This is a genomic window from Nostoc sp. PA-18-2419 (assembly GCF_005869855.1).
Taxonomy (GTDB): domain Bacteria; phylum Cyanobacteriota; class Cyanobacteriia; order Cyanobacteriales; family Nostocaceae; genus Nostoc.
In genome coordinates this window covers 1-57,671 of sequence record NZ_SZNH01000028.1, presented here as the reverse complement: position 1 = coordinate 57,671, position 57,671 = coordinate 1, and the positions used below count along the sequence as shown (strand labels likewise).

At 40.9% G+C, this 57,671-nt stretch carries 57 protein-coding genes; 29 read left to right on the top strand and 28 right to left on the bottom strand.

The window, feature by feature from the left end; genetic code table 11:
* Window positions 1-231: 231 nt before the first annotated feature.
* Both FCR06_RS23730 and FCR06_RS23725 read left to right on the top strand, forming a co-directional pair.
* On the top strand, window positions 232-2,076 hold the full coding sequence (locus FCR06_RS23730) for a bifunctional serine/threonine-protein kinase/formylglycine-generating enzyme family protein (protein ID WP_138504120.1): 1,845 nt from the start codon (window positions 232-234) through the stop codon (window positions 2,074-2,076).
* Between the two features lie 201 nt (window positions 2,077-2,277).
* The gene (locus FCR06_RS23725) at window positions 2,278-2,841 is read left to right on the top strand and encodes a Uma2 family endonuclease (RefSeq protein ID WP_138504118.1); all 564 of its coding nucleotides are present in this window, start codon (window positions 2,278-2,280) and stop codon (window positions 2,839-2,841) included.
* 140 nt (window positions 2,842-2,981) lie between these two features.
* Here FCR06_RS23725 and FCR06_RS23720 read toward each other — a convergent pair whose 3' ends face one another.
* From FCR06_RS23720 to FCR06_RS23700, 5 genes are all read right to left on the bottom strand, one after another.
* On the bottom strand, window positions 2,982-3,965 hold the full coding sequence (locus FCR06_RS23720) for a DUF1517 domain-containing protein (protein ID WP_138504116.1): 984 nt from the start codon (window positions 3,963-3,965) through the stop codon (window positions 2,982-2,984).
* 756 nt (window positions 3,966-4,721) lie between these two features.
* Window positions 4,722-5,108: a DUF2358 domain-containing protein gene (locus FCR06_RS23715; protein WP_138504114.1), complete on the bottom strand. Its 387-nt coding sequence runs from the start codon at window positions 5,106-5,108 to the stop codon at window positions 4,722-4,724.
* Between the two features lie 51 nt (window positions 5,109-5,159).
* Window positions 5,160-5,720, bottom strand: coding sequence for a hypothetical protein (locus FCR06_RS23710; protein WP_138504112.1), 561 nt, complete (start codon window positions 5,718-5,720; stop codon window positions 5,160-5,162).
* Window positions 5,721-5,754: 34 nt separating this feature from the next.
* The gene (locus tag FCR06_RS23705) at window positions 5,755-6,681 is read right to left on the bottom strand and encodes a phosphodiester glycosidase family protein (RefSeq protein ID WP_138504110.1); all 927 of its coding nucleotides are present in this window, start codon (window positions 6,679-6,681) and stop codon (window positions 5,755-5,757) included.
* Window positions 6,682-6,765: 84 nt separating this feature from the next.
* Window positions 6,766-8,031, bottom strand: a complete 1,266-nt coding sequence (locus FCR06_RS23700; protein ID WP_138504108.1) for a DUF4912 domain-containing protein — start codon at window positions 8,029-8,031, stop codon at window positions 6,766-6,768.
* Window positions 8,032-9,008: 977 nt separating this feature from the next.
* Here FCR06_RS23700 and FCR06_RS23695 point away from each other — a divergent pair.
* From FCR06_RS23695 to FCR06_RS23680, 4 genes are all read left to right on the top strand, one after another.
* Window positions 9,009-12,359, top strand: coding sequence for a PAS domain-containing protein (locus FCR06_RS23695; protein WP_138504105.1), 3,351 nt, complete (start codon window positions 9,009-9,011; stop codon window positions 12,357-12,359).
* 327 nt (window positions 12,360-12,686) lie between these two features.
* Window positions 12,687-13,184, top strand: coding sequence for a response regulator (locus FCR06_RS23690; protein ID WP_138504104.1), 498 nt, complete (start codon window positions 12,687-12,689; stop codon window positions 13,182-13,184).
* Complete coding sequence (locus tag FCR06_RS23685) at window positions 13,150-15,039, top strand: response regulator (protein ID WP_138504102.1); 1,890 nt, start codon at window positions 13,150-13,152, stop codon at window positions 15,037-15,039. Before FCR06_RS23690 ends, FCR06_RS23685 begins: the two co-directional genes overlap by 35 nt.
* Before the next feature lie 331 nt (window positions 15,040-15,370).
* A complete protein-coding gene (locus FCR06_RS23680; protein ID WP_138504100.1) occupies window positions 15,371-15,754 on the top strand; it encodes a nuclear transport factor 2 family protein in 384 nt (127 codons plus the stop codon).
* Window positions 15,755-15,813: 59 nt separating this feature from the next.
* On the opposite strand, the gene pyrR is transcribed toward FCR06_RS23680, so the two are convergent.
* From pyrR to FCR06_RS23665, 3 genes are all read right to left on the bottom strand, one after another.
* Window positions 15,814-16,350 (bottom strand): bifunctional pyr operon transcriptional regulator/uracil phosphoribosyltransferase PyrR, encoded by a 537-nt coding sequence (pyrR, locus tag FCR06_RS23675; RefSeq protein WP_138504098.1) that lies wholly within the window; start codon window positions 16,348-16,350, stop codon window positions 15,814-15,816.
* A 181-nt stretch (window positions 16,351-16,531) separates the two neighbouring features.
* Window positions 16,532-17,497 (bottom strand): adenosylcobinamide-phosphate synthase CbiB, encoded by a 966-nt coding sequence (cbiB, locus tag FCR06_RS23670; protein WP_138504096.1) that lies wholly within the window; start codon window positions 17,495-17,497, stop codon window positions 16,532-16,534.
* Between the two features lie 59 nt (window positions 17,498-17,556).
* Window positions 17,557-18,000, bottom strand: coding sequence for an Rrf2 family transcriptional regulator (locus FCR06_RS23665; protein ID WP_138504094.1), 444 nt, complete (start codon window positions 17,998-18,000; stop codon window positions 17,557-17,559).
* 498 nt (window positions 18,001-18,498) lie between these two features.
* Here FCR06_RS23665 and FCR06_RS23660 point away from each other — a divergent pair, with 498 nt between their 5' ends.
* Window positions 18,499-18,912, top strand: a complete 414-nt coding sequence (locus FCR06_RS23660; protein ID WP_138504093.1) for an AbrB family transcriptional regulator — start codon at window positions 18,499-18,501, stop codon at window positions 18,910-18,912.
* Between the two features lie 144 nt (window positions 18,913-19,056).
* Here the strand turns inward: FCR06_RS23660 and FCR06_RS23655 are convergent, their stop codons facing one another.
* The gene (locus FCR06_RS23655; RefSeq protein WP_138504091.1) at window positions 19,057-20,931 is read right to left on the bottom strand and encodes a chloride channel protein; all 1,875 of its coding nucleotides are present in this window, start codon (window positions 20,929-20,931) and stop codon (window positions 19,057-19,059) included.
* 458 nt (window positions 20,932-21,389) lie between these two features.
* On the opposite strand from FCR06_RS23655, the gene FCR06_RS23650 reads away from it, so the two are divergent.
* Window positions 21,390-21,773, top strand: a complete 384-nt coding sequence (locus FCR06_RS23650) for a hypothetical protein (RefSeq protein ID WP_138504089.1) — start codon at window positions 21,390-21,392, stop codon at window positions 21,771-21,773.
* Between the two features lie 386 nt (window positions 21,774-22,159).
* Here the strand turns inward: FCR06_RS23650 and FCR06_RS23645 are convergent, their stop codons facing one another.
* From FCR06_RS23645 to FCR06_RS23635, 3 genes are all read right to left on the bottom strand, one after another.
* Window positions 22,160-23,779, bottom strand: coding sequence for an ArnT family glycosyltransferase (locus FCR06_RS23645; RefSeq protein WP_138504087.1), 1,620 nt, complete (start codon window positions 23,777-23,779; stop codon window positions 22,160-22,162).
* Between the two features lie 521 nt (window positions 23,780-24,300).
* Window positions 24,301-25,617, bottom strand: a complete 1,317-nt coding sequence (locus tag FCR06_RS23640; RefSeq protein ID WP_138504085.1) for a recombinase family protein — start codon at window positions 25,615-25,617, stop codon at window positions 24,301-24,303.
* Window positions 25,618-26,095: 478 nt separating this feature from the next.
* Window positions 26,096-26,455 (bottom strand): VOC family protein, encoded by a 360-nt coding sequence (locus tag FCR06_RS23635; RefSeq protein WP_138504083.1) that lies wholly within the window; start codon window positions 26,453-26,455, stop codon window positions 26,096-26,098.
* 135 nt (window positions 26,456-26,590) lie between these two features.
* Here FCR06_RS23635 and FCR06_RS23630 point away from each other — a divergent pair, with 135 nt between their 5' ends.
* Window positions 26,591-27,046 carry a hypothetical protein gene (locus FCR06_RS23630; protein WP_138504166.1) on the top strand — a complete coding sequence of 152 codons (456 nt, stop codon included), beginning with the start codon at window positions 26,591-26,593 and terminating at the stop codon, window positions 27,044-27,046.
* Window positions 27,047-27,306: 260 nt separating this feature from the next.
* The gene (locus tag FCR06_RS23625; protein ID WP_138504081.1) at window positions 27,307-28,953 is read left to right on the top strand and encodes a PAS domain S-box protein; all 1,647 of its coding nucleotides are present in this window, start codon (window positions 27,307-27,309) and stop codon (window positions 28,951-28,953) included.
* Here FCR06_RS23625 and FCR06_RS23620 read toward each other — a convergent pair.
* From FCR06_RS23620 to FCR06_RS23580, 9 genes are all read right to left on the bottom strand, one after another.
* Window positions 28,928-29,401 (bottom strand): hypothetical protein, encoded by a 474-nt coding sequence (locus tag FCR06_RS23620; protein WP_138504079.1) that lies wholly within the window; start codon window positions 29,399-29,401, stop codon window positions 28,928-28,930. The two genes, FCR06_RS23625 and FCR06_RS23620, sit on opposite strands and share 26 nt — an antisense overlap.
* Before the next feature lie 113 nt (window positions 29,402-29,514).
* Window positions 29,515-29,967 (bottom strand): hypothetical protein, encoded by a 453-nt coding sequence (locus tag FCR06_RS23615; RefSeq protein ID WP_138504077.1) that lies wholly within the window; start codon window positions 29,965-29,967, stop codon window positions 29,515-29,517.
* Window positions 29,968-29,972: 5 nt separating this feature from the next.
* Window positions 29,973-30,365 carry a hypothetical protein gene (locus FCR06_RS23610; RefSeq protein WP_138504075.1) on the bottom strand — a complete coding sequence of 131 codons (393 nt, stop codon included), beginning with the start codon at window positions 30,363-30,365 and terminating at the stop codon, window positions 29,973-29,975.
* Window positions 30,366-30,423: 58 nt separating this feature from the next.
* Window positions 30,424-30,906 carry a hypothetical protein gene (locus tag FCR06_RS23605; protein ID WP_138504073.1) on the bottom strand — a complete coding sequence of 161 codons (483 nt, stop codon included), beginning with the start codon at window positions 30,904-30,906 and terminating at the stop codon, window positions 30,424-30,426.
* Between the two features lie 111 nt (window positions 30,907-31,017).
* Window positions 31,018-31,233 carry a helix-turn-helix domain-containing protein gene (locus tag FCR06_RS23600; protein ID WP_138504071.1) on the bottom strand — a complete coding sequence of 72 codons (216 nt, stop codon included), beginning with the start codon at window positions 31,231-31,233 and terminating at the stop codon, window positions 31,018-31,020.
* Window positions 31,190-33,076, bottom strand: coding sequence for a hypothetical protein (locus FCR06_RS23595; RefSeq protein ID WP_138504069.1), 1,887 nt, complete (start codon window positions 33,074-33,076; stop codon window positions 31,190-31,192). Before FCR06_RS23595 ends, FCR06_RS23600 begins: the two co-directional genes overlap by 44 nt.
* A gap of 5 nt (window positions 33,077-33,081) precedes the next feature.
* Window positions 33,082-34,074, bottom strand: a complete 993-nt coding sequence (locus FCR06_RS23590; protein ID WP_138504067.1) for a hypothetical protein — start codon at window positions 34,072-34,074, stop codon at window positions 33,082-33,084.
* A 5-nt stretch (window positions 34,075-34,079) separates the two neighbouring features.
* Entirely contained in the window at window positions 34,080-34,622 is a 543-nt protein-coding gene (locus FCR06_RS23585; protein WP_138504065.1) for a hypothetical protein, read from the bottom strand.
* Window positions 34,622-34,972, bottom strand: a complete 351-nt coding sequence (locus tag FCR06_RS23580) for a hypothetical protein (RefSeq protein ID WP_138504063.1) — start codon at window positions 34,970-34,972, stop codon at window positions 34,622-34,624. Before FCR06_RS23580 ends, FCR06_RS23585 begins: the two co-directional genes overlap by 1 nt.
* 216 nt (window positions 34,973-35,188) lie before the next feature.
* On the opposite strand from FCR06_RS23580, the gene FCR06_RS23575 reads away from it, so the two are divergent.
* Both FCR06_RS23575 and FCR06_RS23570 read left to right on the top strand, forming a co-directional pair.
* Window positions 35,189-35,770: a tyrosine-type recombinase/integrase gene (locus tag FCR06_RS23575; RefSeq protein WP_138504061.1), complete on the top strand. Its 582-nt coding sequence runs from the start codon at window positions 35,189-35,191 to the stop codon at window positions 35,768-35,770.
* 160 nt (window positions 35,771-35,930) lie between these two features.
* The gene (locus FCR06_RS23570; protein ID WP_138504059.1) at window positions 35,931-36,296 is read left to right on the top strand and encodes a hypothetical protein; all 366 of its coding nucleotides are present in this window, start codon (window positions 35,931-35,933) and stop codon (window positions 36,294-36,296) included.
* Window positions 36,297-36,298: 2 nt separating this feature from the next.
* On the opposite strand, the gene FCR06_RS23565 is transcribed toward FCR06_RS23570, so the two are convergent.
* From FCR06_RS23565 to FCR06_RS33795, 3 genes are all read right to left on the bottom strand, one after another.
* Window positions 36,299-38,734 carry a DnaB-like helicase N-terminal domain-containing protein gene (locus FCR06_RS23565; protein WP_138504058.1) on the bottom strand — a complete coding sequence of 812 codons (2,436 nt, stop codon included), beginning with the start codon at window positions 38,732-38,734 and terminating at the stop codon, window positions 36,299-36,301.
* Between the two features lie 176 nt (window positions 38,735-38,910).
* A complete protein-coding gene (locus tag FCR06_RS23560; protein WP_138504057.1) occupies window positions 38,911-39,153 on the bottom strand; it encodes a hypothetical protein in 243 nt (80 codons plus the stop codon).
* Between the two features lie 112 nt (window positions 39,154-39,265).
* Complete coding sequence (locus FCR06_RS33795) at window positions 39,266-39,607, bottom strand: hypothetical protein (protein WP_223280259.1); 342 nt, start codon at window positions 39,605-39,607, stop codon at window positions 39,266-39,268.
* 511 nt (window positions 39,608-40,118) lie between these two features.
* On the opposite strand from FCR06_RS33795, the gene FCR06_RS23550 reads away from it, so the two are divergent.
* The 11 genes from FCR06_RS23550 to FCR06_RS23505 all read left to right on the top strand — a co-directional run bounded on the left by FCR06_RS23550 (window position 40,119) and on the right by FCR06_RS23505 (window position 45,063).
* The gene (locus FCR06_RS23550; RefSeq protein WP_138504053.1) at window positions 40,119-40,478 is read left to right on the top strand and encodes a hypothetical protein; all 360 of its coding nucleotides are present in this window, start codon (window positions 40,119-40,121) and stop codon (window positions 40,476-40,478) included.
* 56 nt (window positions 40,479-40,534) lie between these two features.
* Complete coding sequence (locus tag FCR06_RS23545; protein WP_138504051.1) at window positions 40,535-40,756, top strand: hypothetical protein; 222 nt, start codon at window positions 40,535-40,537, stop codon at window positions 40,754-40,756.
* Window positions 40,749-40,961, top strand: a complete 213-nt coding sequence (locus FCR06_RS23540; protein ID WP_138504049.1) for a hypothetical protein — start codon at window positions 40,749-40,751, stop codon at window positions 40,959-40,961. The genes FCR06_RS23545 and FCR06_RS23540 overlap by 8 nt, the downstream gene beginning before the upstream one ends.
* Window positions 40,958-41,080, top strand: a complete 123-nt coding sequence (locus FCR06_RS34390; RefSeq protein WP_262984707.1) for a hypothetical protein — start codon at window positions 40,958-40,960, stop codon at window positions 41,078-41,080. Before FCR06_RS23540 ends, FCR06_RS34390 begins: the two co-directional genes overlap by 4 nt.
* Before the next feature lie 61 nt (window positions 41,081-41,141).
* Window positions 41,142-42,290 carry a hypothetical protein gene (locus FCR06_RS23535; RefSeq protein ID WP_223280258.1) on the top strand — a complete coding sequence of 383 codons (1,149 nt, stop codon included), beginning with the start codon at window positions 41,142-41,144 and terminating at the stop codon, window positions 42,288-42,290.
* Window positions 42,287-42,484 carry a hypothetical protein gene (locus tag FCR06_RS23530; protein WP_138504047.1) on the top strand — a complete coding sequence of 66 codons (198 nt, stop codon included), beginning with the start codon at window positions 42,287-42,289 and terminating at the stop codon, window positions 42,482-42,484. Before FCR06_RS23535 ends, FCR06_RS23530 begins: the two co-directional genes overlap by 4 nt.
* Window positions 42,477-42,662 carry a hypothetical protein gene (locus FCR06_RS23525; RefSeq protein WP_138504045.1) on the top strand — a complete coding sequence of 62 codons (186 nt, stop codon included), beginning with the start codon at window positions 42,477-42,479 and terminating at the stop codon, window positions 42,660-42,662. Before FCR06_RS23530 ends, FCR06_RS23525 begins: the two co-directional genes overlap by 8 nt.
* Before the next feature lie 69 nt (window positions 42,663-42,731).
* Entirely contained in the window at window positions 42,732-43,103 is a 372-nt protein-coding gene (locus FCR06_RS23520; protein WP_138504043.1) for a hypothetical protein, read from the top strand.
* Between the two features lie 8 nt (window positions 43,104-43,111).
* Window positions 43,112-43,339: a hypothetical protein gene (locus tag FCR06_RS23515; protein ID WP_138504041.1), complete on the top strand. Its 228-nt coding sequence runs from the start codon at window positions 43,112-43,114 to the stop codon at window positions 43,337-43,339.
* 300 nt (window positions 43,340-43,639) lie between these two features.
* Window positions 43,640-44,827 carry an IS110 family transposase gene (locus FCR06_RS23510; protein WP_138504039.1) on the top strand — a complete coding sequence of 396 codons (1,188 nt, stop codon included), beginning with the start codon at window positions 43,640-43,642 and terminating at the stop codon, window positions 44,825-44,827.
* Window positions 44,824-45,063, top strand: coding sequence for a hypothetical protein (locus FCR06_RS23505; protein WP_138504037.1), 240 nt, complete (start codon window positions 44,824-44,826; stop codon window positions 45,061-45,063). The genes FCR06_RS23510 and FCR06_RS23505 overlap by 4 nt, the downstream gene beginning before the upstream one ends.
* Window positions 45,064-45,309: 246 nt before the next feature.
* On the opposite strand, the gene FCR06_RS23500 is transcribed toward FCR06_RS23505, so the two are convergent.
* Together FCR06_RS23500 and FCR06_RS23495 are read right to left on the bottom strand one after the other, a co-directional pair.
* Entirely contained in the window at window positions 45,310-46,482 is a 1,173-nt protein-coding gene (locus FCR06_RS23500) for a homospermidine biosynthesis protein (RefSeq protein ID WP_138504035.1), read from the bottom strand.
* Between the two features lie 239 nt (window positions 46,483-46,721).
* Window positions 46,722-48,065: a glutamate-cysteine ligase family protein gene (locus FCR06_RS23495; RefSeq protein ID WP_138504033.1), complete on the bottom strand. Its 1,344-nt coding sequence runs from the start codon at window positions 48,063-48,065 to the stop codon at window positions 46,722-46,724.
* A 469-nt stretch (window positions 48,066-48,534) separates the two neighbouring features.
* Between FCR06_RS23495 and FCR06_RS23490 the strand changes: the two genes are divergently transcribed.
* The 3 genes from FCR06_RS23490 (at window position 48,535) to FCR06_RS23480 (ending at window position 53,013) form a co-directional block, all read left to right on the top strand.
* Entirely contained in the window at window positions 48,535-49,902 is a 1,368-nt protein-coding gene (locus FCR06_RS23490; protein ID WP_138504031.1) for a cytochrome P450, read from the top strand.
* A 517-nt stretch (window positions 49,903-50,419) separates the two neighbouring features.
* Window positions 50,420-52,549, top strand: coding sequence for an FAD/NAD(P)-binding protein (locus tag FCR06_RS23485; RefSeq protein WP_138504029.1), 2,130 nt, complete (start codon window positions 50,420-50,422; stop codon window positions 52,547-52,549).
* A gap of 197 nt (window positions 52,550-52,746) precedes the next feature.
* Entirely contained in the window at window positions 52,747-53,013 is a 267-nt protein-coding gene (locus FCR06_RS23480) for a hypothetical protein (protein WP_138504027.1), read from the top strand.
* A gap of 37 nt (window positions 53,014-53,050) precedes the next feature.
* Here FCR06_RS23480 and sfsA read toward each other — a convergent pair whose 3' ends face one another.
* Window positions 53,051-53,776 (bottom strand): DNA/RNA nuclease SfsA, encoded by a 726-nt coding sequence (sfsA, locus tag FCR06_RS23475; protein WP_138504162.1) that lies wholly within the window; start codon window positions 53,774-53,776, stop codon window positions 53,051-53,053.
* 241 nt (window positions 53,777-54,017) lie between these two features.
* On the opposite strand from sfsA, the gene FCR06_RS23470 reads away from it, so the two are divergent.
* Window positions 54,018-54,686 carry a 2OG-Fe dioxygenase family protein gene (locus FCR06_RS23470; RefSeq protein ID WP_138504025.1) on the top strand — a complete coding sequence of 223 codons (669 nt, stop codon included), beginning with the start codon at window positions 54,018-54,020 and terminating at the stop codon, window positions 54,684-54,686.
* Between the two features lie 312 nt (window positions 54,687-54,998).
* A complete protein-coding gene (locus tag FCR06_RS23465) occupies window positions 54,999-56,366 on the top strand; it encodes a cytochrome P450 (RefSeq protein ID WP_138504023.1) in 1,368 nt (455 codons plus the stop codon).
* 216 nt (window positions 56,367-56,582) lie between these two features.
* Here the strand turns inward: FCR06_RS23465 and FCR06_RS23460 are convergent, their stop codons facing one another.
* A complete protein-coding gene (locus FCR06_RS23460; RefSeq protein WP_138504021.1) occupies window positions 56,583-57,251 on the bottom strand; it encodes an HAD family hydrolase in 669 nt (222 codons plus the stop codon).
* Between the two features lie 176 nt (window positions 57,252-57,427).
* On the opposite strand from FCR06_RS23460, the gene FCR06_RS23455 reads away from it, so the two are divergent.
* Window positions 57,428-57,671 (top strand): helix-turn-helix domain-containing protein (locus tag FCR06_RS23455; RefSeq protein WP_138504019.1); only part of this gene is annotated, 244 nt, incomplete at its 3' end.

Here is a 57,671-nt window from a genome sequence, read left to right as displayed (position 1 = left end):
TATTTTAGAGAATAATTCAGAACTCAGATTCAGAAGTAGGGTGCGTTACGGTGTTAGCCTAACCCACCAGATTACCCAACAGTACTGACTCCTGATTTACGAATTTGGAATTCACCAATTCTGACATATTTAAACACATATAAAAAATTCCGTGTTCGCTTCTCTACATCAGTGTTTTCAATAAGATAATATTGGGGCTAACTTTGGAGAAGATGCTATTTTCACTTCATTATGCAAATCTGCCAAAATCCCAATTGCTCAAATCCATTCAACTCTGATAGCAATAGATTTTGTGTCAGTTGCGGACAAAGCAACTTTGGCAAACTTCTCAGAAATCGTTACCGTGTGCTAAGACTTTTAGGTGAAGGTGGATTTAGCAGAACTTATGCTACAGAAGATGCAGATAGACTAAATGCACCTTGCGTCATCAAGCAATTTTTTCCCCAATTTCAAGGAACTGGACAACGCACTAAAGCAGCCCAATTTTTCAAAGAAGAAGCTTTTCGGTTGTATGAATTGGGAGAAAATCATACCCAAATTCCCAGATTACTTGCTTATTTTGAACAAGGTACTAGTTTGTATCTCGTGCAAGAATTTATTCAAGGAAAAACTCTCTTACAAGAAGTTCAGGAAAAAATATATCGGGAAGAACAAATTTGGCAACTTTTAGCTGATTTGTTACCAGTTCTGCAATTTATTCATACCAGTAATATTATTCATCGGGATATCAAACTAGAAAATATTATCCGCCGTGCAAGCGATGGAAAACCAGTATTAATTGACTTTGGTGGTGCTAAACAGGTAACACAAACCAGTTTAGGAAGACAAGCCACAGTAATTTATACACTTGGTTATGCACCAACGGAACAAATGGCTGGATTTGCTTGTCACGCTAGTGATTTATATGCTTTAGGTGTAACTTGCGTGCGTCTTTTAACTCAATGTTTGCCTTTACAGGATGTTTCTGGACAGATTAACGATCCTATTTATGATGCCATGAATGCTAAATGGTTGTGGCGCGAACGATTACAAAAAAATGGTATTAATATTAGCGACGACTTAGGAAAAATTTTAGACAAATTACTCAAACATTTACCAAGCCAAAGGTATCAAACAGCAGCAGAAGTTATCAAGGATTTGGAATTTCCACCATTGAACATTGAACCTGTTGCCTTAAAAATTGTTTCTATTCCTCAACCGATATTACCGCGACTACAACAAAAAATAATAGTTCCATTACCTCCTTTAACAACTTTTGAATTTGACGTAGTGACAGTAGACACAGCAGGTAGAGAAGTTAGCCGCGTCAGTCGCAATGCAAACTTTTTTACTGAAGAATTGGGTAAATCTGTCACTATACAAATGGTATCAATTCCTGGTGGTACGTATATGATGGGTTCACCGGAGTTTGAAGGAGATGCTGATGAACGTCCTCGACACAAAGTCATTGTAGAACCATTTTTTATAGGAAAATTTGCTGTAACTCAAGCACAGTGGAGAGTAGTATCAGCTTTACCCAAAATTAACCGAACCTTAAATCCCAATCCATCAAAATTTAAAGGTGTAGATAGACCAGTAGAAAATGTATCTTGGCATGAAGCTGTAGAATTTTGTCTGAGGCTATCACAAAAAACTGGACGCGACTATCGTTTACCGAGTGAAGCTGAATGGGAATATGCTTGTCGTGCTGGAACTACGACATCTTTTCACTTTGGCGAAGCCATTACGACTGATTTAGTATGCTGTGCTGACGAACCAAAAAGCAAATTCCGTAAAGAAACAACAAACGTAGGCAGTTTTGAAGTAGCCAACGCCTTTGGATTGTACGATATGCACGGGTTAGTTTGGGAATGGTGCGCCGACCCGTGGCATAACAATTATAATGATGCACCTTCAGATGCAACAGTTTGGGAAGCTGGCGGTGATATACATCGCCGGGCGCTACGCGGTGGTTCTTGGAGTTTCAGCGCAGAACTTTGTCGTAGCGCCAGCCGTAGCTGGAATGAGTCAGATGGAGGGTTGAGGATTTGTGGCTTTCGAGTAGTATTTTCTGGCGAAGGAACATCTGAATATTAAGTTTTGAACTCGTAATGACTTACACAGTAATTGATTACGTATTTTGTGAGCGCATTTATTTTATTCCTATAGTCTGGAACGAGATTAGAGTAATATATAGAGCAAACTGCTTGTAGTTCTATCGTTGAGCTTAATTTTCTACTGCTAAACTTTTAACTCAAGGTAGCTGATATTAGCAAAAAAGGCACGAGGAAAAGTTTAATGAATACTGTTGTCCTCAATCTCAAAGCGATCGCTAATTTAAGCGATGAGCAATTTTATCAATTATGTCTTGCCAATCGTGATTTCAGTCTGGAAATGAATGCAGCAGGAGAATTAATCATTGTGCCACCAGTAGGACGAGAAAGCGGCAATCAAGAAGCAGACCTAATTACAGACTTGAATAATTGGAATCGTCAAGCTAAATTAGGCAAAGTCTTTAGTTCTTCAACAATTTTTATTCTGCCAAATGGTGCAAAACGTTCCCCTGATGCGGCCTGGGTTAAGTTGGAGAGATGGGAAGCTTTAACACAAGAACAGCAAAAAAAATTTCCGCCACTTGTACCCGATTTTGCTATTGAACTGCGTTCTGAAACAGATAGGCTCAAACGTATCCAAGAGAAAATGCAGGAATATATCGAAAATGGTTTGCTTTTGGGATGGCTGATTAATCCTCAAGATGCAAGTGTGGAAATTTACCGAATAGGAAAAGCTGTAGAAGTTATGCAAATACCAGCGATTCTTTCTGGAGAAGATATCTTACCCGGATTTGAGTTGCAACTGTAGTACATTTTCTGCTACAAAAAACTTATCTTTTTGTCTTTATATTATAAATACTCAACAAGCGATTGATCTAGGACTAAATAAAAAGCGTTGTGCTGTAAACACAACGCTTTTTAATAATTATTGTTTGGTCTAGAAACCAATTAAACTAATCTCAAATCAGAATAATTTGCCAATACATCATCAGATGTTAGAGTGTCACCTTGAGCTTGGGGAGTCCAAAGAACTTCAATTGCTAAAAGTTTATCGCTGGGGATACTACCAATTTGTCGCAAAGCTTGACGCAAATCATCACCGCTATTTATTGTAGGGATTTCAAATTTGCCTAGTGTCGCTGCTAGTAACGTAACGATAATGTATTCGCCAGGGCCTTCAGTAATCAGACGGGTAGGATTATCGAGTTCATCACTTGGGGGTAAAGCTTCTTTGGTAAGGGCTGCTTTAAGTTGGTTATTAACGTTAGTCAGAGTTTCTTCGCTAAATTTGCTGCGTTCTGCTAATGACAGACGATTGAATTGAGCTTCAGCTGAATTTAATCTCGCTTGTTGCGTACCACCACCTCCATATACCCAATACTCAGGATGGCGGAGTAAAGCTAGGCTAGCTTCTTGGATAACTTCTGCTCTCCCCTCTGGAGAATTGGTATCAGCAGTTTCAGCTATGTGGTTGAGTTCATTTTGCAAGTCCCGAGCTTGAGCTAACAAACCCACTTGCAAACGAGTTACCGATACTGGGGAATTGGTGGTGTAATCTGCTTCTTCTGTTTGACCGCTAGAAACGCGGCGGAAACTTTGTACTAAGAAATTAGCGATCGCCAAGAAAATTAAAATGGTAAATAGACCACCAAATCCGCCTCCAATACCCCAGAAGGGAATTAAAAACGGAAAGCCAAAACCACCGCCAGGATAGTATCCACCACCACCAGGATAGTATCCGCCTCCACCTGGTGCGTAGGTACGTGGTGTGTAGGTGCGACTAGAAGGTACTCTAAATGAGCCACCGCCAATTCTTCCTCCGCTAGCAGCTAATGCTCCATCAGCGTGACTCAGAGCCAATGTTAACACCAAGCTGAGGGCTAAGAAGGTTTTTAGCAGCGGTTTGATGGTTTGTTGTAGTTTTTTACGCATAATGCAATCGCTTCAAAAATGGAATTTTTTTATGATTTTCCCTATGTTGTTGGGATTCTTGGTGTGTCTGACTAACACTAGCCCCTCATAAACAAGCGAATTTGTAACATTCACTATCGGCTACATATTCAATTTACCGCGTCCGATCTTAGGTAGGTAGCGATCGCAGGGGGGATTTCTCGACAGGGGAACCGTACCTGAAGATATGTTTATCATTCAAGAAATTGGCAATGGGTAATTGTTGGTATCTTTTGGACTAGCATTTTAGTACAGTTCTGAATTATACAAATGATTTTAAATTTTAGTGATTATTTTGACTGATTTTTAATACTTGGGGTAAATTGTTGACTGTTGACGATACCCCTGTTAAGTAATTCGTAATTCGTAATGACGCTCGTTCCGACGCTCCTCCGTCGCTAACGCTTCGCTATCGCTACCGCTTCGCTAACGTAATTCGTAATTCGTAATTTGTAATTCGCTGTTCCAAGGGTTTGAGACATTTAAAATGGTTGGTTTATTTCAGATCTGCTGTACTAGTGTAATAGTATTCAGCTGTTGAATTATTACAATATAACCATCCTAAATCCAGAAAGTTTAAATTTTGTTCTGGTCGTCTTTGGTCATTTGTCCTTGGTGTGTGACTACAAATCTCAAAGTATTAGCAGCGGTTTTTGGCGCTCATAACTTTGTCACAAATGACAAATGACTAATGACAATAAAGAAAAAATATTTCACAAATGATTTATGAGTACAATATCAATTTTTTTCAGAGAAAAAATGCTGCTTCACCACATCCAAGCGTGAGCAGTTCCAATAATCAACATGGGAGACAATTAAACCATCAGGGTTGAGAGTTAATTCACTCCAACCAGGAATAGAAATATGCGGCTTCCAAGGGACAGGAGTATTCCAACTCAGCGTCCACTCAGTTTTAATTGTGTCTCCCAAACGTTGAATGTTATGTAAATCCATCTTGGGATTTAAAAAGAAAGTTTCGATAAAACCAATCATTTTTTTGTAGCGATTCACTCCACGAAATTTATTCAATGGGTCTTGAAAATAAACATCTGGAGCGTAAAGGCTGTAAGTTTGATTAGCTGGGAACCTTTGATAGTCTTCTTTGAGAATTTCAATGATATCCATAATTAAAAGATTGCTGAATTCAGCAATTGACCAATTCTGTATTCTTCAAATTTATATTTCATTCCATAAGCGTTCTAACTGACGCCGCCAAGCAGCTAGGATTTCTTCTCGCACTTCTGGGGTTTGGTCGATTTCACCCATTATTCCTTCTGCGTAAAAGCGTTCCAAGTTTTGCATGGTGGCTTGCAGAGATTGTCCTTGCAGTTTTGCTGCTTGGATAACTTGGCGGATGCGACTTTCAACCAATCGATTGAAGACATTATCTAAACCGACTTCATGTAGAGACACCAGTCGAGCGATCGCTCTTTTAAAGTCCTCTGTTACCAAAGTGCTAGTGTTATGGTGAAACACTGCCCAAATTTGCCCATCATGCAAAGCATACCGTACTTCCTGAGTCTCATCAAAATTAGCTGCTAAAAACTCTGTTAAAAAAGATTTGGCTTCTTGTAATGGTAATATTGGTAACAAAACTCGCAGCCAACTATTATCTTTCGACAGCAGTACCAACAGCCGAAAAGTAGAGGTGTTTACTTCCCAGGAATCAGGAGCGATCGCCCCAACATTTGTGCCAAATAATTCTTTTAGTGTATCCGTAATTTCTTTAGGTGTCATAATGTATTTGTTATATCTAGCCTCTAAATTTATTTTATTTTTTGTAAATTAAAAAAACTGAACCAATCGGCCCTTGATTTTCTAAATAGATTTTTTGGTTGTAATATAATCCTGGAGACATACCTCCATCAAATAAAATTCCTTCTTGAATTTTTCCTAAACAATTATTGCTAGCAATGCCTTCCAAGACATTATCAAACGCATCTGGTAATAACTCTTGATTAATGTCAGATATTTCAATCTGGGAATTAGCTTTCACATCATTAACTAATAATATTACATATCCTCGCTCTGTAATAGCTGCCATAGAGCGATTAGTTGCACCTTTACAGGCAAATTCTCCCAAATCTTGACAAATATTTTTAAATTTTCCCTGACGATAAAATCTGCCATTCCCTCCTACTAAATTGTAATTGAGAACATCGCTGTTTCTTCTACCAGCTTGGATAGTGGCTTGTCGTTGTCTGGGTGAACCTCCTGATATACCAAAGGAAGAACGCTTATTTTTAAATGCTCCGGAGTATTCTACACCACGAGAAATATTTAAACCTTGTGGTTGATTGTCAGTACCTATATAGTCGGCATTAATTGCGGCAATCGGTAGCTGTCCATTTAATTTGGCGTTATCACCAACGATGAGTTCGCGAAACTGTCTTGGTACATATTCTTTGCGTAGTTTTCCCTGAGCATCTTTCGCGTAGAGTTGATGAGATAAACCAAGATTAACTTTAAAATCTAATTCTGCTGATTTAGGATTAAAAATAATTACATGGTTAATACCTTTGGAGTTTTTCTGCCCTTGATTATTCGTTTTAAAAAAATTAATACTGAATTTGGGATCTTTTCCAGGACAAATTTTAGATGCTTTTGGTACTGAATTGGCGACAAGTTTTTGACAACCTGATAACAAGCTAGCGCCAGCTATCGCCATAAATAACAAAAGTAAGCTTTTTCTAGACATAATCGTGCAAAAAACCCGCTACAGAATTACTATAGCGGGGAATAATTTAAAATATCGCTCAGCGGTTAACCTAATGACTAAAACTTAAGAGAACCATTCTAAAACAGCGTCTTCTTTGGTGTTAGTATTCCGGGATGGTGTTTCACGATTAAATTTCATCTGAATTGACCGGGTTTGCTCGCCGTCAGCAGCCACAGCCACAATTGGATAGTCAATTAAACCATCTTGGAAGGACATCTGGAAGCGGAATGTACCATCTGGATTGAGTTTAATTGGACGACCACCAATCGTTACGTTAGCATCGGGTTCGGTTGCACCATAAACAATCAATTCAGCATCGGCTATCAACCAAAACTTGCGCGGACGCACTGGTACGGCGGAAGCCGAGAAGCCAACACCTGACATTCCTACACCAGACATGGTTAAACCTGACGCAGTAGGAACTGCCCACAAACCTACACCAGAGGGGAAAACGTAGGAACTGATGGCTTGTTCGGGACGTACTAAACCTGGTGCTTGCTGCATGGAGCCAAACAGAGAACCAGCAACGCGTTGTGCTTCGGCAGATTCGGCTAGGCCAAAGATTTGGTCGTAGATGGGGTTGCCATTTGCACCATTAACGCCATTGGCAGCATTAGCTGCTGCTGCGGCCTTCTGGGCAGGTGGAACCAGTTCGTACTGAGTCTTTTCATGCAAGTCTTCTTCAAAGTCAACAGTGATGAAGACATCTTCAATCCAGTCAGAAGGATAGACGGGAGGAATACGTACTCTGGCAGAACGAGCGAGTACTAACCAGCGACCATCAGCAGCCCGATAGCCCACATCGATCACATAATCGCGATCGCTGACTGGAACTGGTAAATACCATTCTCTTGCTAGTTCGTCAGCAGGATATTCTTGAATGCTGTGGGGACTTTGAAAATCAATATCAATGTCAGTAACATCATAAATCCGTAGCGCCAGTTGTTGTCCCCCTTGGCGACGCAGTTCTTCTTTATGTTCATTGGCAACATCCCAGTAAGTGTAAGCCCATTGGGGATCGCGGGGTAAGAGTACAATCCGGCTTTCACCATAACCAGAAGGCAGATCTGGGAGTCCTTCATCAACATCAGTAAGAGATCCACCAGTACGATCTTCCTGACCTAATTCAAACTTAGCTGCTTCCACGGTTTCTTGTGCCTCCAATGAACGAGATGGACTGAGCGAAATTTTGCTGCGCTGGACTTCTTGAATTGATGCGAGCAGTTGAGATTTACGCATTCGGCTATAGCGAGAGATGCTATATTCGCTAGCAACTTTACGTAGTTGCCGTAAGGTCATCTCCTCTAGTGGCGGGCGTTCTTTTGCCATTAATTTGGCCTCCAGTAGTTTAAGCGGTAAATGATTTCCCCTGGTTAAAGAATGCAGTATAAAATGTCATCCACTCCAGATGAATTTCTTATTCCTGACTTCTGGTTTTGCCCAGTTTTAAGTTTTTTAGTTTGTTTTTAAATCGAAATCATTTCCGATCAATTCCTTTGGTTATGCCTTTAGCATTTTTTTGGGATCGGAGGAGTTGTAATTTGTTAAGTCAATATTAACCACTAAGCATATGTAGGGATCAAGGGGTCTGAATAGATTTTTTGGCTATTTCACGAATTTATCAGCCCTTATGGGATCGCATTGTCATGGTTTGATAACAAAAAGTAGCAAAGCATCTTATTTATCAGTCAAAATGTCATAATTTAATGACTTTAAGATTAGAGTTAGCCCCAAATCCAATTAGCAAAGGACTTTTGAATATAAAGTGGCGAGTCAAAGGGGCAAGAAGACAACAATACAAAGCTTCCAAAAATCTTTTTCCTCCCCTTGTCCTCTTGCAGGAAGTAAGAAAATTAATAATTGTACTCAGTACAATAAGGTTTAGGGTGTGTTTTCAAACTATTAGCTCTCCCCAAACTGCCTGACAAAGGGTGGCTAAGATTCCCTTAAATCGCTTTTGCAAAGGGGGATTTAGGCAAGAAAAAAGTTAGGAGGCTAAACGAATAGTTTGAAAACATGCCTTAAAGCTGCTGATTTTAGTTATGAAAAATAAAGAAAGATTTTTTGTGAGGCGTAGCTTGAGAAAAAAGGGCAAAGCCCGAGATTGCTAGGTCTTTGTTCATGATTCCAACCTCATAACGAAAGTGAAGATTGGAATCACAACAGGGCACTCTGTATGAGGCTTATAGCAGAATTTGCTGATTATTTGGAGTTAAGGGTTGAAATTTTCCTGCAATCCAAAATCAAACATCTAAAAAATTGGCACAGTCATTGCTTAATCACAAAGCACAAAAAACAAACGACAAATGACTAACCTGATTCTGGTTGTAGACGACGACCATTTAATGCGAATGTATCTGTGTGAGTTATTGAAAGAAGCAGGGTATCAAGTGGTAGAAGCGAGTAACGGTTTAGAGGCGATCGCTACTTATACTCGGCTACATCCAGATATAGTATTGTTGGATGCGATCATGCCAGAGATAGATGGATTTGACTGCTGCGCTCAACTGCAAGCACTTCCCAATGGTAAAGACACACCAGTGTTAATGATTAGCGGTTTTGACAATCGGGCATCTGTGGAAAAAGCTTTTGCTGTGGGTGTTACTGATTTTATTACTAAGCCGATTCAATGGCCGATATTACATCAAAGATTGTGCCGTCTTCTAGAAGCTCATCGTGCCCAAGAGGAATTACAACAGCAAACTGCTCAGGCACAACAGCAAGAAGCACAACTGAGAATAGCCTTAGAATCTGCTGAGATAGTCATTTGGAACTGGGATATTCTGACTGACAAAATTACTTACTCAGGTAACTTAAAAGCACTTTTCGGCAGGGAAGAAGCGACTTTCAATCACACTTATGATGGTTTTATCAACCGCGTTCATCGCCAAGACCGCGATTTAGTCAGGCGATCGCATCAGCAGGCTATTGTGGATGGGGTAAAATATGACATCGAATATCGAGTCATTTCGGCTGATGGCAGCATTCGCTATTTAGCAAGTAAAGGAGTTGTCTGTCGAGATGAATCTTCTGTGGCTGTGGGAATGTCTGCAATCAATATAGACATCACCAAATGCAAACAAGCACAGGAGGCGCTAGAAGTTTATGCTAACCAGCAAGCAACAATAGCAGAACTCAGTCAAATAGCCCTAGCTGGTACAGAGTTGACTACACTGATGAACTTATGTACTAGCGTCGTTGCTCAATGCCTAAAAGTTGAGTATTGTAAAGTTTTAGAACTACTGCCAAATGGTAATGCATTACTCCTAAGGGCTGGAGTAGGTTGGCAACCTGGGTTGCTGGGAAACGCTACTGTCAGCGCTTTGATAAATTCTCAAGCTGGCTATACCTTGCTTTCCAGTGGCCCTGTGATTGTCGATGACCTGCGAACTGAAACGCGATTCAATGGCCCACAACTGCTACACGACCATCAAGTAGTAAGCGGTATTAGTGTAGTGATTCATGGCAAAGAGCGTCCTTTTGGAGTTTTAGGGGCACACACAACCAGACACCAGACCTTCACCAAAGATGAAATTTATTTTCTTCAATCTATTGCTAATATTCTAGCTGCTGCTATTGAGCGTCAACGAGTCGAAAAAGCACTCAAAGAAAGCGAAGAACGCTGTCAGTTAGTGGTGCGGGGTAATAATGATGGCATTTGGGATTGGAATCTTAAAAACAATCGAGTATTTTTTTCAACTCGCTGGAAGAAAATCCTCGGTTATCAACAAGAGGAAATTTCCGATGATTTAGATGAATGGATAACACGAGTGCATCCAGATGATATGGGATTTGTCAGACAAGCGATCGCCGATCACTTTGCCAAGATTACCCCATTTTTTATTAACGAACATCGAATTCGCTGTAAAGATGGCGCTTACAAATGGGTTTTGAATCGCGGTCAGGCAGTCTGGGACGAAGATGGTAATGTAGTGCGGATGACAAGTTGTCATACAGACATCAGTGAACGCAAATTAGCACAAGAGCAATTGCGCCAAAGCGAAGAACGTTTCCAGATAGTCGCCCGTGCTACCAACGATGTTTTATGGGATTGGGATTTGCTGACTAATAAGGTGTGGTGGAATCAAGCTTTACAAACACTGTTTGGTTACTCGATAGAGCAAATAAATTTTACTGCTCAATGGTGGAGCGAACACATACATCCAGACGACAGGCAGAGAATCGCCACCCAAGTGCGGGCTTTGATCGATAGCGGTGAAAAATTTTGGTCAAATGAATACCGCTTTCGCCGTAGCAACGGCTCCTATGCCTACGTATTTGATCGCGGTTATATTGTCCAGGACCAAACAGGTAAGCCTGTGCGAATGATGGGCACAATGATGGATATTAGCGAACGGCAAGCCGTGCTACACGAACGCAACCGCGCCCAAGCAGAATTACTGCGCCAAAATATGCGATCGCAACTGTTCGCTAATATCACCCTGAAAATTCGCCAATCTTTACAAATTGATCGAATTCTCGAAACCAGTGTCACAGAGGTGCAAAAGTTACTGCTCGCCGACCGTGTGTTAATCTTGCGTCTACAGCCAAATAACTCTTTGATGGCAGTTCAAGAAGCAGTAGTTCCCGGTTTGCCCGTTGTTTTGGGACAGCAAATTATTGACCCTTGCTTTGGCGACAATTACATTGAGCAGTACCGCCAAGGACGAATTAGTTCAATTAGAGACATAGCGGAAGTTGATATCCAACCATGCCACATGGAATTACTGCAACGATTTGCCGTCAAAGCCAACCTTGTAGTTCCAATTTTACTGAAAAATCAACTGTGGGGACTGTTAATTGCCCATCAGTGCGCTCATTCCCGGGAGTGGACTAGTTGGGAAATTGAACTTTTGCAACAGCTGGCAGATCAAATAGGTATTGCCTCGGCTCAAAGCCAAATCCTAGAACAAGAAACTCGCCAGGGGCAAGAACTCGCCCGTTCCAATAAAGAATTGCAAGAATTTGCATTTGTTGCCTCCCACGATTTGCAAGAGCCGCTGCGTAAGATTAAAACTTTTGGCGATCGCTTGAAAGTCACCTACAGTGAGGTGTTAACTGACCAGGGACGTGACTACTTAGAGCGGATGCTCAATGCCGTCAATAGAATGCAGACATTGATTGAAGACTTGTTAACACTTTCACGAGTTACTACTAGGGCCCAGCCTTTTGTATCGGTAAATCTGGCAAAAATTGTCCAAGAGGTATTGTCTGATTTAGAAGTGTATGTTCAGCAAACTGGGGCAACTGTCGAAATCGGCAAGTTACCTACGATTAAAGCCGATCCTCTACAGATGCGCCAATTACTGCAAAATCTCATTGGTAACGCCCTGAAATTTCACCGCCCACAAATACCACCTGCAATCAAAATTTATGGTAGTATTTTAAACAATCAAGCAAATAACATTTTGCCTAATTCTGAGCTTTGTCAAATCGTTGTAGAAGATAATGGTATTGGTTTTGAAGAAAAGTATCTTGATCGCATTTTTAATGTTTTTCAACGTTTACATAGTACTATTGAATACGAAGGTACTGGTATTGGTTTAGCTATCTGTCGGAAAATTACCGAGCGTCATCATGGAAGGATCACAGCCCAGAGCAAACCAGGGCAAGGATCAAAGTTTTTTGTGACATTATCAGTCAATTTTCATCCTTAATTTTTCTTCCTGGAGAGGGATTAAGACCATACTAAAAAATTAGCTTAATTATACAATTGTGCCCTCTAATTTCTATGACTTATTTATTTTCCAAATCGTTGATCATGTTAGCGATTGCTCAAATTCGATTATTTCAGGTTTTAGACGGCTAATGCAATATGTGATTTGTCGTTAAATACCCGTTAACTGTACTGCAAAAATCAAGCTTTTATAGCTAAAAATCTAGCCTGCATATTTAATTATTTTTGTCAACGTGCGACTTACCATTTGTGCCAAGTTAATAACTTGATTCATACTAATAAACCAATGCAAAGGAGACGATGCATAGTGAAGGGTCGAGAAACAAACGTCACAATTTTAATGGCTGATGATGATGAAGATGACAGGATGTTGGTTCGTGAGGCGTTGGCAGAAAGTCAATTGCCAATTGAACTATACATTGTTAGTAATGGTGAAGAGTTGATGGATTATTTACACCACCGTGGTCTATATGCTGACAACAGCAGTAAACCGCATCCAGGGTTGATTTTATTAGATTTGAATATGCCCAAAAAAGACGGTCTCGAAGCACTCAAAGAAATCAAAACTGACCCACAACTGCGGCAAATTCCTGTGATCATGCTGTCAACATCAGGTGTTCAAGAAGATATATATAATACCTATGATTTGGGTGCAAACTCTTTCATCATTAAGCCAGTGACTTTTGCCTCATTAGTTGAGGTAATGAAGACTCTAGGAAAATACTGGTTTGAAATTGTGCAACTGCCAGCAGAAGCAATGAGAGACAAACATGGACAACAGCCCCATCAAAGTTCTGTTCGTTGATGATGACGAAGATGACTATATTTTGACTCGTTATTGGTTCCGTGAATTCCAGGTAGCAGACTGCGAACTGCAATGGGTAGGTAATTATGAAGCAGCCAGGAGTGCGATCATTAGGCAGCAACATGACATTTATCTTGTAGATTACCGTTTGGGACCGCACAATGGACTAGAATTATTGCGCGAAGCAATTGCCAACGGCTGTTGTTCTCCGATAATTTTACTCACTGGTCAGGGCGACTGGGAAATAGACCTAGAAGCGATGAAAGCCGGAGCCGCAGATTATCTGGAAAAAAGCCAATTGACGGCACCTTTGTTAGAGCGTTCTATCCGCTATGCTATCGAACGTAAACAAACAGAACAGAAAATTCGCGAACAAGCTGCTTTACTGGATGTTGCCACAGATGCAATTTTTGTGCGTGATTTAGAGGATAAAATTTTATTTTGGAATAAAGCTGCTGAGCATCTGTATGGTTTGAAAAAAGAGGAAGCGATCAATAAAAAGACACGAGCTCTCTGGCAGGAAAAACAGGCAACTCAAGTTCAAGAAGCACTCAGTATTTTGATGAAAAATGGTTCTTGGGAAGGAGAGTTACATCAAAAAACAAAATCAGGTAAAGAGATTATTGTTGAAAGCCGTTGGACACTAGTACGTGAGTTTAATAAAAAAATACAGACTATTCTGGTTGTAAACACTGATATTACGCAAAAAAAACAACTAGAAGCCCAATTTCTGCGCGCTCAGCGATTGGAAAGCATTGGCACTTTAGCCAGTGGGATCGCCCACGATTTGAATAATGTTCTTGCCCCGATTCTGATGACAGCTCAACTCTTAGAAGCACAAGTTCGTGATGAACGTTCTCGGCGACTACTGCCAATCTTGATCGCTAACGCTAAACGGGGGGCAAACTTAGTCAAGCAAGTATTATCGTTTACTCGTGGGCTGGAAGGTGATCGCACAATTTTACAATTAAAGCATTTAATAATTGAAATTCAGCAGATTATAAAAGAAACTTTTCCTAAATCGATAGAAGTTTTTACTCAAATTCCCCAAAATCTTTGGACTGTTTGTGGCGATGCTACTCAACTGCATCAAGTACTGATGAATCTGTGTGTTAATGCTCGTGATGCTATGCCAAAAGGTGGAACTTTAAAAATCTTTGCTGAGAACCTTTTCGTTGATGAAAATTTTACCAAGATGCATATTGATGCTAAAGTTGGTCACCACATTGTAATTACTGTTGCTGATGGGGGAATCGGTATTCGACCACAAATATTAGATCGGATATTCGAGCCATTTTTTACTACTAAAGAACTCGGCAAAGGTACTGGTCTTGGTCTTTCTACAGTACTTGGTATTATTAAAAGCCACGGTGGTTTTATCAATGTATACAGTGAAGCTGGAAAAGGCAGCCAATTTCAGGTATATTTGCCAGCACAAGATGCAACGGAAACTACAGAAGAACAGCAGCAAGAATTACCTTCGGGTCAAGGAGAATTAATTTTAGTTGTAGATGACGAAGCAGCCATTCGAGATGTCACAAAAACATCATTAGAAAGTCATAATTATAAAGCAATTACAGCCAGTGATGGCATTGAAGCTATAGCCTTATATGCAGAACACCGAGATGAAATATCTCTTGTCTTGACTGATATGCTCATGCCATCTATGGATGGGTTAACTACTATCCGTACTCTGCAAAAAATTAATCCAGATGTAAAAATTATTGCTGTCAGTGGAATGAGTTCAGCAGATAAGGTTGATGCAGCTTATGACATAGGTATTAAAGCTTTTTTGTCTAAACCTTATACAGCTAATCAGTTATTACAAACTATTAGTACAGTTAATAAGAGTTAGGAGTTGAGAGTGTTGAGTATTCAGTGTTGAGCGGAACCAGAGATTCCAAAGCAAGGTGTAAGGAGTTAAGAAAATTAAAATATTTTTAGGTTATATTAGATGTATATTGGGTGATGAATTGTAACTAAAAATATTACATCAGTGCTTAACACCTAGCTAGATAACATAGTGCATAATAGCAAAGCATTAACAACCCTCAATTTAGAAATTAACTAATTAATCTAAATTGAAAGTTATAATTTAATAACCTTCAACTCCTAACTCCTCGTTCCTAACTTTCAACTCTTAACTCTCAACTGCTCACTTCTAACTCCTAACTATTGAACTCCCCATGACCAAGGATGAAATTTTAGCAGCTAACACAACTTTTTATCGAGCTTTTGAAAGAAAAGATATTGAAGCGATGAGTGCAATATGGTCGCAAGGAAGTGGTAGTTTTTGTATTCATCCAGGAAGTAATGTGCTACGAGGTTGGAAAGAAATTCACAACTCTTGGGAGCAAATATTTAAAAACACTGCTTATATTGAAATTAATACAGATATAATTGCTACGGAATTTAATGATAATATTGCTTATATTGTGCTGAGAGAAAATGTGTTTCAAGTCGTTGGTTCGAGAAGACTCGAAGCTCAATCAACCGCCACAAATATATTTCAGCTTTTGGGTGGGAAGTGGTATTTAATTCATCATCACGGTAGCCCAATTTTGCGGTAAGATGTTGGGCATGAGGAAGATGAGGGAATAACCAATACCCAATGACAAATGACCAATAACTAATCTCCCATTAACTCCACTGCATCTCGTCCATCACAATCTTGTAAATAAACTTTGACAATTTCTTCTTTAGCGGTAGGTAACTGCTTACCAATAAAATCTGGGTGAATTGGTAGCTCACGATGACCCCTGTCTACCAACACAGCTAAACGAATTACCTCTGGTCTTCCGTACTCATTTACAGCATTCAAAGCAGCGCGAATAGTCCTTCCTTTGAAAATCACATCATCTACGAGTACAACCGTTTTCCCAGTTAGGTCAACAGGAATGTCACTTTTCGCCGGAGTTCTCAACCCAATTTTGTCGAGGTCATCTCGATAAAATGTAATATCCAAAGCACCGACTAAAACGACTACACCTTCGAGAGACTCAATTTGACGTGCCAACAATTGAGCCAATAACGCACCTCTGGTATATATACCAATAAGCACTAATTGGGACAAATCACGCGACCTTTCGACAATTTGAGAAGCAAGGCGATTCAAAGTGCGACGAATTTCTTCTGATGAGAGGATTTGAACTACTTTTGCAGACATGGCTATCTTTAGGGGAGATGGGGAACTCGGGGCCCCACAAAGTGGGGATTAGGGGCAATGGGGAGAATGAGAACTCCTCACTCAACATGAGCCAGTGCGCCCTTGCGCTCTGCCGACTTGTTCGCGTAGCGTCTCCGATAAGAGAAGCAACTGGCGTTCAGCAGTCAACACCCGCAATGCTCTATTCGAGAGTAATTAACAAAATAGCGATCGCTATCCCTAACCATAGTAAAAAACAATATCGAGTCAGTTGCAAAGCATTGTAAATAGAAGTTGGGGTGATGGGATAAATAGCATCTCCTAGCAATGGTTTATGTTTAGCTACCCCACGATACCAATTTGTACCGCCCATCTGTACACCTAAAATAGCAGCATAGGCACACTCACTCCAACCTGAATTGGGACTAGGATCGGTAATTGCATCTCGGCGACAAATTTGCCAAACATGCATCGGTTTTCTCGATAATAGTGCCAGAGTCATAACTGTTAACCGACAAGGCAGCCAAGTCAAACAATCTTCCAACCGCGCACTAAACCACCCGAAATAAGTATAAGGTGCTTCCCGATAACCTACCATTGAATCAAGGGTACTGCTAGCTTTGTATGCTAAAGCTAAGGGAATTGACCCCACAACTGGCACAAATACACCAATAATTGCATAAAAAAGTGGAGCCATTACCCCATCAGTTGCATTTTCTGTAACTGTTTCTAAAACAGCTCGCAAAATTTCTGCTTGTGAGAGATTTTGTGTATCTCGACCAACATAATTACTTAAAATCTTACGCGCTTGTGGTAAATCTCCTGCTGTTAAAGGTTGTAAAACATCCACCGCTGCTGTTCGCAAACTTCTGCCAGCAAAACAACTAGCCAAAAGAATACTTTGTAAACCAATTCCTAACAGCGGATGCACCCATCTAGCACTTTGAATGAGCAAAAAGCCAATAATACCGCTACCAATTATCAGGATAATGCCTAATAAAATTCCAGCTAGGCGTTGTGTTAGAGAATTTTGACACAATTTTACAGAAAATTTGGTCAACCGAGAAATTACCCACCCCATAAATTGCACCGGATGAGGCCAACCCCAAGGATCGCCAATTAAGTAATCTAAAAGTCCGGCAATGATTAAAACAACAACAGATATCATTAGTCATTAGTCATTTATTAGTTAACAATAACCAATGTCCAATGCTCTACACTCAATGACTAAACCACAAAACTAGCTTCTTCCCCAAGGGAAGCTTGCCAACTACGAGCATCATAATAAAGGTCTGCCAGAGTAATATTGTATAAAGCTTCTTTGAGCTTTTGATTGAGTCTTTGCCAAAGAGTAAATGTCACCCAATCTTCAGCTTGTGCAGGTGCAGGAGTGTGAGCAGGTAAATGAGTAATGCTCTCGCCGACTGCTTCTAAAATTTGTCCTATAGATATTTGTGCAGGTTCTCTTGCCAATTGGTATCCACCGATGCTACCACGAATTGATTTCACTAACCCAGCACGACGCATTTCTATTAATAGTTTTTCGAGGTAGGGAGCTGGGATCTCTTGGCGTTTGGCGATCACTTTTACAGATACAGGGCCATATCTTGGCTGTAAACTCAAATCTAGCAATGCCTTTACACTGTAATGTCCTCTGGTAGTTAGTTTCATTCAGGTAAGCTTTGTCCTTTCTTACAAAGTTCAGACCGCCAAAAGTGGACGCTTTGACTTTGCGCTTTATCTTTCGTCCTCTGCTGCAAAGTTCGGATCTAAAGAAGCCTAAGTTTTTGACTTTGCCCTTTGTTCTTTGTCATTTGTAAAGATCAATGAGCAATGGCTAATGACCAAAAATCAGTTTTGCTTATCATTCTGTAACTTAGTTATTATCCTCAACAACGAGACAACCTTTTCAAGGTTAGTTTAGAAAACTTAAACAAATATAGTTTAGCAGTAATTTACAAACTATATATATAGTTATCAGCATTGCGAGCATTCTAGAAAATAAATTGTCTAGAAAATATTTAGTAATTGCATAACAATTCTGGCTATGAGTGTAATATACTTGGCTATGTTGAGATAAAAACTAAAGGATTATCTTCCTGTTAGCTCAACCTCAGCTAAAATAAAATCGATTCAAACACTTCAAACATTCGTTTTCGACCTAAGTTGATGCCTAAACAGAAAAAAATTGAACCCCTAGTCGGCGAAGAACTGCTCAAAAAAGTTAAAGAGCTAGAGAACGAGAGCAAGGAAGACAAAGCCAAGAAGTGCGGCTACTATACCGTTACCAAAAATGGTATAGAGCGCGTCAATATGATGAAGTTCTTAAATGCCCTAATCGATGCTGAAGGCATTCAGTTGGACAGTACACCCAGTGCAAATGGGCGTGGTGGACGTAGTGCTAGCTATCGGATTAGCGTGCAATCTAATGGTAACTTGCTTATAGGTTCAGCTTATACAAAACAGATGAATCTTAAACCAGGAGATGAGTTTATCATCACTTTAGGTAAAAAGCACATTCGTTTGAGACAGGTAGATCCAGAAGATAGGGAAGATGATGAAGTTCTAGAAGCCACGGCTTAATAAATAAATAGTCATTAGTCAATAGTCATTTGTCCTTTGTCCTTCATTAGAAAGTTCTAATACTCGGAAACCTCTGAGTCATGACTTTGTCCTTTATTTTTTGTCATTAGTCATTTGTGAAACTTAATGACCAATGACTAATGACTAATATGCTAAATAGTGACGCAGTGCCTTACGCGTAACTGCCAAATTGCATGTTAATGCAATTTGCTCTTTTTCTAGTAAACCTAAAATGCGATCAGGTTTGTCTCGTGATACCACTGGTAATTGATGCAAACCTCTAACACTCATGCGGTCTAAAGCTTCAGATAATAGTTCGTCCTGCCATGCATAGAGAATTTCAGTAGTACAAATGTCTATGAGTGTTTGACTAGATAAATTATCTGAAATTTCAGTTGGTGAATTTGGGTAAGTTTGCCAAACAGCAAGGGCACGATTAATATCTTCTAGAGAAACGATACCAACTAATTGTTCTGCTGGATCGATTACTAAAGCACTTCGTGTGCGATCGCGGATCATTTCCTCAGCTGCTTCTAACACACTAAGGGTTGCAGATAACTTTTTTGGACAAGGGTGCATCGCATCTTCTACGAATATTTGCTGCACAATTTCTGCTCGTTCATCTTTCAATTCAGAAAGACCAATTTGTTGTAGATTAGAGTTAGAGTTAAAAGTCGGTTTAATCCTTTCTACTAACCAAACACTCAAACCGACAGCAGCCATTAACGGTAAAACAATGCGGTAGTCGCGGGTTAATTCAAACAGCATTAAAATAGCCGTTAACGGTGCCCTAACACTCGCTGCTAACATTGCTGCCATCCCCACCATTGCATAAGCTGGAGGAGCTGCCATCTGCTCACAAATTGCCGGGAATACCACAGCTAAAATTTTGGCGTAAGCCGAACCAAAAGAAGCACCTAGAAACATAGCTGGTGCAAACAAACCGCCGATAAAACCACTACCTGCACTAATTGCAGTCATCAGTAGTTTCACCACCAACAGCACAACTAACAGGTACAGTGAAAACTTGACATCCTGAAGCATTGCTTCCACAGTTTCATAACCAACGCCCAGAATTTGCGGGAAGCGTAAAGCAACTGCGCCAACAATCACACCGCCAATAATTGGATGAATTGGCTGAGGAATTCGTCCCAAAAATTGAAACCCTGGAACCTTACCAGCAAAGCAGGCTTTAGCCAGACAAATTGATTGAGTATAAGTTAGAGAAATTAGGCTAGCCCCTAAACCTAAGCCAAGATAAAGGGGTAATTCTAAAGGACTCCGGACTTGGTAAGCAGGTAAATCAAAAGCAGGTTGTGCCCCCAAACCAATTTGAGCAATTAATGCTGCTACCACCGCTGCTAGCAGCACCACACTGACAGCAGAAGTAGCAAAAGATGTAGCTCCCATCACCACCTCTAAGGCAAAAAATACTCCTGCAATCGGAGCATTAAACCCAGCAGCTAATCCAGCAGCAGCGCCAGCACCCAACAGTAAACGTCGTCGTTCCTGAGATACATTTAAAATCACAGACAACAACATGCCAAAATTTGCACCAATTTCTACACTTGGCCCCTCTGGTCCTAAAGAAGCACCGCTTCCCAAAGAAGCAGATGCAGCTAGCATTTTGGTAACTGGTCGTAGTGGTCGCCTGATTTCTGTTTCTTGAGAAGCGGCGATTAAAGATGAAAGTTCAGGGCCAAAGTCTTGGGTACGCCAGCGCATCAAGCCAACAATTAATCCCCCAAGAGTAGGAACGCAAGCTAGAGTCCAAGCACCCCAGACGCCAATCTGACCCATCAAATTTTCTAGCATTAAATGATGAATTAGCTCGATCAAATAGTGAAAGGTAACTACACCCATACCAGTGCCACCACCAATTAGCATGGCTAAAAATAGCACAACTGTTTCTGGAGATGGTTGGAAACGGTTTATTAAGTGAGCTAAGCGGGCAGAAGGTATAGGAAAGGCAGGTTGTTCCGTTACCTTCCTTAGTTGAGTGGGAGGCCAGAGAGTCATTGAGAGGCGGGGTAAATGTAAGAAAAAATTTAAATTTTTATCTGTTACTTCTCATTGTGAGCCATTATTTAGCAACCAGACAAGTAGACTTTATTTGCTCGATTCACAAAGCTTTAGCAAAAAATCTGTCTATGCAAATTTTTGTGGTGAGGACTGTTAAATGGGAGACAATTATTATTTAGGGGTCAGCGATGCCTATAGTTTTTGCTAGCCTACCCTGATGGAGTAGGAGTGAGCCTCAACGCTATTGTCTCTAAAGACAACATAGGTACTGTGAGCCACAAGCATTAATGAAAAGTCATTTTCGCTTAAATCTAGCTATACTCATGTTGCGACCATTGACCCATCCTTGGTAGTAATACAATGTATGTGTGATTTAGCATTGATATCAAATTAGATTTAGAAGTCTGTTAAGTGTTGACCCCAATTCAATATAGCTATTCCTATAGAGCGAGTAAATGAATATACACACATTTGATAATCATTATGTTACTTGCCCAATTTGTCAAAGAAATGCCACACCCAAACCAATTAAAACGCGTATTGGTCTATTTTGTTGTCCCTATTGCCAAGAACGGCTAGTAGTTTGCCAAAGCGGTCATTATGTCCGCGATCCGTTTATTTGCAGACAAATGATGATATCTTCGGCATTACGTCGTCAAAGTAGACCTTTGGCTAGGATTGTTAGGGATTTTGTCCTGCTCAAGCGTCCAATGGTGGCTTTTGCTGTAGGAAGTGCGATTTTTTTTAGTATGATTGCTATTACTCAGGAAACCACTAACTCTGATCGCCAAGTGCTTCCTACAGAGCAAATTAAAAAACCAGGGGAAAGATTACCATAATCTGGGTCTACTTCCTATGGTCAATTAAATTTTACTTTACTGTCTGTAATTTTGCAATCAATAATATTGATTGATACAAAGGAGTCTTCTATTTTGTCCAACAAATAGAATACTCTTTTGTATCAAGTTCGCCTAATTACTTACAATATGGTTGGTCTTTTTGGTAATTGGTAATTGCTAAAAGGTGAACAGTTGGTTTTTCTTTCCCATTAGCCATTACCGAGCCTCACAGATATCATAAATATTCAACCGGACACGATAATATCATATTTAGACCTACCAAATCATTGATAAAAAGTTAGCTCCCCTACCTTTTTATCAAAAGTCGGGGAGCTGAACAATAATAAATCTTAACTCCTAACTCAGCACTCTCAATGCCTCCATACTTATAAACGATTCGTATCTTTGGTAACTAATTTCCATCCTTCAGCTTGGTCAATTAGCTTCATCGACTCTAGTTGAAGATTGGTAAAAGCAGATGCATGAAGCAGGAAGTAGGGTTGTCCATTGTAGTGCCAATAATATTGCAGTTCACCAACAGAAGCAGGAATAATGGTGCGATCGCTATAATAATCTAGCGAGGGACGAGAGTAAGGAAAAGATGTGTAAATCTTCTTTGTTGCTGGATTTGCCCGTACAATCATCGCGGCTACTGGTTTGACTGGATAAGCCTCAGACAATTCCCAAACCCAGTAATTCGATTTCATTAACAGTAGCAGCGAAATATAACTTCCCCAGAATAAAATTTTCAGAAATTGTCCGTCACCTCGCTCTGCCAAAATAGCTGCTAAAGTCATTGTTAAAGCTACTGCTGCAAAAATCAGTTGTAAGTCTGTTTTTGGTGTTGTGCCCCAACTAAAATAAATGCTGCCCGCAGAAGCGACTACAGCCAAAATTGCTAAACCTGCCACCCAAGTACGGGGATAAGATGACACTAAAGGTGAATTTTCTGTTTCTGCTAACTGGATACCAAAGGCTAAGGCTAAACTGGGGTAAATCGGAAATACATACCAGGGAAGTTTGATAATCATCAAGGAAATTACTATCAGATAAACGCCACTCCACGCCAGTACTAGTTTTGCCCAGCTAAGGTTGCGATTTTCCCAAGTTAAACTTACAGTTTGTGGTAAGAACAATAACCACGGCCAGGTGTACTTGAGAAGTTCAATGATGTAGTACCAAGGTGGTTCGAAATTTCTCTGTGCAACTGTGCTAATTCTGCCCAGAGATGGATTTACCAGCCCAACTTCGGCGAAACTGTAACCATAGTGAATCAGTTGGGCACTATACCAACCAAGTACAGGTAAAATGCCAATCAAGATTGCTATCCACAGATAGTAACAGGTGAGTAGTCGTGGGGTATCCCAAAATAAAAATACTATGGCGATCGCACCTAGCAATATGCCCATCAGTCCTTGAGTCAGGCAAATTAACCCAAAGCCGATACCAACACCAAGGCAATAACGTAAATCCCGTCGCGATCGCAATACGCACAACATCATCACCATCAAAAAACTGACCACCGCCCCATCTAACATTGCCAAGCGTCCATGACGMACCACGGGTAGCATTGTCAGATAAATCAAGGCACTATAAATAGCTGCCCAACGTTGGCGAAATAATTCTCGACCAATACAATACAGTAAAGGTACTGAACTTGAGGTTAAAATTGCTCCAGGCAAGCGCGTAGTCGATTCATTCTCGCCTGCTAGAGAATAAACCCAAGCAATTAGCAAATGCATTAAAGGCGGCTTGTTATGGTATGGTTCGCCTCCTAGCGTCGGGTAAAGCCAGCGCATTGAACCTGCTGGTGCGTGCCAAATTTCCCTAGCCACCTGTGCCACAGTCCCTTCATCCCAATCTCGCAGGGGCAACCCTCCCAGATTGACGCTAAACAGTAACACTGCTGCTAACAGCAACACCACAAGCCATACCCAATCAATCCATTTGCCGACTGTGCGCTGCTGTTTTTCTAGATGACCCCAAATAAAGCTTCCTTCTTGCATATTCTATGGTAATCATTTTACTTGCTGGTTCGATTACATAGAGACCAGAGCGAATCTCCAATGTTGCCACCCAGTAACAACGTCTGTTCTTAACGATTGCTAGTTTCCAAGATTAACTCAATTTTTCCTAATTAGAACTATTTTTTCGAGAAATTTGTCTTAATTATTTCACGAATATTTTTATAGATAAATGAGAAAAATAACACGTATAAAAACTGGCTTAATACTTCTTGTGTACTTTGTAAATAAATCTACATTGACTAATATTTTGTCTAGTTTTTTTGTTACTAATAGGATGAGAATATTACAGATATAAGAAAATTATAAATCTACAGTAAGCGAATTAAAGGTTAGGACATATTGAAAGCGTGGATGTAAGGAATAGTAATGTTTTACCTTCTGCTCCCTGCTCCCTGCCCCCCGCTCCCTGCCCCCTGCCCCCTGCCCCCTAACTCCTGCCTCTTCCTATAAATATCAGTCTGAGAGTACTCGTAAATTCATCAATTATGACTGGGAAAATCTTAAAAAATAAAAATAACTTGCAAGTTCAATTTTTGCTCTTGGCGAACAATTTCAATTTGTTTAATGAATTCTCGAAAGTAAAATCGTCGCTCTGTTTCGGACAAATCTAACCAGAATTGAGGAATCGAAACAGCAACAGCAACAGAACGCAAGTTTACTGGAGGGAGAATTGCCAATTTGGCTTCGAGTGTAGAGATTTCTGTGCGGAGTTTATAAGCCCTAATATTTCCTGTTTCGGTATCTAAAATTCCAGTTTCAATTAATGCGGGTAACTGAGCAAGTATTTCTTGCTGACGAGCGATCGCTTCACTTAAACTATTCTTGACTGCATCCAACTGCGGAAAATTCATTCCGGCTACAGCTAAGGGCAAGTCGCGGCAAACTGTTTCAATTGTTTGTTCTAAAACCTCTTGGTACGGAATAGCCGGACATTTGGGACGTCGGGGACAGCTAATACAACGTAAATATAAATACTCATTGTCTTGGTTGCGTTGGGTGACACGGGTAACTGTTAGATGCGATTGACACTCGCCACAAACAACCAATCCAGCTAAAGAACGGGGCGCACTCGCAGTGCGGGATGGTAAACGGCTGTTACGGCGTAAAAGTCGGTCAACTTGAGCCGCTTCTTCCTTGGAAATTATCGGAATATGGGTATTGGAGATAATTTCACCATTTTGGTAAGCTGTATTGCCGCGATAAACTGGATTAGTCAACCAGCGGCGTCCAGTAGTGACAGAGATTTTCTTACTGTATTTTTTCGCCAAGTAGCGGACTGAACCCCGCAAGGAACCATAAAGTAAAAAATTGTCAAAAAAATCCTTGACCACCGGTGAAGTGCTGCGGTCAATGGTATACTTTCCCTTACCTCTGCGGTAGCCGTAGGGAACTTTACCGGGTGGGGGTGCAGCGTCTAAACGATTACGGGCATGTCCTTGACGGATGCGACGACTGCGTTGTTCGCGTTGGATAGCATGAAGTAAATTCAGTAACTCGGCTCGTAGAGAAGAATTTTCTGAGGTATAAGGTTGTTCAGTAGCGATTACTACCACTCCCATTGCTTCGAGTTGATGAAGGCGATCGCTTACTTGCTCTACAGTATCCCCTAATTCTTCCAAGCGACGAATTAACAAATAATCTATACCTTCAGTTTGGCAATCTGCGAGTAATCTTTGTAATTGCGATCGTGTACCATGTCCAGAGGACTCTGCCTTGCCCAAATCCTGATAAACTCCATCAACTTCCCATCCCCAACTGCTTTCATCGGGAGAAGATTCTAGTAGAGGATCGGTGTAAGAGTAGGCAATTATTTTCATTTTTCATTGGTCATTTATCATTTGTCATATCATGTCCGATTAAACACTTGTCATTGCGAACGAAGTGAAGCAATGACATATAATAAGTAATTTGCCGGACATGATATCTTTTGTCGTTTGTAATCGGAGACAAGGGGCAGAGAGAGGGGTAAAAAAGAATGGAGTTTTTATACTTGTTAGCGAATATCAAAGACTGATTAATGGAGTTCCAAGGTGGATTAATGAGTATCAAACACTCATTAATGGAGTTCCGAAGTGGATTAACGAGTATCAAACACTCATTAATGGAGTTCTGAGGTGGATTAATGAGTATCAAACACTCATTAATGGAGTTCCGAAGTGGATTAACGAGTATCAAACACTCATTAATGGAGTTCTGAGGTGGATTAATGAGTATCAAACACTCATTCACAAGTCTTATTTATACCAATTTGCTATATTATAGCTACTTCCCTACTCTCATCTACTCCACTCTGACTCACTGCTGACTCAGTTCGACGATATTGCCATCTGGATCTTGAGTAAACAAAGCAGGGCGACCTGAGGCGCTTGGTTGAATGGGATAATTATGATTAAGCAACTCTTGTTTGGCGGCATCCAAGTCAGCAACAGAGAAAGCGAAGTGAGGGTTACGTCCCCATTTTTCGTTTGGGTTTTCGGTGGGGACTCTAGGCGCAACTATGAGGTGAATTTGATAGTTGCCGATTTGATACCATGCACCAGCGTATTTCAGTGAACGATCTATTTTGGCTAATCCTAAGACTTCGCCATAAAAGTGTTCAGAACGTTCTAAGTCAGTTACGAGAATTGCTGTGTGGAGACTTTGGGTAATCTGCATTTCGGTAGGTGCGATCGCGTTTATTTAAATTTTGACGTAGTTTGGGACTTGGGGGGAGTAGGAGGGAGGGGCAGGGGAGCAGGGGGCAGAGGGGCAGGGGAGAATAATGACTAATAACTAAGGATAAATGAAATGATAGATGCTCAATTAAGTGTTACAGAAATGAATGCTGCACGGGAGATTTTACAAGATTACGACCCTGGACAAGAGGCTTTGAATCATTTGGAAAAACACAATGGCAAAGTTGAAACTGCTTTTGAGGATTTATGGATAGAAAAAAATGGGAAACCGCTTATGCAGCAAGGTAAATCACTTTGGCAAGTAACAGTAAAAGTATTACGTGAGGAACTCTGTGGCGATGAGGGTTTTCGCGGTCAACTTAAAGATTATACGAAGAATCCAGGGAGTTCGCCCTTGCTAACAGGCTTGATTATCTCTCTTGTTGGTGTAGCGACAGCACACGGTTTGGCAATCGATCCAGCGATCGCTACTGTTATTGTTTTGTATATTCTCAAAATTGGCTTGAATATTTTTTGTGAATACACTGAACCACCCATTGGCAATATTGGAACTCTACCATCAGCAAACTGATATCCTACCTTGCAATTATGCAAGGTGTTCCACCACCTTGAAAAAATTTTGATTTGAGTTTTCTTTCTAAATCTATTTAAAGAATTATGCATCAGTAGTGCTAGATTACTAATTATTAGTCCTAACTTCTGATTTCTGAGTTATCGGCTGATTGATACTGTTAGATAACAATAATTTGAAGTTTTTTCTTATTCTCCTCCTGAAACCTCCTTTTTTAATCTTATTTAAAAGATAAATCTAAAATCTGCTCCCATACGATAATGAAAGACCAAGTATTAGACCGGATTTTTAACAAACCTTCTTTTCCACATAAATTTGAACGCTTGGAACTTGATAACAATTTTTGCATTATAGACATATCTAAGCAAGTTCAACGATTTGCACATTGTCCTGAGCAGATGATACAAGGTAAAGATATCCGGCTAAGCTTTCCTGAGTTTATCGGACTTGAGGATATTTTGACAGCTATTTTGTACGGAAAACAAGAACTGTTTGAATTAGAAGGAATTAAACGATGTTCGGAGCAGAAATCTAATATATATATAGATATATATATAATCGGCGAACAGCATGAAAGATTTGAAAATAAATTAATTATATTGATTGAGGACGTTACCGACAGAATTGTTTTAAAACAAAAGCTGGCACAGCAAGCTAATGAAGCAAATTTACTATCTAATGCTTTAGTATCATGTAACTTTTACATGGAGCAAGTAATCACCTCAATGGCAGATGCTTTTTTAGTAACGAATAAATCAGGTCAAATCATCAAAGTAAATTATGCTGCTCAACAATTATTTGGGTTTACTGAAGAAGAATTCATTAATCAACCTATATCATTGATAATTGACGATAAAGTAGTAATCAAAGCAATTTACCAACATTTTGCAGATCAGCAAAGTTTTCAGAATTTAGAGGTAATTTGTAGAACTAAAACTAGAGAAAAACGCTTGATTGCTTTTTCTTGTTCGGTGATTTCCAAAAATACACAAGGGCTAGAAGATATTATTTATATCGGTCGAGATATGACTGCTCGACAGCGCCGAGAACAACGTACAAGTACCCAGTATAGTATCACCCGGATTTTATCAGAATCCCAGAGTATAAAGCAGGTAATTCCCCAAATTTTACAGTCGATTTGTCAAAACTTGGGATGGGATTTAGGAGAACTTTGGACAGCAAATCAATATATCGGTAATTCAATAAAAAGATATAGCGTCAATACAGTATTAAGGTGTGTAGAAATTTGGTCAAGTCGAGTAGTTTCTGTTAGAGAATTTAAAGCAGTTACTTGGCAAACTACATATACGCCTGGTGTCGGATTACCTGGTGAAATTTGGATCGGACGATCGCCCCTGTGGATTCAAGATATCACCCGACAAGGAGATACTCGGCGATCGCAATCTGCTGCTGAGGTTGGATTGTATGCAGCTTTTGGCTTTCCTATCTTAGACGATAATGAAATTTTGGGTGTAATGGTTTTCTTTAGCCGAGAGATCCAACCAAAAGATACAGAACTGTTGGAAATGGTGGGTTCTATTGGTAGCCAAATCGCCCAGTTTATCAAACGCAAACAAGCAGAAGCAGCTCTTGTAGAAAGCGAACAACGATATCGAGATTTATTTGAAAATGCTAACGATTTGATTCAAGCTGTTAATGCCTATGGTCGTTTTTTATATGTCAATCGTGCATGGCGAGAAACTTTGGGATATAGCGAAGCTGAAGTTATGAATTTAAATGTCTTTGACATTATACATCCGGAGTTTAAGCAATACTGTTGGCAAAAGTTTTATAGCGTGCTTTCTGGAGAAAAACTCGAACCAATAAAAGCCGGATTGATTGCCAAAAATGGTGAAACAATTTTTATAGAATCCCCAGTGGTTATGGATAGTCGTCACGGATTCTAAAATCTAGTTTTTTGACGAGAAACCATCTTAAGTCTTTTATCTCAGCGCGGTCTTTGGCGAACTCTTCTTCAGCTCTTTGCCACTTGTGGTCAATTTGTTCTTCACACCCATGTATAGCTAAAAGATTAGCATCTTTATAATTTACGTAGTCTTGTGCATGGATATCAAACCTTTTATCCAAGCTAGCGCAATCTTTTTGTAATACACGAACTTGGAGTAAAAGCTTTTCGTGTCCTTCTTCTTTTCGATGATTTTCAATTAATTGATTTAAGTCTCGAATTTGTTCAGCTATCTGATTAAATTTCGTAATAGCTTTAGCGGCTACAGCTAATATTGCCAGCGCTCCCACAATTATGCTGATAGCTAAACTAGTACCTTCCATAGTGATAACAACACCTTTAGAAGGTGAAGGATTTGACGTTGGCTCAACTCCCAAAAAAGTTTTCATATTCAGGTTGCTCAAATTAGTAATTAAGTTGAATAATTATTTGACAGCAACACAGCTAATTATTATTTAAGAATAAATATTCAGTTATTTTAATTAGAAATATCATCAATCTTTTACTCAATTGTCAGATAATTTGAACTTTGAGCTTTGATTTCAGTCAAAGCTTTGAGTGATTGGTCGGTTTCTTCACCGCTATACCACCAAGCCTCAAAATACATCTGGGTATGCCAGATAGGAAAACGAATCTCTACAGCAAACGGTAAAGAGCCAAAATTAGGAAAGTTAATCAAGGATAAAGTATTCAAGCTACATCTAAATCGAGAAGTTTGTACAGCAGCTTGAAACTGTGATGTAGATGATGGTAAAACTAGCAGGTTTTGATATAAGTCTGCTGCTAGTTTCCAAGTGGGTTTAGCTTTGATATTCTTAAAACCAAACATCATCAAGTGGCTATTTGCCACAAGAGATACGGGTGGAATATATATTGAACCATTAGGAAATTTGCGGGCAAACAATGTCTGCTTTCTAGTTAAATTCCAATTCAGATGGTCACTAATCCCACTCATACTAATTAAATAAGCACGCGCTTTTTGGGAATATAAATCCGGTCAATATCTTTACCGTAAATCTTTTTAGATTTACCATTTTTTAGAGCATTACCAACTTGGTCAGGGTCGCAAACAACCATTAAGCTCCCACCGCCTTTGACCTTAACCTTGAGGTGGATGTACCCGTAACCTTGAGCAAGCCTGACACCTTGCTCTTTAGCAGCATCGTTACTGTCAACATCTTCTAGTCCTAGTACATCGAGTAAATCGCTGTACTTGTTTTTCGGTGCGACAAATTCGTGCTTAGTAGATTTAACACGGAAGACATGGTATTGATTAGCATTGGGTGCTTGGGCCGCACCTCCAGGCCCGTCAGAACCAACGGGATCTGGAACATCAACTGTTTTTTGAGCCACTGTGGATCACCTATAAAGAAAGTAAGAAAGTAAGAAAGTAAAAAATAGAGCTTATAACTTAGAGATACGGGGTTACTGTTACCCTAATTTTCCCGTCAGATCCAATCGATTTAACCGCAGGCAAGCTAGCTGTAATTGCTGCATACTTTTGCTCGGTATTGAAGACGATATTCACATTGTTAGGAGCGCCGCTAGTAGATACTTCCAAAGCTTGTAAATACTGTGCCAATTCTAAAACGGCTGCTGGAAGCGTAGTAGATTTGATATCGCCGCCGCCATTAGCAAATGTGGGCGTTACGTATGAATCACCAGTAATAGCAATACTTCCGTCTGTAGTACTAAGGGCCAAAGTTACGGGTAAATTTATTGTAATATCTGCGGTTTTTGCTGCATTATTCAAAGACACATCTGTAAAGTTGACCGTTGTAGGGGTTACAGAACCTTCCTCAGCCAGTTCCAAAAGTTGAGCGGCTTCTAATAAAGCAGCCTCATAAGAAGTAGATTTTAGTGTGCCATTAGTTCCAGGTGCTAAAGCTACCATTTTCTTGATTCTCTAGTAATTTATTACACCTCAGTTCTAGCCTTCAAAAGCTTTACAATCAATCAAATCTCAAATCGTACCTTAACCCTCGACAGGGGATAAAAGCACTAATTATTTGGGCAAAATGATATACCAATATCTACCGATTTTAAAGCCTTTTATCCTACCTTGAATTGCCTGTAATCTTACTGTGTCACAATGCAGATGTAGTTTTTTTGCAGCTTCTTTTAAAGGGATGGCATCTTTGATATTTTCAGGGATGTGCCACCAAGGCTGAGGATAATCAAAATTTGAAGATCCATTCTGGTTTTTGGGATTTTCTGCCATTAGGAAAATACTTAGCCATTTTGGGAGTTACAACAACTTCATCAAGTGGAGTTTTAGTGATTACTTTTCCTGATTTAGAAAGATATCCATTATTTACATAATCGGGAATAACCAAAGCTTTAGCAGCATTTAAAACTTTCATAGCTTCAATTTCATTCAAAGCATGAATAGTTATTTTACTATTATCTTTTAAAACAAAAATTACTTCCCAATTACCTTTTTTGTAAGCAGGTATTGCAGATTTACTAGGTTTATTTGGCTTGGGATGCGGGATAGTAAGCGGATATTTGGGCGAGCCAACTTTCTTATTACCAAGTATTTCACCAAATTGAATAATCATTTGTGGCCTGTGGTTTTCTGGTCGGATGAGCCAGGAGTCAGGTGCGGCAATTGCTATATTTTCAACAGCATCATCAATTAAAGCTTTGATTTTTCTGTAATCAATTTGAGGACAACAAGTCATGGCGCAATCACAATCTTGGGGTGGTGCTGGTGGTGGTGGTAGTGGTGGTACAGGCTTTTCTAGGGGGCAATCATCTGCACTAGGATTTGAAACACTTAATTTATAAACTTCTGGTGTTCTCCCACCAAATGAAAGAGAGTCGAGTAAATAATTTATTGCTGTTTTACTCGTCAATCCAGTAATAATAATTGTTGCTTGAGAGGCATAGTATTTAGGATATCCACTACCGCGAGGGTTACCATCAGCATAGACACCGTTGCCTAGTCCTTGCGATTTTTTATAGAGAATATTATTACCTAAATCTATTTCTTGAATGCTACCTGTTGCACCTCCAGATTCAAGCCAATCTTGTAGACTTGGTAATTTAAAATCAGGCTCATCTCGATAAATGCTGGTATACCATCCAGAAAAAAGGCTGTACATCTCCTCAATTGAACTTGCTACAGTTATTTCTTCAAAATGTCCTCCGGTGTTATCTGCATCAGGTATAAAATATTCGCCTAATGCTTTAGTGGCATAGGATATTCCAAAAGAAATACTTCCACAGGGCGATAGCTCTAATTCCCGTAATCTCCTAATTAATGTTGGTGGTACTGGCTTGAGTTTGGGTTCTTTTGGTATTGGTATATCTTTCTCTTGAGTCGTGGGCTGTGGTTTACTTATTGGTTCTGGAATTGTTGGTTTTGGTAATCCGGGAAACTCGATTTTTGGAAGTTTGGGTATATCAAACTCTGGAATTCTAGGTATCTCAAAATCTGGTAATTCGGGTCTAGTAAACTTGGGAATTTTAATAGTTGGGATTTCAAAATGGGGTTTATTATTCCACAAATCATCTAAAGTTTTCTTACCTGCATTGGTAACGTCATTCGCTGTATCCCTTAATTCTCTACCTACTTTTTGACCAAGACTATAAGATAAATCTTCTAATGCATCCCTTTTCAATCGTAAAGATTCATTGGGGTAATTCTTGCCTGCTATTGCCCCATCCCAAAATCCAGATAAAGCCCAACCAGCTTGATAGCCTAGTGCTTCAAATGCTTGTTCTTGAGCATAACTATTGCCACTTACTACGTTAGTTCCAGCTAAAACCGATTGAGTAGTGTTAGACGTTCTTGGGGACGGAGTTGCTGTATTTTCTGGAGTTACATCAATCGTTTTCCATGTCAGTCCGTCTTGTTTAATTTGTTGTTGTACGCTTGATACTGTATGCGGCTGGGCGTGATAATCAATCGGGCGTGCTAGCGCTCCTGGTGCATCTTGTACGGCGTTAAATGGTTGCCTTTGGGGTGCAGTAACAGGAGGCGCTTGATGTATTGCTGGCAATACATCAAAGTTAACAGGAGTTCTAGTAGTTGGCTCGGCGTAAGTTACATCTGCCATGAGAATTAAGGTAAGGTTATTCCTACCCAGTCAGCGATTTTTTGTCTGATAGATTGCCGTGTCGATGCATCAAGTAAGGCATTCTTTTGAGCAATTACTGCTATCTGTCCGACAAAATTTCTGCCACCTGAATAACCACTTATTCTTGTACTTTCAAAATCATCATTTAAAGTTATTTGTTTAGTGTCTTGAGTACCATTTATATAAAGAGTACATACTTTAGTATTACTAATGGTCAACTCAAAAATTTTCCATTGATTAGAGACATTATTGTAATTACTACTAGCAAAATAATCACTATTGCTTGAATACAGGCGTGGAGAATTAGCACCATCATCATAGCCAAAAATCTTTACATTTCCCGATGAATTTCCAAGTAAGTATCCATCAGTTAAAGATATATTGGTATGCTTTGCAGCTATGAATATCGTTTTAGCTGTTCCACTAATAGCGGTATGAGTTAGGTATTGTGAACCATCAAAGTTTACAGCTTGTTTGCCAGATGGAGTACTATTAGTTAATACAGTTGGATAGTTACTAGAATTACTTGCATCTAGGGCGTTGCCTGATTGGTCTGTCCAGTTGGTTACATTGCCTGAAGTACCTGTGGTATCAGAAATTAAAAGTTGATTCCAAGTTGTTATTGCTTTTAAGTTATCAACTAATGAAGTATTACTACCGGAGGTATTACTACCAGAAGTATTATTATTAGACAAACCTGCTAGTAAATCACTTTTAGTAATTTTATATAGCTCTCCATTGCTATCGATGCCAATAAAGTAATCCCCTGAAGCTGCTACCGATTTTATTGTCGTTGGAATGCTAAAACCACTACTGTTACTACTTCCCTGTGGTGTATTGGGGAATAAATCTACAATTGATTGAATGCTTGTTTTTCCTAGTACTGGTTTACCGCTAACACCTCCATCAATATCGAGTGCAGGTAGCATATCATTTAAGCTGAGGTCAGCTATAGTTTGTAATTTTGAAACTTGCATAATTATTACTCAACTGTTAATACTGATTGGTCGTAAATTGGGCTTTCTTCGATGACGGTTCCCAGGATTAAAATTCTATCGTCGTTACTGAGCAGTCCGTAGCCTACTTCTTTCATTTGTGCAGCGATTATCGCATCGGGGGCAATATCAAAGGTATTAGCACTAGTAAAGTAAGGCAACAGGTTTAAATAATAAAATGGGCGTTGATTAAATAGGTATATATCTGCAACTTTAATCAGTGGTGTTGCTGATGTTTTTAAAAAGAAGGAAAGACACTTTTTAGCATTGTTGTTGAAAGTAGTTTTAGCATTTTCAGCAATGGTTGCATCATCTGCTAGAGTGTCATTCTCAACTACTTCTAATTCGTCAATACTTGTAATGTCTATTGTTAGTCTGAGTGAGGTAATGAAACCCGAATACTTGGCATTGCTGACAACATCTAAACTATTGAGGTAACCAGGTTGATAAAGCTCTACAATCTCGGTTCCCATTGAAGCATTTAGCTCTTGTAAAATGTTGACATTGCGAAAAATTCCGGGATTCGCCATTAGTTATTAGCTCCTAGAATCCCAGATGTTGCTAGTGGGGTTTTAGTAATAATTTGACCGCTACTAAGAACATACCCGTTTACTGCTGTACCTGTGGAAGCCTGGGGGAACGCAGCCAAGCGTTCGCCGATTGTCTGATTAGTATTTACTGTTACTTGAGCGCGGGCTGCACATTCTCTAAGCTGATAGAGTGCTTGCACCACCCCAGCAGCAGATTTTGCATTTACAGGAGCGGGAGTAATTGCAGATAATCTCAGCATTAATCCATAGGTTGGATCTACTACAAATAAATTGCTTAAACCCGATGCCGTTTCTAGCTGTTGAAAAGTTAGGTCTGTGATTTGTGTCATAGCAGCAGATTATTAAAGTGAATAAATCTGTTGTATGCGGCTGTGAAAAATTCGTAAATGTTCTTCTTTTATGTAAAACAAGAACAATTGCTGAGGACGTGTGAAGCTTGCTCAGAATAGGATTGAACCACTTTTTACTAATAGCCAAAATCAAAACTGTTCCGATTTAACCATTGGTACTGGTTAATCCGGAACAGTTGATAAGCGAAAAACAAAATGAAAAATAACCGCAATGGTAAAGCAGCTATTTTATCTGACATCGAATATTCTAAAATCCGCAAGCAGATAAAAAGCCAAAAATATAAATTACTTTTAGACCTGGCTTGGTACACCGGGGAAAGATGGGGGGCTTTGGTGAAGTTGCAATTTGCAGATGTTTACAATCCTGACGGTAGTCCGCGAGAGTATATCAATTTTCGCGCCAGGAGCCGTAAGGCCACACCAGACGGTCAGCGTAAAACTCGCCAAGTCCCTGTACACACGATTCTGGCTGAGTCGCTGCTGTCTTACAAATCCGATTGTGATTCACAATGGCTATTCCCTACCCGCGATGGCTCTAAGTCAATTAGCACCCGTTGGGCTGACGCGATTTTACGTAAAGCTGTTGACCGGGCTGGGTTAGTGGTTAAGGGCATCAGCACCCACAGCACCAGAAGGACTTTTATAACCAAGCTGCACCGCAACGGGACTGACCTTTACACCATTAAGCAGATTACTGGACACAAGGACTTCAAGTCACTAGAGGGTTATGTGGAAATTGACAGCGATCGCGTTAAGGGGGCCATCAACGCTCTATAAGCTCACTACCCGAAACTCAAAATAGCGGATAACCTGAAATTTACAATTACTTAAGCCTTTTTATCGCGCGTTCGCACTTCTATCTCTTGACAAGTGCGAACGCCATTTTTTTACGCCTTCACGCTAGGATTGCCTTATCACACGGCAATACAGGATTTTGATGATGATGAATAAAGGGGGAAGAACTAGCACTACTTGGGGAGCGGGTAGCACCTGGCGCAATAGAGAAGTTAAAACCATTAGAGTCCCAGTTGCTTTGGCTGATGAAATTATGGAATATGCCAAAGTACTAGACGCTGGGATTGCCGTATCACACGGCAATATAGCCAAATTTACTCTAGCGCTGCTCGACCGCTACGTTGAGTACAAACGCCTCAATTACCACCCAAACCAGAACTCGAAGCAACTCGACACCAGCACCCGCTCCTGGGATGAGCTACGGAAATTTCAAAAGCTGCTACAAGAGAATCCTGCGGCTTTGGGTATCGCTGACGAGACTTGCAACAAGTACTCTAGCAAGTTATAATGTCACACCTTTACCAGCTGATGGGGGAAGTAAGCTCTGGCAAGTAGTTTTTTGCGATCGTCACACTTTAGCCAGATGCCATCGGCTCTAATCGTGGTAATGGTCGCAAAGGTTTCCTTATGCTTGCCAACCAGAATAACTACCTTGTCACCCACACTCAAGTCACTCCTGGGGGATTGCGATAAGCATTGCAAGTCAGTGAAGGTTAAGCTAAATCTGCCCCGCCCTTGCACTTGACAGCTGGCCTCAGAGAATTCATCAAAAATTTGGAATATTTTTACCTCTCGCTTGAAAGATAGGCTCCAGTAAACGCCTTTTTCTTCAAGTAGGGGCAGCAGGGGTAACTCTGGTTTTGTCATTGAGGGAGTGGGGTGGTGGTCACTAGTGAGGATCACCCCAGGATCACCCCCCGGATCACCCTGGCGAAAACTGTCAGAATCGTTGCCTGGCAATGGCTTAGTCTCTATTTGAAGAGAGTGTATATTTTCGCACAGGATCGGGGTAGGATCACCCCCTGGATCACCGACAGAACTGTTATCTGGTAAAGCATTCGAGCGAAGGTGATCCTCGATGTGACTTGGTGCTATCAAAATTTCTGAGTCCAGTGTTTGATCGCTATTTTCATCAGTTTGAGGATCACATGCGTCTGTATTGCTTACTGTGTCTGCGTTTAGCAGGTGATCCGAGGGATGATCCTGGGGTGATCCTGTATTTTTTATACCAAACTCAGGATTGGGCTGTAACTCATTCCTATCAACGCTCTGAGAATGTGAAGTCAGGTGATCCGAGGGGTGATCCTTTGGTGATCCTTCCTTAAAAGCTAAAAAATAAGCGTTAGCTTTCCCCGGTTGACGCTTGACGCTTACCATCCCATCAGCTGATAGCTCACCCAAGTAACGCCGGGCATAGGCTTTAGAAAGTCCTAGTCTGTGAGCTATCTCTTCACTGGTAAATTTGATGTTTCTGTTGTCAGCCAAAAGTTGTAAAGTTGATTCCTTAGCAGATTGACCAGGGCCGCCAAGTTCGTCCCCTTCTTCACCCAGGAAAGTGAAGCTAAGGTCATCGGGGTTAAAGTACATGCGATATTTTTTGCTAGAGGAGCGCGATCGCGATTTATCGATTTCTAAAATGCGGTCGTAAGGGGTGGCAGTTTCTTTGTTGTCCTTGGTCAGCGTCCAAACTTCTGAAACTGCATTTCTAATTGCGGTCGTGCCACGCACGCCACCTTCTTTATTTGTGTGGTGAATGATCACAAAGGTGGTTTTGTACTGGGTAGCCAGCCCGGTCATCTCCAAAATGGGGCGGGCATACTCCATTTCTGATTCGCGGTAAATTGAGAAGCGGTTGGCAGTCGATAGCGAGTCAATAAAAACAAGCTCTGGCTGAAATTCCTTTAAGTCTTGAATGAGTGTTGGCATATTCTCGGCACTCCAGCCAAAGCGCACGCGAACTGATTCGCCGATATCTTGCTCTGAATAACCGAGAGAATCCAAGGCTTGCAGCATATCACCTGGGCTTTCGTCTCCTTGGTAGTAAAGAATCTTCCTTTTACCTGTAGTTACAAATGGGCCAAATTGAGTGCCTTGAATCAAAATTTTCCCAATGGCATAGGCAAATTTGGTTTTACCAACTCCACCATCTGAAGCTAATAAAATTGTCGTGCTTTGGGGAATTAGACCATTTAGTAACCACTCTCTAACTGTAGAGCCTGCTAACTCTTTTAACTCTTCATAAGTGAGTAATTTAGTACATTGGGCAATGAGAGTTTTCAAGTAGAAGTGTTCTAAGAATCCCATCGAAAGACGATGGTCATCTGCTAGTCGTTTGAGCTTTAAAAGTCTTAGAGATGGTTGAGAACAAGTGGTATAAATAGTTGTCAGTTCATCAAGTAATCTATCGTGCAACCATTGCTCATGTTCATCTCTTGTTGGGGCAATTGGTGTCTCAACAATTGACCGAGTTCTCTCCGTGATTTCCGCTAACAAATCAGGTAATTCACGCTGGGTTTCATATCCTAAAGAAGTAATCTCGCCACCCAGTTTAATCACCTGTCTGAGAACAGATGATTGAATCACCAAATCAGCCATGTGGTCAATGTTGACGGTGCTGACGTTCCATTTCATTACAGAGGCAAGCTTGTTTTGACCACCTATTTTTGCAAGAATGCCGTGGTCTCTTAGCAAGCTAGTAACACTCAACAAGTCGTTTGGCTTGCCCTTATTACAAAGCCTTAAACAGGCTTGATAAATGTCTTTATGGGCACTGATATAAAAGTGTTCTGGCTTGAGTCTGTTTTTGATACGGTAAATTGCATTTGGGTCGTCTAATATACCACCAATAATTGTTTCTTCAGCTTCTATTTCACATGGTAGTACTTTGCCAGAATCAGATTGAAAACTTAGCTGTTCTTGGGGGAATCTATAAATACCTTGTGTCATTTTTGTATCCCCCGAACACTTGTTTTTGTGTTAAAATCAAGGCTAGTGAAGGCACTAGAATTTATCTGAATGTCTAGAGAATTCTTTGCTTTTCTGATAGTATTCATGTTGATTATTTTTTGTTTTTTTGCMAATTAATCACTCACTAGATGTTTAAGTGAGTGATTTTTTTTAGCTTAGCGGCGATTGTCTTTCCGTTGTTTAATGACTTGACACTGTGTTTTGAGTTCGGCGAGCATTTGGGGATTATTTGCGAAAGCAGATGGTAGCTGGTTAATAATTATTCCGGACACCATCGTTGCTTGATAAAAGTCGAGTTCTGGGTCAACGCTTCTCACGTAGCTAACAAAGTCTGCTAGTTGCTTGCCACAAAAGTCAGAAGCACGTTGTACTTTGGCAGTGAAGTTATTTGTAGTCATTGGTCATTGGTTATTAGTTCTTGGTCAAAACGTTAGCTGCGATCGCCTCATGCTTGAAGTTCTGAGGCGATACGCCACAAACAAAGCCGTCTACCCAAGCAGGTAAACGGCTTTATTCTTTTTGAGAGTCATCAGAAGACTCCACAGTTTCTAATAGATTTGTTAGTTGAACTAATCGCTTACGCAGTTTATCAGACCTAGCTTCAGAATCTTTTAGCTCCTCAAGCGTTTCGCCAATGAACTGCTTTATTGTTCCCCCAGCAAAAGATCCCCCTGCCCCGCGAAAGACATCTCTCCCCTGGCTATCATTTCGACAGCTTCTGAGCGACTTATTCCCAGGTTGTCTGCTAACTGGTCGAGCCTCTGTAGACTCGTATCCGACAAGCTCATGCTGACTGTTTTCTTTACTTCTCCCCTTTGGAGATGCTTGGCTTTGGGCATTTGGTGATACCATAATCGACTTCCTATTAGGATAGCAGGATTCTAATTGCAAATATTCTATTAGGATGTTACCATCATATCCTAATAGAATATTCTACACCTGAAGCAGAAATCTACGGAGATGGCAGCCTGTAGCCCTAGCGCAATATAAAGACTTGCCAGTGCTTATTGGTAGCTAGTATTCAATGCCCAATGACTAATGACCAACTCCCAACCAGGCAGAGATAGCAGCCTGTAGCCACTGAGGCAATGAAAAGACCTGCTAGGGAGTCAATTAACAAAACAAAACCCAAAATTATCGGAGGTAAACCTAACTTAAAAACGCTAAAACAGAATCATCACAAGCCTTTTACCAAAATAGCTGTACTGCAAAAGCAGTAGTAACCCCTTCTTAAGTACCGCATAAGCAGGACTATAACCCCAGTATGCAAGGACTTAAATGCCGCATAAGCGGGACTATAACCCCAGTATGCAAGGACTTAAATACCGCATAAGCGGGACTATAACCCTAGTATTCAAGGACTATGGAACTACTAGAAGCCACCAATGGCACCAAAATAGCGAAGACCGAAGAAAACGCCGAAGGTAAAACCAAAAAAGAAAGAGCAAAACGATACTTGCCATCCCTGCCTAGCGCTGCCTCAGCCGCAGACATGAATCAAGTTGAGTATTTGGGACTGTGCGATAGAACAGCCGTCGAATGGAACTCCTTAAAAAATTATGAAGTTTTTAGCCTTTCCCCTGATGGTTCATTTCCCCTGATGAAAGTCAGCCGCAGCAAAGCCGTCCGCCTTGCCGATCGTGAGGTGATGATGGTTGGCGGCGGTCGATGCTTTCGTGTCTCGCTATCCAATCACCCAACACAAAACAAGCCCCAGTCATGACCTGGAGCCCGTTTTGCCGATGATTTAACACCGTACCTTACCAACCAAAATTTACCATGACTGACCCCCAACCGTTAACACCTCTTAAGGAATTACTCACCCAAGCCTCAGCACTAATTGTCAAAATTGGCGAACATCCAGATTACAGAATCGTTGCCAGTGAAGCATGTCCGCTAAACCCGAATTTAGCTGATGCCCATAAAGCAATCGTGTATCTGCTTTGGGAAGTAGCACCCCCGTCTTTGGAAGTAGAAGAAATTGAGGTGAATCATGACTAATCAGCCCCCCAAAATTCGCTGTATCCCTCATCTGTCTAGTGAAGCCTCACCAGAGAAGTTTCACCAAGTCCTAGGCGAACTAGACGACAAAAAACCCAACTGTCCTCACAATGTTGTTGCAGCCGAAACCTTAGCAAAACCTCAACAAAGACGCGGCTGGCAACAGTCCTATGTTGACGCAGTAGAGCGGTGGGAGGAAGAATGAACCAACTACTAATTCTGCTGTTGACCTTAACATCGCTGCTCATCGGCATAATTGCACTTTGTAAACAGCAATCTAGTCAGCCTTTGTACTTCAAGATTGAGGTGCAGTATGGCAAATGACTTAATTGACATCAAAGTTGCCACCCCGCCCAAAACAGCCAGCGCCCACACCTGGGTTGAGATGCACTTGCCAGACGGTAAAACTCTACTGCGTTACTGTGCCTGGGGAGTAGGAAGAGTACTGTTTTCGGCTTCACTGTTCGGTGTGAATATCACCCGTGCTACCTTCAAATTCGGCGTTTGGCTATGTGACGGCTTTGAAAACGGGGTCAAGCGGTTGCTTAAAGTCTACGACGCCCTGCCCTACGCTGGAACTCCCATAACTCAAGTTATCGAAGCCTCGGCGGTTGTTGTTGAGGAGCCGCTAGAAATAATCACCGATATCATCAGTGCCATTGAGGGTAAACAGGTGATGATCATCGGCGAAATGGGCACAGGAAAATCTACCCTCGCTCAATACCTCGCCTACACCGTGGGCGGTCGCGTTCGTGTCTACGAGTGCGAAGGCACACCAACCGACTGGCAAGGGCTTGAGGTAATTGGTGAAGGGGAGAACTGGACAGCCATTGAATTGGGAATGGCTGAGGACTTAGAGGACTTGTCTAACCAGCTAAAAATTAGAACTGAACGCGGTGATGGGGCATTAGCTGGTACTGAGAGGGTAATGATTGCTGAAGAGTACCCCGAGCTGGTTTCTAAAGTTGCAAGTTCGGGTGAATGGCTCGAACGACACGCCCGCAGAGGTCGTAAAGCCAAGCGATTCACAGTTCTATTGTCCCAGTATGACCGCGTTGCAGCTTGGGGACTGGAGGGTAAGAGCGACTTAGCCGATGCTTTCTACCGCATTCGCTTGGGTAAGAAGGCTCTAGCTCATGCCAAAAGCTTGAAAAACGAGCAACTTATCAACTGGTTAAAACTCGACCAGTCCCACTGCTTGCTCGACGATCAGCCGTTGAAACTCCCCCCATACCGCGAGATGAAAGCCGCAGCGCTGCGCGGTGGTTCAACCATATTCCAACCATACGCCGACAACGTGAACAAGCCCGAAAAGCCGGCGGAAAATGACCTCAAAACCGCTCACCAAGCCGATTTTACCGAAAATTGTTCGGATAATGACCGGGTACTTTGGCGGCTAATTGTGCGATTTGGAGAGGGGAAAAGCGATAGCACAATTGTCACTGAGGTGCTGGGCTTCACTGGCAAGCGCTACTCTGAGGGTGTGGCACTCCTGGAGCGGTTAAGGAAACAGTTTGGAGGCACAAAGGAATGAATGGAGATAAAAGTCTGTACACTTTTGTGCGACCTCAAACAGAACCAGACGGTACTACATGGAGAGTGGTTGAGACAACAAATAATAGGATAACCGCAGAGCTTTGTGCAAACGAGTTAGAGCCAAAAACCACTAGGCGAATATCTGGCAATGCTGATTTTTTTGTATCACTAGAAGAGAAAACCGATGAGTAAATTCCGAGTTACTCTACCTGCCAACAACGAGAATGCAGAGCAAAGTTTTGAAATGAGCTTGGTTGAGGTAGAAGCGCACTGGCCTAAACAAATAGAAATGCTGACAAATTCCCCTTGCAATGCCATTGCAATTCCAAATCCCAGAGGAGGAGTAATTATCGAAAAACTCAATAKCTAATTCAAAGGCGATCGCGTAACGCAACCGCGACCGCCGTTCATCTGCCAAGTCAAAAAATATCACACAACTATGCAAGTCAAAACTATTTCTTACAAACGAGTTCTCAACTTAGGAAGTTATGAAAACAAGCACCTGGAAATCTCCTGTGAAGTGTTTGAAGGAGAAGACGATGAGGAAACAGTCTCTCTACTGATGGAGAAAGTAGAGCGAAAAATTAGGGAGTCACAAGAAAAGGGAATTGTTACTCAAATTCAAACTTTGGAGATGAGAGTTAGTCATCTCAAAGAGCGAATCACCTACTACGAAGAAAGAGAGCAAAAACTCAAATACAAGGAGGAGGAGTTAAATCAACAACAAGCACAAGAACCTGACCCAGATGATATCCCTTTTGAAAGCGGGGAAGCTACTCAGACCAACAATCAAGAACTTAGCAATTTTTAGGAGGTGTAATGGTTTTTGAAAAAGACGACGAATTTGTTCATATCCCCAAAGATGAATATGTAATTAACGTTTTGGCAACGGGAGTAGCTATACAAACTCTCTCTCAAAAAACTGGAATACCAATTCAATCATGGAGCCAGTATCTATCAGAAAAAGCTACTGAGCAATACGAGCAGCTATCCGCCAAACAAATTCAGCAAGTAATTGACATGTATGAAGCAGTAAGAAAAGCCTGACGAGCCGGACTGACTCACCGGCGAAACGCGATCGTAATTTATTGCGTCGCGTCGCGGTCTGGAGTCCAACCCAGACGTACAGCGCATACACACAGCAGCTTAGGGCTTTTTTATAGAAACAAGCTTCCTTGGCTTTCTTACCTTCTTAAGCTCGGCTGCTGTGGTTGTACTGTTCCCTCCCTGTGTCGCCGTCAGTTCCCGCTGACGGCTATTGCCTTGAGAGTGAATTAGGCTCAACGGCCTTCGGGTGATTCGCAGGCAGACATCAGGGACATCAACTGAACCACCCAGGAGAACTGAATGATTAAAATTTTGGGACTTGATGTGAGCAAGTCCTCGGTTTCGGCTTGCCTGCTAACAGAAAAACCCTCAGTTCCACGTCAATTTTATTATGAATGTCCGTTTAATTGCTTTAGTGCCAATGCTCAAGGGATTAAGGCTTTGTTAGAGCTAAAGCCGGATATCGCAGTCATGGAGCCGACTGGCAGTAACTACAGCAAACTGTGGGGCACTCATTTAGCTCGTGCTGGGGTAGAAGTGCGGCTAGTTGGTCATAAAGAGTTAAAAAATTATCGAGCAAACCATTTGGCACTGCCTGACAAGGATGATGATGCAGATTCCCTGGCTTTGGCTTGTTACTACTTCGACTACCACGCCGACCTACGGCGATTTGTCCAAATCCGTGACCTGACGATAGTCAAAATTCGAGAACTGGTGCTGCGGCTGGCTCATCTCAACCGGGTACAATCACCCATCATCAACCGAGCAAGGCAAGATTTAGCTTGGCAGTTTCCAGAGGTGGCACTGGTACGCTCACTTCGGGGTGAGTCTGGTGAAGTGCCATTACTGTGGGGTTGGCTAGCTGGTGAACGCAAAAGTACGCGTTACGATCGTCTTTACGCTCAAACGGCTGGCTTGGGGATTACAGACACGGTTCGCCAACATGCGCGTAGGATCTGTAATCTCCAGCGCGAAGAATACGCCATTGAGATAGAGTTGCAACAACTGCTTGCTGAGGTTCGCTTTCAACCTTACCGTCAAGTTTTTAAAAAGTTTGGCTTTGGCGATCGCCTTTCTTCGGTGCTGATATCGCAAATTTACCCGATTGAGGGATTCCTGGATGCTTCGGGTAGACCGGAGGTGAAAATCCGTCAGGGGCGAAACTCGAAAAAACCGACTAAACGGCATCTGTCACTCAGGAGATTTCAAAAAGCTTTGGGTGCTGCTCCGTCGCTGGTGGCGTCGGGTGACAGTAAGAAGACTAAAGTTGTGGGCGGTTCTGACTTATGCCGTAAAGCACTGTGGCAGTGGGTCTATACTCGCATTGAACCACGGCTTAGGCGTTTGAAAAATGATATTGGTCAGCAATTGGGGAGTCAGTTGGATACTGAGAAAGCCGCTGGTCGCCCTGCTAAGTTGATTAGAAATCGCATTGCAGCTAAAGCCACGAGGTTACTGTTTAGAGAACTGGTTAAGAGTTTAATGTGACAAAAAAGGATTTTGACTACATGCAAGACAAAGAGCTTCAATTAGTCATGCTTGAGGGGGAATGCCCTAAATGCAACAGCACCCACATAGAATGCTTTGAGGATGCCGATGATTCAATGCAGTTTGATTGTTTAAATTGCGGTTGGTCTGATAGCGCAACAGACAATCAAATTCTTAAATACGTTGCACTTGCGGCTGAATTCCCAATGCCTGACCTAGACGAATTGCTAGAGTGAAGGTAACATTAACGCTAAATTTCTAGAAGGTCATCCAGTTGCTACTCATGGCATTTTTCGCAATGTTACCCAGCGATTAGCACCAGAAAAAGCACATTGACTTTTGAGTGTTTAGTGAGAGTAGGAGTTATACCAATTAAAAAAAGAATGCGACAGATACACGTATCCAAAAGCTTGTCCTGTCTGGATTCTTAATGCGTGAATTTTGAATTGGTATTATTCTCTCCCACTCTCTAGTCCCAGTCCTTACTTATTCGGAATCAACCTACCACAAGGATAAGTCGCTGTTTGCTGTGAAGCACTTTCAGCCACGGCTGCTGGAACTTGGTCTGATGGTTGGGTTTTGGCTGCTAGATAGTCTGCTTGCAGTTTTTCTAAAATGGTTTCTCGTATGTCGTACAGACGTTTTAGGGGACGAGGCTGGCACTTGTTGAGGATGTATGCTGTTACCAGTGGTAAGGCGATCGTGCTGTCGGTATAACAAACAATTGTGTTAGGTAACTCCTCCGGGTCAATCTTACCCCAGCTCACGGCTTCCGATGGGGTTGCCCCAGACAAACCACCTGTATCTGGACGTGCGTCTGTAAATTGCACAAAGTAATCATGTCCGCGTTCTTCTAGTCCTAATACCTCGTGAATTTGCGGTTGTGTTTGTAGTAAAAAGTTTTTAGGACTACCACCACCAAGAATTACAGCCGCACTTTTCCCTTTAGATTCACGGGCATTATAAGCGATCGCTGCGGTCTCATTTACGTCAATAGCAGGATCTAATATTAATTGCGAACCTTCTAGCGCCAAAGCTGCTACGTTCATCCCAATTGAACTATCTCCAGGAGATGAGGTATAAATCGGTACGCCATATTCATAAGCTGTAGCCAGCAAACAAGAATGTTGCACACCCAATTCCTTTTCTACTTCCCGGACATACTTACCTAATAAATAGTGAAACTCAGCGGTTCCCATGCGTTTTTGGAAAGGTTCTGCTTGCAAAATCTTGCGAATAAAAGCATCGGTTTCTAATAGCACATCGTAGCCAAAAATAATGTCATAAATCCGGATAGTACTTTCTTGACGCAGTTTCACATCATCCAAAAACGGATTACCAGCAAACAGCTCAAAACCCAAACCGAAATGCATATCATGGTAAAGATTAGCACCAGTGCTAATAATCCAGTCAATAAAGCCGTTGCGAATTAAGGGTGCAAGCGCTGAAACCCCAAATCCTGCTGGCGTCATCGCACCGGAAAGACTAACTCCCACCGTGACACCTTCGGTAAGTACATCACGACTGAGTAGTTGGCAGATTTCCCGCAAACGTGCTGAATTGTAAGCAGTAAAGTATTTATCAATCAAATCCACCACATTGATATCATTTGATATGGGTGTAGGTGCGATTTTTTGACCCAGTTGTTTAGACATTTTGCCACTCTTGAACACTAAACATGCCGAATTAATGTTATACCAAAGTGCCAAGTTGGGGTTGGCAGTCTATACCAAGTTCCCAAACGATCCAATGAAGGTATTTTTCAGAAAAACTAGGACAGTTAATTATCAAACGTCTGCCAATTCAACCGTTGGTATTTGATGAGGAACAAACGAGTATTGTGCAATGGATACCTTAGAACGCTCAAATTACTGTATACATCAGGTAAAAACTATTAGGACTTATAGCTCACAACAGTAAGTTCATCTAACGCTGTTAAAGGATGTTCGCTATCTAACGATGACACCTGCGCTTCTAACTTGTCGCAGCACTCGCGCACTAAACGCAAGCCTTGCTCTCGTGAAAGTTCAGCAGTTGCAGCGGGAAATTCTTGGAGAATTCCGGCTTCAATACTTTGATATTGCTCTAATTCTGCTCTGAGTTTTGTTAAATATTTCGTTCCTTCGCCACCTTCGGTAATTGCAAACTCTAACACAGAATCTACATAAGCTTTGACTTTTGGATGCTTGACTCCTTCTGTAACAGAAGCATACAATAACTCGCCATTTAAATACTGAAAATCTGGTACCAACAGATGATTTCTGCTCAGTTGAAAGGTATAAACTTCTTCTGTTGGTATGACTTTTAATTGTTCTGTTCTCACACGCCGAGCAGCTTTTTCTAAAAGTGCGATTATAGCAATTATCACTGAAGGAAAGTTGCTATCGATACATCTTATTTCTACAGTGCCGAGTTTGTTGAGTCGAATTGGGTTCCAAGATGATTTTAGTAAGCTTCCTCCCGCTTCTTTGAAAAGATGACGCTCAATTCCAGCTTTCTCCATTGCTGACAACCAAGCATGATAGCGAGCGAATTGCTGTTCAACTAAACTCTCAACACTGTCAGCATAAGGCATCAGTCCTCCGACAGACTGCAAATGAGTGTAAACTCCTTCCCAATCAAAAGTTTCGCTACCCCGATAGCGAATCGTGTGCATGGCTAGTCCGATCGCTCGTCCTTCATAAAACGGACACGATCGCGTTAGGCAAATCAGCGCTGAGTCAAAAGCTGTAGCTAAATTATAAATATTTAGTAGTTCTTCTCGCTCTGCTGCTTTGGAATTGTAAGATACTACCACACGAGAATCAATCACTCCTGGCGGTACTTCTAGATGTATGTGCGTACCCGTACATTTGCCAGCGTGCAAAAATTGATCGTAGCCGACAGTCCGCGCTTGGATATGATAATTAGGCTGGTCGCGCATGACTGGCATGATATGTAGAGGGTAGCTAGACTGAGAATAAAGCCTTAAATTCATTTGTCTGGCTACAGCGATCGCTAGTTTCAAATTTCTCAGATATTCTTTTGCTAACTCTGTAGCACTGTACGCCGGAGGAGTATTAATCTCCACCATATTCTTGACGAACTCTGGCATAAAGTACTGTGGCTTTAGTCCTTGTGCTTCTGCAACTAAATGACAAGCTTGCAAAAATTCATCTGCCTGAGTGCTGATTTCACCCATCTCATTGACTAGAAAAAACTCTTGCTCAAGACCAATGCGACGTTTTACTACATCCATTTTTCTAGTCTCTACTTAATTAATTTGCAATATTTAATCGATTGACGGCAATTTTGCACCAGCATCAGAGATTATTAAACAATATCAAGTGGAACCTTGAATTACCAATATCAATATCCTACTGGAATATAGAGAATAATCTCAAATTTTGATTTTTATGTATTTTTACAACAAAAGAATTTCAAAATGTTGAATTTGTGATGTCTGAAAATTGGCAGTGACGCTTTGTTGGGTTTCCTTACCTCAAGCCAACCTAGAATTTTTTACAAAATTTTAGCCTTATTTTAGCCTTGCCATACTAGTAAGGTACGTTGTCGCCAAGGGTAATGGACTGTCATCTCAATTACTTAAAATTTAGTACTTCTTATTTCCCATCTACCCAAAGTATTATTTCCTTTGATAGAAGTTAGAAGATAGCTGGTTTTCCAATATTTGAGTTACGACTTACCCAGCGAGGGGAGAAATCCACATGACTCAAGATATATTTGAATTACCCGGGCCAGAAGGAAATTCGATCGTCGGTAGTCTGCTTGATTTTGGTCGCGATCCTTTGGGGTTTTTAACGAAATGCGCTCGTGAATATGGTGATATTGTACCTATCCGTTTAGGATTGACACCAGCCTGTTTACTAACCAATCCTCACTACATTGAGCAAGTATTAAAAGACAGAAATTTATTTGTTAAAAGTCGCTCTTTACATGCACTAAAAACCTTATTGGGTGAAGGACTTTTAACTAGCGAAGGAGATTCTTGGTTTCGCCAACGACGGTTGATACAACCTGTATTCCACCAGAAACGTATTGCTAGTTATGGCGATATTATGGTTGCCTACACCGAACAAATGCTCGATACTTGGGAAGATGGCGAAACTCGTGATGTTCATCGAGACATGATGCGCCTGACATTAAATATCGTGATGAAAACAATATTTAACCGCGACCTCAATGAGGGACAAGCACAAGATGTTGCTCATGCATTAGATGTAACATCAGATTGGTTTGAAAGTAAACGCCAGCAAAATTTTATCTTCTTAGAATGGTTTCCTAGACCAGAGAATATTCGCTACCGAAATGCCATCAAGCAGATGGATAAGACTATTTATGAGATGATAAATCAACGGCGGGCTACTGGTGAAAATCCTGGAGATTTACTGTCAATGTTAATGACAGCTAGGGATGAAGAAGATGGCAGTCAAATGAGCGATCGCCAATTGCGCGATGAAATTGCAACTTTAATGCTAGCAGGACATGAAACTACATCCAATACTCTAACAGGAGCATGGATACTTTTATCTCGATATCCCCAAGTACGTACCCAATTATTAACAGAATTAGAACAAGTTTTGAGAGGGCGTTCTCCGACAATTGCAGATATCCCAAACTTGCGCTACACGGATATGGTTATTAAGGAGACAATGCGAATATTTCCTCCCGTGTATAACATGGCGCGTAAAGCTACTCAAGATTGTGAAATTGGTGGTTATCAAGTGCCACAAGATTGTACGATTATTATGAGCCAGTGGGTAATGCATCGCAATCCTCGCCACTTTGAAGATCCAGAAGTATTTAAACCAGAACGCTGGGCTAATGATTTAGAGAAAAATCTACCTAGAGGAGTTTATTTTCCCTTTGGTGATGGACCTCGGATTTGTATTGGTAAGAGTTTTGCTTTAATGGAAGCAGTTTTATTATTAGCAACCATTGCCCAAAAATTTGAATTAAATGTTGTACCAGATCATCCAATTGTTCCCCAAGCTTCTATTACCCTGCGCCCAGCATCGGGGGTGAAAGTAATATTGAAGCAAAGTATACCCGTTAGGAGTGAGAGTCTAATTTAGGTGTTTTTTTGTTAAATTACCTATTTTTTGTATTTACGTTCTTTGTGTTTTGTAAAAAAAGGATGTGACTTTTTACGTAATTTGCCAAAGGGAAGTGGTTCACTAATCCTATACGCGAACCACTCCTGATTTTCTACATCCAGTGAAAAGTCAGGTTGTTGTCATAGAAAAGAGTAGTGTCAGAAATTTTGATAATGTTTGAGGTAAATTTATTGGTTTTTCAAGGATATTTTGAGGCTAATTAAAAACCACAGTATTTACATCGTGTTTGGATACAAAAGACAGAAAAATTGTTATGACAATAGTTACAAAAGCTTATTGAATCAAAATTGTAATTTGTTTAATATTACGATCGCTACTCTCTTGATTTGGGGAATTAAACACTGAAATTAAATTCCCACTTTTTTATGTGCCTATGTGGGTTTTGTGTCAATTTACAGATTGCAATCGGCATAATTTTCAGTTTGACTGGCGTAAGTTAATGAGTAAAAAGCAGTAAGTTAAACTCATACATCTTATGAATAGCAGTATTTTTACCCTAACAGCTTCTCCAGTAACTATTGCGATTATTGGTGGTGGTTTTAGCGGTTCTTTGGTTGCAGCCAATCTTTTACGTCATGCAACTACACCGTTATCAATTAAATTGATTGAACGCAATTCTGAAGTTGGGAAAGGAGTTGCTTACAGTACACCGATGGATTGTCATTTGCTGAATGTATCGGCTGGTAAGATGAGTGCATTTGCAGATGAACCAAATCACTTTCTCGACTGGCTGCACAGCAACGGTCACGAACAAGTAACTGCATCCACCTTTGTTGGGCGTCGGGTTTATGGAGATTATGTGCAGGCGACTTTAAAAGCAGCACAAATAAATGCAGCGGCGAATGTGCAGTTAGAGAGAATTGTCGATGAAGCGATCGCCATTGAAACCAAATCCTCTAGTACACTAATATACCTTAACAGTGGTCAGTGTTTGGATGTGCAAAAGGCTGTGTTAGCTTTGGGCAATTTCCCAGCAATTATGCCGAAACCAATTGCGAGTTTAGATCCGCAATATGTCAAAGATGCTTGGTCGAGTAATGCGATCGCTGACTTAAATCCAGAGGATGCTATTCTCTTGGTGGGTACCGGCTTAACAATGGTAGATACCGTAGTTGCTTTACACCAGCAAGGTTTCCAGGGAAAAATCCATACTGTCTCGCGTCACGGATTGATGCCTTACGGTCACAAATCAACAACTCCTTATCCAGCATTTATTGATGTCGAAACTGCCCCAAAAACTGCGCGAGGACTGCTACATACAGTACGTCAAGAAGTGCGGTTAGCACTTAGCCAAGGGCAAGATTGGCGTGGGGTAATCGATGCCATTCATCCAGTTACGCAACAACTCTGGCAAGCATTACCATTACCGGAACAAAAGCGATTTTTGCGTCATGTGAAAGCTTACTGGGAAGTTCACCGTCATCGAATTGCTGAAGAAATTGCCGCAGTACTCGATGCAGCGATGGAGTCTGGTCAACTCACCCATTACCCAGGTCGAATTCAAAGCTGTCAGCAGTCAGAAGATGGCGTAGATGTGAAAATCTGCGAACGCCGGACGCACAAAGATATTGTTTTGCGAGTCAACCAAATTATAAACTGCACCGGCACAAATTGTGATTACCGCAGATTGCAGCACCCATTGGTGGCTAGCCTGCAAGAACAACGCTTGATTCGTCCTAGTTCATTGTCAATCGGAATCGACACCGCCGCAAATGGGGCGCTGATTGATGCAGATGGCGAAGCATCTCAAATGCTGTATACCTTGGGGACACCGCGTAAAGGTAATCTTTGGGAAACCACCGCTGTTGGTGAAATTCGGGTTCAAGCAGCAAGTTTGGCGCAAGAGTTACTCAAATCCCTCAATTCCCATGCTACTGCTGTTGAAAAAAACCTATCAGTCACGTTGAGGAAACCTGTTATGCTATTTCGTCAACTGTTTGATAAAGAATCAAGTACTTATACTTACTTAATTGCTGACCTAGAAACTAAAACAGCCATCTTAGTTGATTCTGTATTAGAACAAGTTGAACGCGATTTAAAAGTTTTGCAACAATTAGATCTGACCTTGCGCTACTGTCTAGAAACTCACATTCATGCCGACCACATTACTGGTACAGACAGACTCAGGTCACTGACGGGTTGTTTAGGTATTGTACCTGAGAATTCAGCAGCTACCTGTGCAGACCAGTACATTGGCGATGGTAATATTTTGCAATTGGGGAGTGTGCAAATTAGAGCGATCGCTACTCCTGGTCATACTAATAGCCATTTGGCATACTTAGTCAACGATACTCATCTGTTAACTGGAGATGCCTTGTTTATCCGGGGTTGCGGTCGTACCGACTTCCAAAACGGCGATGCAGGGGCATTATATGATGCCGTTACTCAAAAGCTATTCACATTACCAGATGACACCTTAGTGTATCCCGGTCACGACTACCAAGGACAGACAGTATCCACTATTGGCGAAGAAAAGCGTTGGAATCCTCGCTTTGCCGGACGCAGCCGCAACCAGTTCATCGAACAAATGAAAAACCTCAACTTGCCACAACCAAAAAAAATATTGGAAGCTGTACCCGCAAATCAGCAATGTGGCAGAGTTTGACTTGCGCTTTCAATTTGAAGCTTTAGGAATTGGCATTTTTATTTACTCAATGGTTTCGCACTCACGAAGTAGATAATCAAACGCGATCGCCTAAATTGTGCACTACGTCATTATACTCATGTTGCACAATATTTCAGTTGTACTCGCTTTCCCTACTAATAGATACTATTTCTCAATAATTAGTTGAGAGTATCACCATGACTATTCGCCTAACTGGTACAGAAGACTTTGGGGAATTTTGCCAGGATGTGCAATTGTTTAATGACTATGAGGGAAAAGCACAATTGTCTACTTGGTATTGTCAATTCGCGCAGTCCTGGCTCAGAGACTTTTGGTGCGCCTTTTATGATTCGTGGGTCACTCAAAGTGCAGTTTTAATCCTTTCAATTTCTGCGGCTGAATCTAGCCTAATCATGATGACATTAACCTGTCCATCGATTGGCAGCTATCAAGAAATCCATTAAATACTATTTGGTAGATTTCTTATTTAATTGCGTGTAATTAAATTTTCAATTTTGCTAAACCCAAATAACGGATACCTTCGGGGGAAATATCAAAACGGCAAGGCAACACTTCTAAACCAAGAGCGATCGCCTGCCGTAATAATTTACCATATACGGGATCTGTGCGATCGCCAGGGGAAAACTCTGTACAATCACCCCGATTGATAAAATAAAGCATCACTGCACGAGTTAAAGGCAACAGCCCCATTAATTCTCGCAAGTGCTTTTGTCCTCTGGTAGTTTCTGTATCCGGAAATAAAGCTAATCTCTTATTAGAAAAAGTTGTATTTTTAACTTCTAAATAAATTGGGCGGTCCTCAACACTTCCTGTTAATAAAAAATCCACTCGACTTTTTTTATCTAGTCCGTAAACCACCTCGCCCTTAATTTGACTATATTCGCCAAATTCTGGAAAAAGATGTTTTGCCAAAGCTAACTTTACCACCCGATTGGGCAAAATAGTATTCACACCTACCCAAGTCGGCTCATTGTCGTGTACCTGAATTAGTTCTAAAGTGTAAGCCAATTTACGGTTTGGATTATCACTTTTAGAAAGCTGTACCGCACTTTCAGGAGTCGATACTCCAGTCATCGGCCCTGTATTTGGACAGTGTGCTGTGACTATCTCGCCAGAACTAAGTTGAATGTCTACAAAAAACCGCTTGTAGCGTTTTAGCAGAATACCTGGATATAAAGGTGGGTAACGGTAAAGCCAATCAATCATCATCAAACCTTGTTGCTGTAGTCAATATACGTCGATTTCTGATTCACCTACTTCACAACAGGAAATCTTTTCAAGAGTACTCTACCCTATGACGGAATTTACCTAACTTTTAATATCATAGATTGTCAATTTATGTAGTCTGCTTTACTACAATTTCATAAAAAGTAGCATATACTAAGTATTATAATCCTCCCAGCAATAAAAATTCGGGAGAAATTCAACGTGCAAGGAGGTAAATCCTATGCAAAAAGTGTGGACATCAACGGAATTAGAATATGCTTTTCTGTTTACTTTAAGAAAAGTTAATTCAATTAATTTAGAAGGTTTCAAGCCATTTTTTAGGAATATGCCGCTCGATCCTTACATCAAAGGTAACTATCGTTCGAGAAGATTATCTCGATTCATAGTTACTGAGGATKAATTAATTAAATTACCTCATGGTTACCTTTTCCAAAGTAAAGACTATAATCCATTATTAGGCGATATCAAAAGAGAGTTTACAGAATTAGAAGATGCACTTATTGAACTTGATATTTTTAGAAATCTGGTCTTAGCATTTCATGATTCTTGTAAACTTCATCCAGAAGCAGAAATCGGAGTTCATCAAATTAGAACAATTTGTTCGCCAGATAATTTAGGTAATCCCGCACCTGAAGGGATCCATCGAGATGGTACTGATTTTATTGGCATATTTTCAGTAGATAGAGATAATATTCAAGGTGGAGAAACACATTTGTATGCTGCCAAAAAAGAAAACCCTGTATTCAGTAAGATTTTAAATTCGGGAGAACTTTTATTGGTCAACGACCATGAATTTTTTCACTTCACCACTCCCATCAAACCAGATATTGAAGCTCAAGGAAGTAGAGATGTGTTTGTGCTAACTTCTCCTAGCTTGCTGACAGAATAATTTTAATATTGAATTATTTAACTGCGGAGGTTTTACTAGAAAATTTTGTAATTTAGGATAAATATAAATCCTAGTTAATTTGTAAAAAATCGCAACGTTTAGATACCCGATTTGTTTAAAAAGTCGGGCATCTAATTTTCGAGGATTAGACGTTACCAGAAAGATTTAAACCACTCATGTCAAGTTGTGTCAATAGAATATTTTTACTCTCTACTCCCTACTCCCAGCCCAAGTTACTATTTTTGACTGCAATTAAGTATCAATTCTACTTTTGTTAAGTTAGTGTAAATAGAACCGATCGGAGTCTTGATCATGAAACTGCCAGAAAGTCCACAAACTCCAAAATTTATACAGTTGCTTCAGTGGATTTTTAACCCTTTGAAACTGATGGAAACATCTGCAAAGGCGCATGGTGAATGTTTTTCGCTACAGCTAACTGGTAATAACTCAATTGTATTATTTAGCAATCCCCAAGCAATTCAACAGATTTTCACGGCTCCACTTGAGCAGTTGGACGCAAGAGGTTCAGCGCAATTGTTAAAATCTTTGTTGGGTGAAAACTCGTTAATCTTGCTATCTGGTGCATCTCACCAACGCCAGCGGCGATTATTGACCCCGCCTTTTCATGGCGATCGCATGAGAGCCTACGGTCAAATTATTGCTAATATCACTCATGATGTCATCAACAGCTGGAAAATTGGCGAACCTTTTTCTGTGCGTGACTCCATGCAAGAAATCTCCTTGAGAGTAATTCTGCAAGCTGTATTTGGCCTGCATCAGGGAGAACGTTTAACAAAATTACAGCGACTATTGCGTTCTGTCCTGGAGTTATCTGGTTCCCCCTTGCGTGCTTCCATAACATTTTTTCCTATACTGCAAGTAGATTGGGGTAACTGGAGTCCTTGGGGAAAATTTTTGCGTCAAATGCAGGAAATTGACGAACTCCTTTACAGCGAGATTCAAGAACGCAGAGATTCTCCAGATGCTTCTCGTAGCGATATCCTGTCGTCGATGATGTCGGCACGTGACGTAAATGGCGAACCAATGACTGATGTCGAGTTGCGCGATGAGTTAATGACTCTGTTAGTCGCTGGTCATGAAACTACCGCTTCAGCTTTGACATGGGCATTTTATTGGATTCATCATCTACCACAAGTGCGAGAAAAGCTGCTAACCGAGTTAGATAGTGTGAACGGGAATGCTGATTGGAATCAAGTTTCTCGCTTACCTTATCTAACAGCGGTATGCCAAGAGACACTCCGCATTTACCCAATTATCATGCTGACTATTCCTCGCATAGTCAAGACACCGATAGAAATCATGGGCTATGAATTGCAACCGGGGACATTGTTAACAGGTTCTATATATTTAATGCATCACCGCGAAGATTTATATCCAGAACCACAACAATTTAAACCAGAGCGATTTTTAGAACGCCAGTATTCTCAGTATGAATATTTACCCTTTGGTGGCGGCAATCGTAGCTGTATTGGCATGGCCTTCGCAATGTTTGAAATGAAGTTAGTATTAGCAACAGTGTTATCACAAATGGATTTAGCATTAGTTGACAATTATCTAGTTAAACCGACGCGTCGCGGCATAACTTTAGGTCCCTCTGGCGGTAAGTGGTTAATTCCAACTAGTCAGCGACAAAGGGTGAAAACTCCTGTGGGTGTGTAATTACGGCAGAATTCACAAAAGAAGCGTAGTTTACCCCCGTAGGCATCGCCTAAAATACAATACGATTGAGAATGAGCAACAAAATCCTCATGTAGAGACGCGATTTATCGCGTCTTTTAAAACCAATTAAATCGTCACGATTTATCGCGTCCTTTAAGACCAATTATCGACACTACTGAATTGGTGAATTCACAATCAGAATTCACCAATTCTGCTCTAAACATTTGCACCCAGAATAGAAGAGTCATAGTGGCGTAGCAAATCTTGGGGGTCATCATAAATTGCCAGCGCTCCGGACAGTTGTTCATCGCTAAAGCCACCGCAGCGCAAAGCAATCACACCTACCCCGGCTTTGCCAGCAGACTCAATATCATAGGGAGAATCTCCTAGCATCACTACTTTATCGGGTGTCATTTGCCCTTTCTCCAAAGCGGCTTGTACAATGTCAGGAGCGGGTTTAGATGCTTCGGCGTCATCGGATGTAGTGAGTTCCGTTAGCAAATCATCTACTTGGGCAATTTTCAGCATGGTGTCAAGTTCTTCAGAACTCGCTGAACTTGCAACAACCAGATGCAATCCGGATTTTTGCATCTTTAATATTAATTCTCTGCTACCGTTGGCAGCAGTAACTTGTGGTATATATTTGTCAAATAATAGTTCTTTGCGTAATTTAGCGATCGCTTTACCAGTTCCTTCTTCACCATTTAATTCTGGCACGACTTTGGGAATCAGTTGATCTCCCCCCATGCCCATGAATGGTCTGATTTTTTCAAATGGCACCTGGAAGTCATAAGCTGCAAATGCCTCTACCCACGTGTTTGTATGAGTATCATTACTTAAAACCAGTGTGCCATCAATATCTAAAATCACCCCTTCTAATGCCATGAAAAACCTCGCCCTTTGATTTCATAGCTGATAATGGCATGGTAAAGAGTTTATTTCATCGTCCCATGAGAAGAGAAGGGAGTTACAGAAAAGATGGCGCGATCGCTTATAATAGACCTCTTGCAAAAATATTTTATGGTATGATATTGGGTTTTGTCGCTTGAATCAATCTACTTATGCGATACGAGCAAACAAAAAAGTTATCGAATCGGCAGTTCAAACGTTTGGTTGGGGTGCAACAACGCACGTTTGATGAAATGATTAAGGTGTTAAAAGATGCAGCTAATTTGAAGCAAACACGAGGTTATCCAAACAAGTTAAGCTTGGAAGACCAAGCTTTAGTTTGCTTACAATATTGGCGGGAATACCGAACTTACTTCCACATTGCTAGTGAGTGGGAAATATCGAGTGGGAAATATC

Coding starts and splice junctions, on each gene's coding strand:
- FCR06_RS23730 (WP_138504120.1), top strand. CDS start 232: ATGCAAATCTGCCAAAATCCCAATTGCTCAAATCCATTCAACTCTGAT.
- FCR06_RS23725 (WP_138504118.1), top strand. CDS start 2,278: ATGAATACTGTTGTCCTCAATCTCAAAGCGATCGCTAATTTAAGCGAT.
- FCR06_RS23720 (WP_138504116.1), bottom strand. CDS start 3,965: ATGCGTAAAAAACTACAACAAACCATCAAACCGCTGCTAAAAACCTTC.
- FCR06_RS23715 (WP_138504114.1), bottom strand. CDS start 5,108: ATGGATATCATTGAAATTCTCAAAGAAGACTATCAAAGGTTCCCAGCT.
- FCR06_RS23710 (WP_138504112.1), bottom strand. CDS start 5,720: ATGACACCTAAAGAAATTACGGATACACTAAAAGAATTATTTGGCACA.
- FCR06_RS23705 (WP_138504110.1), bottom strand. CDS start 6,681: ATGTCTAGAAAAAGCTTACTTTTGTTATTTATGGCGATAGCTGGCGCT.
- FCR06_RS23700 (WP_138504108.1), bottom strand. CDS start 8,031: ATGGCAAAAGAACGCCCGCCACTAGAGGAGATGACCTTACGGCAACTA.
- FCR06_RS23695 (WP_138504105.1), top strand. CDS start 9,009: ATGACTAACCTGATTCTGGTTGTAGACGACGACCATTTAATGCGAATG.
- FCR06_RS23685 (WP_138504102.1), top strand. CDS start 13,150: ATGGACAACAGCCCCATCAAAGTTCTGTTCGTTGATGATGACGAAGAT.
- FCR06_RS23680 (WP_138504100.1), top strand. CDS start 15,371: ATGACCAAGGATGAAATTTTAGCAGCTAACACAACTTTTTATCGAGCT.
- pyrR (WP_138504098.1), bottom strand. CDS start 16,350: ATGTCTGCAAAAGTAGTTCAAATCCTCTCATCAGAAGAAATTCGTCGC.
- cbiB (WP_138504096.1), bottom strand. CDS start 17,497: ATGATATCTGTTGTTGTTTTAATCATTGCCGGACTTTTAGATTACTTA.
- FCR06_RS23665 (WP_138504094.1), bottom strand. CDS start 18,000: ATGAAACTAACTACCAGAGGACATTACAGTGTAAAGGCATTGCTAGAT.
- FCR06_RS23660 (WP_138504093.1), top strand. CDS start 18,499: ATGCCTAAACAGAAAAAAATTGAACCCCTAGTCGGCGAAGAACTGCTC.
- FCR06_RS23655 (WP_138504091.1), bottom strand. CDS start 20,931: ATGACTCTCTGGCCTCCCACTCAACTAAGGAAGGTAACGGAACAACCT.
- FCR06_RS23650 (WP_138504089.1), top strand. CDS start 21,390: ATGAATATACACACATTTGATAATCATTATGTTACTTGCCCAATTTGT.
- FCR06_RS23640 (WP_138504085.1), bottom strand. CDS start 25,617: ATGAAAATAATTGCCTACTCTTACACCGATCCTCTACTAGAATCTTCT.
- FCR06_RS23635 (WP_138504083.1), bottom strand. CDS start 26,455: ATGCAGATTACCCAAAGTCTCCACACAGCAATTCTCGTAACTGACTTA.
- FCR06_RS23625 (WP_138504081.1), top strand. CDS start 27,307: ATGAAAGACCAAGTATTAGACCGGATTTTTAACAAACCTTCTTTTCCA.
- FCR06_RS23620 (WP_138504079.1), bottom strand. CDS start 29,401: ATGAAAACTTTTTTGGGAGTTGAGCCAACGTCAAATCCTTCACCTTCT.
- FCR06_RS23615 (WP_138504077.1), bottom strand. CDS start 29,967: ATGAGTGGGATTAGTGACCATCTGAATTGGAATTTAACTAGAAAGCAG.
- FCR06_RS23605 (WP_138504073.1), bottom strand. CDS start 30,906: ATGGTAGCTTTAGCACCTGGAACTAATGGCACACTAAAATCTACTTCT.
- FCR06_RS23600 (WP_138504071.1), bottom strand. CDS start 31,233: ATGGCAGAAAATCCCAAAAACCAGAATGGATCTTCAAATTTTGATTAT.
- FCR06_RS23595 (WP_138504069.1), bottom strand. CDS start 33,076: ATGGCAGATGTAACTTACGCCGAGCCAACTACTAGAACTCCTGTTAAC.
- FCR06_RS23590 (WP_138504067.1), bottom strand. CDS start 34,074: ATGCAAGTTTCAAAATTACAAACTATAGCTGACCTCAGCTTAAATGAT.
- FCR06_RS23585 (WP_138504065.1), bottom strand. CDS start 34,622: ATGGCGAATCCCGGAATTTTTCGCAATGTCAACATTTTACAAGAGCTA.
- FCR06_RS23580 (WP_138504063.1), bottom strand. CDS start 34,972: ATGACACAAATCACAGACCTAACTTTTCAACAGCTAGAAACGGCATCG.
- FCR06_RS23575 (WP_138504061.1), top strand. CDS start 35,189: ATGAAAAATAACCGCAATGGTAAAGCAGCTATTTTATCTGACATCGAA.
- FCR06_RS23570 (WP_138504059.1), top strand. CDS start 35,931: ATGATGATGAATAAAGGGGGAAGAACTAGCACTACTTGGGGAGCGGGT.
- FCR06_RS23565 (WP_138504058.1), bottom strand. CDS start 38,734: ATGACACAAGGTATTTATAGATTCCCCCAAGAACAGCTAAGTTTTCAA.
- FCR06_RS23560 (WP_138504057.1), bottom strand. CDS start 39,153: ATGACTACAAATAACTTCACTGCCAAAGTACAACGTGCTTCTGACTTT.
- FCR06_RS33795 (WP_223280259.1), bottom strand. CDS start 39,607: ATGGTATCACCAAATGCCCAAAGCCAAGCATCTCCAAAGGGGAGAAGT.
- FCR06_RS23550 (WP_138504053.1), top strand. CDS start 40,119: ATGGAACTACTAGAAGCCACCAATGGCACCAAAATAGCGAAGACCGAA.
- FCR06_RS23545 (WP_138504051.1), top strand. CDS start 40,535: ATGACTGACCCCCAACCGTTAACACCTCTTAAGGAATTACTCACCCAA.
- FCR06_RS23540 (WP_138504049.1), top strand. CDS start 40,749: ATGACTAATCAGCCCCCCAAAATTCGCTGTATCCCTCATCTGTCTAGT.
- FCR06_RS34390 (WP_262984707.1), top strand. CDS start 40,958: ATGAACCAACTACTAATTCTGCTGTTGACCTTAACATCGCTGCTCATC.
- FCR06_RS23535 (WP_223280258.1), top strand. CDS start 41,142: ATGCACTTGCCAGACGGTAAAACTCTACTGCGTTACTGTGCCTGGGGA.
- FCR06_RS23530 (WP_138504047.1), top strand. CDS start 42,287: ATGAATGGAGATAAAAGTCTGTACACTTTTGTGCGACCTCAAACAGAA.
- FCR06_RS23520 (WP_138504043.1), top strand. CDS start 42,732: ATGCAAGTCAAAACTATTTCTTACAAACGAGTTCTCAACTTAGGAAGT.
- FCR06_RS23515 (WP_138504041.1), top strand. CDS start 43,112: ATGGTTTTTGAAAAAGACGACGAATTTGTTCATATCCCCAAAGATGAA.
- FCR06_RS23510 (WP_138504039.1), top strand. CDS start 43,640: ATGATTAAAATTTTGGGACTTGATGTGAGCAAGTCCTCGGTTTCGGCT.
- FCR06_RS23500 (WP_138504035.1), bottom strand. CDS start 46,482: ATGTCTAAACAACTGGGTCAAAAAATCGCACCTACACCCATATCAAAT.
- FCR06_RS23495 (WP_138504033.1), bottom strand. CDS start 48,065: ATGGATGTAGTAAAACGTCGCATTGGTCTTGAGCAAGAGTTTTTTCTA.
- FCR06_RS23490 (WP_138504031.1), top strand. CDS start 48,535: ATGACTCAAGATATATTTGAATTACCCGGGCCAGAAGGAAATTCGATC.
- FCR06_RS23485 (WP_138504029.1), top strand. CDS start 50,420: ATGAATAGCAGTATTTTTACCCTAACAGCTTCTCCAGTAACTATTGCG.
- FCR06_RS23480 (WP_138504027.1), top strand. CDS start 52,747: ATGACTATTCGCCTAACTGGTACAGAAGACTTTGGGGAATTTTGCCAG.
- sfsA (WP_138504162.1), bottom strand. CDS start 53,776: ATGATTGATTGGCTTTACCGTTACCCACCTTTATATCCAGGTATTCTG.
- FCR06_RS23465 (WP_138504023.1), top strand. CDS start 54,999: ATGAAACTGCCAGAAAGTCCACAAACTCCAAAATTTATACAGTTGCTT.
- FCR06_RS23460 (WP_138504021.1), bottom strand. CDS start 57,251: ATGGCATTAGAAGGGGTGATTTTAGATATTGATGGCACACTGGTTTTA.